Origin of the sequence: Streptomyces hiroshimensis (assembly GCF_014650335.1) — a bacterium.
Classification (GTDB): domain Bacteria; phylum Actinomycetota; class Actinomycetes; order Streptomycetales; family Streptomycetaceae; genus Streptomyces; species Streptomyces hiroshimensis.
On the sequence record NZ_BMUT01000007.1, the window covers coordinates 191864 to 248147 of the forward strand.

Annotated in this window: 51 protein-coding genes (1 of these 51 only partly in view); 27 read left to right on the forward strand and 24 right to left on the reverse strand. The window is 74.6% G+C overall.

The window, feature by feature from the left end:
• The first annotated feature begins 138 nt into the window (after positions 1-138).
• Genes IE241_RS17820 through IE241_RS17840 form a run of 5 tightly spaced genes read left to right on the forward strand, consistent with a single transcriptional unit; the run spans position 139 to position 5006 of the window.
• Positions 139-924 (forward strand): class I SAM-dependent methyltransferase, encoded by a 786-nt coding sequence (locus IE241_RS17820; RefSeq protein WP_190022752.1) that lies wholly within the window; start codon positions 139-141, stop codon positions 922-924.
• A complete protein-coding gene (locus IE241_RS17825) occupies positions 921-1913 on the forward strand; it encodes a formylglycine-generating enzyme family protein (RefSeq protein ID WP_190022753.1) in 993 nt (330 codons plus the stop codon). Before IE241_RS17820 ends, IE241_RS17825 begins: the two co-directional genes overlap by 4 nt.
• A gap of 38 nt (positions 1914-1951) precedes the next feature.
• A complete protein-coding gene (gene ribD / locus IE241_RS17830) occupies positions 1952-3040 on the forward strand; it encodes a bifunctional diaminohydroxyphosphoribosylaminopyrimidine deaminase/5-amino-6-(5-phosphoribosylamino)uracil reductase RibD (RefSeq protein ID WP_190022903.1) in 1089 nt (362 codons plus the stop codon).
• Positions 3037-4269, forward strand: coding sequence for an NAD(P)H-dependent oxidoreductase (locus tag IE241_RS17835; protein ID WP_190022754.1), 1233 nt, complete (start codon positions 3037-3039; stop codon positions 4267-4269). Before ribD ends, IE241_RS17835 begins: the two co-directional genes overlap by 4 nt.
• The gene (locus IE241_RS17840) at positions 4266-5006 is read left to right on the forward strand and encodes a class I SAM-dependent methyltransferase (protein WP_190022755.1); all 741 of its coding nucleotides are present in this window, start codon (positions 4266-4268) and stop codon (positions 5004-5006) included. The genes IE241_RS17835 and IE241_RS17840 overlap by 4 nt, the downstream gene beginning before the upstream one ends.
• Positions 5007-5072: 66 nt before the next feature.
• On the opposite strand, the gene IE241_RS17845 is transcribed toward IE241_RS17840, so the two are convergent.
• Positions 5073-5675 carry an NAD(P)H-dependent oxidoreductase gene (locus IE241_RS17845; protein WP_190022756.1) on the reverse strand — a complete coding sequence of 201 codons (603 nt, stop codon included), beginning with the start codon at positions 5673-5675 and terminating at the stop codon, positions 5073-5075.
• Positions 5676-5827: 152 nt separating this feature from the next.
• On the reverse strand, positions 5828-7309 hold the full coding sequence (locus IE241_RS17850; protein ID WP_229899431.1) for an MFS transporter: 1482 nt from the start codon (positions 7307-7309) through the stop codon (positions 5828-5830).
• Positions 7310-7379: 70 nt separating this feature from the next.
• On the opposite strand from IE241_RS17850, the gene IE241_RS17855 reads away from it, so the two are divergent.
• Together IE241_RS17855 and IE241_RS17860 are read left to right on the forward strand one after the other, a co-directional pair.
• On the forward strand, positions 7380-8054 hold the full coding sequence (locus IE241_RS17855) for a TetR/AcrR family transcriptional regulator (protein ID WP_190022757.1): 675 nt from the start codon (positions 7380-7382) through the stop codon (positions 8052-8054).
• Positions 8055-8121: 67 nt separating this feature from the next.
• A complete protein-coding gene (locus IE241_RS17860) occupies positions 8122-10971 on the forward strand; it encodes a helix-turn-helix transcriptional regulator (protein WP_190022758.1) in 2850 nt (949 codons plus the stop codon).
• 148 nt (positions 10972-11119) lie between these two features.
• Here IE241_RS17860 and IE241_RS17865 read toward each other — a convergent pair whose 3' ends face one another.
• Positions 11120-11527 carry a peptidase inhibitor family I36 protein gene (locus IE241_RS17865; protein WP_190022759.1) on the reverse strand — a complete coding sequence of 136 codons (408 nt, stop codon included), beginning with the start codon at positions 11525-11527 and terminating at the stop codon, positions 11120-11122.
• 195 nt (positions 11528-11722) lie between these two features.
• On the opposite strand from IE241_RS17865, the gene IE241_RS17870 reads away from it, so the two are divergent.
• Positions 11723-13207: an alpha/beta hydrolase gene (locus IE241_RS17870; RefSeq protein WP_190022760.1), complete on the forward strand. Its 1485-nt coding sequence runs from the start codon at positions 11723-11725 to the stop codon at positions 13205-13207.
• 10 nt (positions 13208-13217) lie between these two features.
• On the opposite strand, the gene IE241_RS17875 is transcribed toward IE241_RS17870, so the two are convergent.
• Entirely contained in the window at positions 13218-13499 is a 282-nt protein-coding gene (locus IE241_RS17875) for a hypothetical protein (protein ID WP_229899433.1), read from the reverse strand.
• A gap of 98 nt (positions 13500-13597) precedes the next feature.
• Between IE241_RS17875 and IE241_RS17880 the strand changes: the two genes are divergently transcribed.
• The 5 genes from IE241_RS17880 to IE241_RS17900 are packed head-to-tail and all read left to right on the forward strand — an operon-like array spanning position 13598 to position 18876.
• Complete coding sequence (locus IE241_RS17880) at positions 13598-14392, forward strand: class I SAM-dependent methyltransferase (protein WP_190022761.1); 795 nt, start codon at positions 13598-13600, stop codon at positions 14390-14392.
• Between the two features lie 26 nt (positions 14393-14418).
• The gene (locus IE241_RS17885; protein ID WP_190022905.1) at positions 14419-15312 is read left to right on the forward strand and encodes an FAD binding domain-containing protein; all 894 of its coding nucleotides are present in this window, start codon (positions 14419-14421) and stop codon (positions 15310-15312) included.
• Positions 15303-15785 carry a (2Fe-2S)-binding protein gene (locus IE241_RS17890; RefSeq protein ID WP_190022762.1) on the forward strand — a complete coding sequence of 161 codons (483 nt, stop codon included), beginning with the start codon at positions 15303-15305 and terminating at the stop codon, positions 15783-15785. The genes IE241_RS17885 and IE241_RS17890 overlap by 10 nt, the downstream gene beginning before the upstream one ends.
• A complete protein-coding gene (locus tag IE241_RS17895) occupies positions 15782-18136 on the forward strand; it encodes a xanthine dehydrogenase family protein molybdopterin-binding subunit (RefSeq protein ID WP_190022763.1) in 2355 nt (784 codons plus the stop codon). Before IE241_RS17890 ends, IE241_RS17895 begins: the two co-directional genes overlap by 4 nt.
• Positions 18133-18876: a class I SAM-dependent methyltransferase gene (locus IE241_RS17900; RefSeq protein WP_190022764.1), complete on the forward strand. Its 744-nt coding sequence runs from the start codon at positions 18133-18135 to the stop codon at positions 18874-18876. The genes IE241_RS17895 and IE241_RS17900 overlap by 4 nt, the downstream gene beginning before the upstream one ends.
• A 48-nt stretch (positions 18877-18924) precedes the next feature.
• Here IE241_RS17900 and IE241_RS17905 read toward each other — a convergent pair whose 3' ends face one another.
• Positions 18925-19230, reverse strand: coding sequence for an ArsR/SmtB family transcription factor (locus IE241_RS17905; RefSeq protein WP_229899435.1), 306 nt, complete (start codon positions 19228-19230; stop codon positions 18925-18927).
• Positions 19231-19312: 82 nt separating this feature from the next.
• Here IE241_RS17905 and IE241_RS17910 point away from each other — a divergent pair, with 82 nt between their 5' ends.
• Complete coding sequence (locus IE241_RS17910) at positions 19313-20782, forward strand: MFS transporter (RefSeq protein ID WP_190022765.1); 1470 nt, start codon at positions 19313-19315, stop codon at positions 20780-20782.
• A 155-nt stretch (positions 20783-20937) separates the two neighbouring features.
• The gene (ribA, locus tag IE241_RS17915; protein ID WP_229899438.1) at positions 20938-21570 is read left to right on the forward strand and encodes a GTP cyclohydrolase II RibA; all 633 of its coding nucleotides are present in this window, start codon (positions 20938-20940) and stop codon (positions 21568-21570) included.
• 42 nt (positions 21571-21612) lie between these two features.
• Here ribA and IE241_RS17920 read toward each other — a convergent pair whose 3' ends face one another.
• The 12 genes from IE241_RS17920 to IE241_RS17975 all read right to left on the reverse strand — a co-directional run bounded on the left by IE241_RS17920 (position 21613) and on the right by IE241_RS17975 (position 36528).
• Positions 21613-24525 (reverse strand): helix-turn-helix transcriptional regulator, encoded by a 2913-nt coding sequence (locus tag IE241_RS17920; protein WP_190022766.1) that lies wholly within the window; start codon positions 24523-24525, stop codon positions 21613-21615.
• A gap of 354 nt (positions 24526-24879) precedes the next feature.
• Entirely contained in the window at positions 24880-25341 is a 462-nt protein-coding gene (locus IE241_RS17925; RefSeq protein ID WP_190022767.1) for an XRE family transcriptional regulator, read from the reverse strand.
• 32 nt (positions 25342-25373) lie between these two features.
• Positions 25374-26534 (reverse strand): DUF5954 family protein, encoded by a 1161-nt coding sequence (locus IE241_RS17930; protein ID WP_190022768.1) that lies wholly within the window; start codon positions 26532-26534, stop codon positions 25374-25376.
• Positions 26535-26664: 130 nt separating this feature from the next.
• Positions 26665-27330 (reverse strand): UdgX family uracil-DNA binding protein, encoded by a 666-nt coding sequence (locus IE241_RS17935; RefSeq protein WP_190022769.1) that lies wholly within the window; start codon positions 27328-27330, stop codon positions 26665-26667.
• Positions 27330-27875, reverse strand: a complete 546-nt coding sequence (locus IE241_RS17940) for a type 1 glutamine amidotransferase domain-containing protein (RefSeq protein WP_190022907.1) — start codon at positions 27873-27875, stop codon at positions 27330-27332. The genes IE241_RS17935 and IE241_RS17940 overlap by 1 nt, the downstream gene beginning before the upstream one ends.
• 57 nt (positions 27876-27932) lie before the next feature.
• Positions 27933-28889, reverse strand: coding sequence for a TIGR03557 family F420-dependent LLM class oxidoreductase (locus tag IE241_RS17945; RefSeq protein ID WP_190022770.1), 957 nt, complete (start codon positions 28887-28889; stop codon positions 27933-27935).
• 74 nt (positions 28890-28963) lie between these two features.
• Positions 28964-29971, reverse strand: a complete 1008-nt coding sequence (locus tag IE241_RS17950) for an SDR family oxidoreductase (RefSeq protein WP_190022771.1) — start codon at positions 29969-29971, stop codon at positions 28964-28966.
• A 36-nt stretch (positions 29972-30007) separates the two neighbouring features.
• Positions 30008-31129, reverse strand: a complete 1122-nt coding sequence (locus IE241_RS17955) for an enolase C-terminal domain-like protein (RefSeq protein WP_190022772.1) — start codon at positions 31127-31129, stop codon at positions 30008-30010.
• Complete coding sequence (locus IE241_RS17960) at positions 31126-33561, reverse strand: GMC family oxidoreductase (RefSeq protein ID WP_190022773.1); 2436 nt, start codon at positions 33559-33561, stop codon at positions 31126-31128. Before IE241_RS17960 ends, IE241_RS17955 begins: the two co-directional genes overlap by 4 nt.
• A gap of 2 nt (positions 33562-33563) precedes the next feature.
• Positions 33564-34043 carry a hypothetical protein gene (locus IE241_RS17965; RefSeq protein WP_229899440.1) on the reverse strand — a complete coding sequence of 160 codons (480 nt, stop codon included), beginning with the start codon at positions 34041-34043 and terminating at the stop codon, positions 33564-33566.
• On the reverse strand, positions 34040-35860 hold the full coding sequence (locus tag IE241_RS17970; protein WP_190022774.1) for a thiamine pyrophosphate-requiring protein: 1821 nt from the start codon (positions 35858-35860) through the stop codon (positions 34040-34042). The genes IE241_RS17965 and IE241_RS17970 overlap by 4 nt, the downstream gene beginning before the upstream one ends.
• Before the next feature lie 131 nt (positions 35861-35991).
• Positions 35992-36528 (reverse strand): DUF6328 family protein, encoded by a 537-nt coding sequence (locus IE241_RS17975; protein ID WP_229899443.1) that lies wholly within the window; start codon positions 36526-36528, stop codon positions 35992-35994.
• A 178-nt stretch (positions 36529-36706) separates the two neighbouring features.
• Here IE241_RS17975 and IE241_RS17980 point away from each other — a divergent pair, with 178 nt between their 5' ends.
• The 7 genes from IE241_RS17980 to IE241_RS18010 all read left to right on the forward strand — a co-directional run bounded on the left by IE241_RS17980 (position 36707) and on the right by IE241_RS18010 (position 40864).
• Positions 36707-36883 (forward strand): hypothetical protein, encoded by a 177-nt coding sequence (locus IE241_RS17980; RefSeq protein ID WP_168092243.1) that lies wholly within the window; start codon positions 36707-36709, stop codon positions 36881-36883.
• Positions 36880-37311, forward strand: a complete 432-nt coding sequence (locus IE241_RS17985; RefSeq protein WP_190022775.1) for an MrpF/PhaF family protein — start codon at positions 36880-36882, stop codon at positions 37309-37311. Before IE241_RS17980 ends, IE241_RS17985 begins: the two co-directional genes overlap by 4 nt.
• Positions 37304-37552, forward strand: a complete 249-nt coding sequence (locus tag IE241_RS17990) for a Na(+)/H(+) antiporter subunit B (protein ID WP_190022776.1) — start codon at positions 37304-37306, stop codon at positions 37550-37552. Before IE241_RS17985 ends, IE241_RS17990 begins: the two co-directional genes overlap by 8 nt.
• On the forward strand, positions 37549-38307 hold the full coding sequence (locus tag IE241_RS17995) for an MnhB domain-containing protein (RefSeq protein ID WP_190022777.1): 759 nt from the start codon (positions 37549-37551) through the stop codon (positions 38305-38307). The genes IE241_RS17990 and IE241_RS17995 overlap by 4 nt, the downstream gene beginning before the upstream one ends.
• A complete protein-coding gene (locus IE241_RS18000; protein WP_190022778.1) occupies positions 38304-38648 on the forward strand; it encodes a sodium:proton antiporter in 345 nt (114 codons plus the stop codon). The genes IE241_RS17995 and IE241_RS18000 overlap by 4 nt, the downstream gene beginning before the upstream one ends.
• A gap of 6 nt (positions 38649-38654) precedes the next feature.
• The gene (locus IE241_RS18005) at positions 38655-40448 is read left to right on the forward strand and encodes a complex I subunit 5 family protein (protein WP_190022779.1); all 1794 of its coding nucleotides are present in this window, start codon (positions 38655-38657) and stop codon (positions 40446-40448) included.
• A 92-nt stretch (positions 40449-40540) separates the two neighbouring features.
• Entirely contained in the window at positions 40541-40864 is a 324-nt protein-coding gene (locus tag IE241_RS18010) for a plasmid stabilization protein (RefSeq protein ID WP_190022780.1), read from the forward strand.
• Between the two features lie 34 nt (positions 40865-40898).
• On the opposite strand, the gene IE241_RS18015 is transcribed toward IE241_RS18010, so the two are convergent.
• From IE241_RS18015 to IE241_RS18035, 5 genes are all read right to left on the reverse strand, one after another.
• Entirely contained in the window at positions 40899-42449 is a 1551-nt protein-coding gene (locus IE241_RS18015) for an ABC transporter substrate-binding protein (protein ID WP_190022781.1), read from the reverse strand.
• 45 nt (positions 42450-42494) lie between these two features.
• Positions 42495-44501: a hypothetical protein gene (locus IE241_RS18020; protein ID WP_190022782.1), complete on the reverse strand. Its 2007-nt coding sequence runs from the start codon at positions 44499-44501 to the stop codon at positions 42495-42497.
• 146 nt (positions 44502-44647) lie between these two features.
• Positions 44648-46015 (reverse strand): amino acid permease, encoded by a 1368-nt coding sequence (locus tag IE241_RS18025; RefSeq protein ID WP_190022909.1) that lies wholly within the window; start codon positions 46013-46015, stop codon positions 44648-44650.
• A 204-nt stretch (positions 46016-46219) separates the two neighbouring features.
• A complete protein-coding gene (gene cysD / locus IE241_RS18030; RefSeq protein ID WP_190022783.1) occupies positions 46220-47161 on the reverse strand; it encodes a sulfate adenylyltransferase subunit CysD in 942 nt (313 codons plus the stop codon).
• A 20-nt stretch (positions 47162-47181) separates the two neighbouring features.
• Positions 47182-49056 carry a CASTOR/POLLUX-related putative ion channel gene (locus tag IE241_RS18035; protein ID WP_190022784.1) on the reverse strand — a complete coding sequence of 625 codons (1875 nt, stop codon included), beginning with the start codon at positions 49054-49056 and terminating at the stop codon, positions 47182-47184.
• A gap of 67 nt (positions 49057-49123) precedes the next feature.
• On the opposite strand from IE241_RS18035, the gene IE241_RS18040 reads away from it, so the two are divergent.
• Both IE241_RS18040 and IE241_RS18045 read left to right on the forward strand, forming a co-directional pair.
• Positions 49124-49930 carry a maleylpyruvate isomerase family mycothiol-dependent enzyme gene (locus IE241_RS18040; protein WP_190022785.1) on the forward strand — a complete coding sequence of 269 codons (807 nt, stop codon included), beginning with the start codon at positions 49124-49126 and terminating at the stop codon, positions 49928-49930.
• 95 nt (positions 49931-50025) lie between these two features.
• A complete protein-coding gene (locus tag IE241_RS18045) occupies positions 50026-51006 on the forward strand; it encodes a GNAT family N-acetyltransferase (protein ID WP_190022786.1) in 981 nt (326 codons plus the stop codon).
• On the opposite strand, the gene IE241_RS18050 is transcribed toward IE241_RS18045, so the two are convergent.
• Positions 50996-52222 (reverse strand): nitric oxide synthase oxygenase, encoded by a 1227-nt coding sequence (locus IE241_RS18050; protein ID WP_190022787.1) that lies wholly within the window; start codon positions 52220-52222, stop codon positions 50996-50998. The two genes, IE241_RS18045 and IE241_RS18050, sit on opposite strands and share 11 nt — an antisense overlap.
• A 196-nt stretch (positions 52223-52418) precedes the next feature.
• Between IE241_RS18050 and IE241_RS18055 the strand changes: the two genes are divergently transcribed.
• The 3 genes from IE241_RS18055 to IE241_RS18065 all read left to right on the forward strand — a co-directional run bounded on the left by IE241_RS18055 (position 52419) and on the right by IE241_RS18065 (position 55806).
• Complete coding sequence (locus IE241_RS18055; RefSeq protein ID WP_190022788.1) at positions 52419-53927, forward strand: bifunctional transcriptional activator/DNA repair enzyme AdaA; 1509 nt, start codon at positions 52419-52421, stop codon at positions 53925-53927.
• 140 nt (positions 53928-54067) lie between these two features.
• The gene (locus IE241_RS18060; RefSeq protein ID WP_190022789.1) at positions 54068-54568 is read left to right on the forward strand and encodes a methylated-DNA--[protein]-cysteine S-methyltransferase; all 501 of its coding nucleotides are present in this window, start codon (positions 54068-54070) and stop codon (positions 54566-54568) included.
• Entirely contained in the window at positions 54565-55806 is a 1242-nt protein-coding gene (locus tag IE241_RS18065) for an MFS transporter (RefSeq protein WP_190022790.1), read from the forward strand. The genes IE241_RS18060 and IE241_RS18065 overlap by 4 nt, the downstream gene beginning before the upstream one ends.
• Here IE241_RS18065 and IE241_RS18070 read toward each other — a convergent pair.
• A protein-coding gene (locus IE241_RS18070; RefSeq protein ID WP_190022791.1) for an alanine racemase crosses the window boundary here: on the reverse strand, positions 55722-56284 show its 3' portion. 868 nt of this gene lie beyond the right edge of the window; the window shows 563 of its 1431 coding nt (coding positions 869-1431); its start codon lies off the right edge, out of view — the gene reads right to left on this strand; it ends in the stop codon at positions 55722-55724. The genes IE241_RS18065 and IE241_RS18070 overlap by 85 nt on opposite strands.

A 56284-nucleotide genomic window follows, 5' to 3' on the forward strand; every position in this document is an offset into this window, starting at 1 on the left:
GCGAGGACTGCTCGCCCGCCTCCCCCGCGACCGCCCCATGCCCACGACGGCCCCATGCCCACGACCACGTCGGCACCACCGACCACGCCAGCACCACCACAGCACAGCGCAACCAGAACACGACAGGACCGTGCACCGATGGGCGCAAGCCACTCCATAGCCGACCGGTATACGGTCGAACGCACCGACGCCGCACCGCTCGACGAGACCCGCTACGCCGCCGTCCTGCACAGCGACTTCCGCGACCACTACGCGGGCGGCCGCGACGTCTGGACGGACGAGGAGGCGATGCGGCAGGCGCCGCGCCTGCTCATGGACGCCCTCCGCGCACGGCCCGGCGCCGGCGCGGGCACCGGCCCCGGCAGCCCCGCTCACGTACTCGACATCGGCACCGGCCACGGCCGCGACGCCGGACTCCTGCTCGCCGCCGGGCACCATGTGACCGGCATCGACCTCGTCGCCTCCCCCGAGTGGCAGACCCTCGCCGGCCGCCACCCCGGCCGCGCCCGGTTCCTCGCCACCGCCGCCCTCGACCTGCCGGGCACCGAGCAGTACGACGCGGTGCTGGACAACGGGTGCTTCCACCACCAGCACCCGGGGACGTACGGCCCGTACCTGCGCCACGTCCACGAACTGCTGCGCCCCGGCGGCCTCCTCACGCTCTCCGTCTTCCACGCGGCGGACGGCAGGGGCGGCCTCTACGCCAACGAGGGCAGCCGCCTCTACCGCGAGTTCACCGAGGACGAGCTGACCGGGCTGGCCGCCGGCCACGGGTTCGCCCTCGTGGACACCCGCCGGGTGCCCCGCGCCGTCGGGAACCTCACCTATCTGGTGAGCACGTTCCGCCGCACCGAAGGCGGCGGGCGGCCGACCGGAAGCCCCCTCCGACCGTCCATCCGACCGTCCACGGGAGACCAGTCATGACCAGCAGCACGCCGCCGGTCGTCCTCGCCAATCCCAACACCCTCACCGACCGGGCCGCGATGGGCCTGCCCGACGCCTTCGTCTCGCGCGGCCCGCAGTACCTCCTGGCCGGCCACCGCGACCTGCTCGCCGCGGAGCCGGACGCCCTCGTCGCGGTCGCGGAGGACCCCGCCGAGCCGTTCGCCCGCCGCCACGCCGCCGGCACCGTCCTCGGCCTGGTGGGCGACCCGCGGATCCGGCCCGAGGACCCGCCGATGGCCGACGTGCCGGCCGCCCGGGTCCGCCTCGGCCTGGAGCCCGGGGAGGTCGGCGCGGTCACCGGCCGCTGGCGCCACGCCGGGGTCGAGGAGGAGTGGATCGCCAAGGAGGCCCCCGTCTACGAGGCGGACCTCGCGGCCTTCCGGATCGCCCTGTACCCCGTGACCAACGCCGAGTACCGCCTGTTCCTGGAGGACACCGGCCGCACCGGGCTGCCGACCGCCTGGCGCTTCGGCGTCTACCCGGAGCAGCTCGCCAACCACCCCGTGTGGACCGTGACCCCCGAGGCCGCCGACGCCTACGCGGCCTGGCTCGCGGCCCGCACCGGGCGCGCCTTCCGGCTGCCGACCGAGGCCGAGTGGGAGTACGCCGCCTCCGGCGGGGACGGCCGCGACTTCCCCTGGGGCGACGACTTCCGGCCCGGGGCCGCCAACACCGTCGAGGAGGGCCCCCTGGCGACCACGCCGATCGGCGTCTTCCCGGCCGGCCGCTCGCCGTTCGGCGTGCACGACCTCGCGGGCAACGTCGAGGAGTACGTGGCCGACGACTACGCCGCCTACCCCGGCGGGGAGGAGATCGCCGACGACCTCGCCGTCAGCCAGGGCGTCTACCGGGTCGCGCGCGGCGGCAGCTTCACCCGCTTCGGCGACCTCGCCCGCGTCCGGCGCCGGCACGGCTGGTACAAACGCGAGATCTACGCCATGGGCTTCCGCCTCGCGGAGACGCCGTGACGGCCGCGGACGGCGCCACGCGCGCCGAACTGGAGGCGATGCGCCGGGCCCTCGCGCTCGCGGTCAGCGCGCTGGGCCGCACCAGCCCCAACCCCGTCGTCGGCTGCGTCCTGCTGGACGCGGACGGCGCCACCGTGGCGGAGGGCTACCACCGCGGCGCCGGCCACATGCACGCCGAGGTCGAGGCCCTGGCCGCGGCGGGCCACCGCGCGCGCGGCGCGACGGCCGTGGTCACCCTGGAGCCGTGCGCGCACCAGGGCCGTACGGGGCCCTGCGCGGACGCCCTGCTCGCGGCCGGGGTGAGCCGCGTGGTGTACGCGGTGCCGGATCCCGTCCCCGGCCACGCGGGCGGCGCCGAGCGGCTGCGCGCCGCCGGGATCGAGGTCGTCGGCGGCGTCCTGCGCGAGGAGGCGGAGCGGGCCAACGAGCTGTGGCTGACCGCCACCCGGCTCGGCCGGCCGTGCGTGACCTGGAAGTTCGGCGGGAGCCTCGACGGCCGCTCGGCGGCGCCCGACGGCACCTCGCGCTGGATCACCGGCCACGAGGCCCGCGCCGACGCCCACACGCTGCGGGCCACACACGACGCGGTGCTCGTCGGTTCGGGGACGCTGCGGGCGGACGACCCGCACCTCGGGCTGCGGCACGGCGTGACGGGCAAGCCGCCGCTGCGGGTGGTGCTGGACCGCACCGGCGGCATCCGGCCGGACGCACGCGTCCTGGACGACGCGGCCCCCACCCTCGTGGTCGTCGGCGAGTCGGCCGCCCCGCCCGTACTCCCCCACGGCCACACGGTGCTGGCCCTCCCCGAGCCCGGCGGGCGGCTGGACCTCGCGGCGCTGACGGACGCACTGTACGAGCGGGGGGTGCGCTCCGTGCTGCTGGAGGGCGGCGCCCGGCTGGCCGCGGAGTTCGCGGCGCGGGGCATGCTCGACCGCGTCGTGGCCTACGTCGCCCCGGTGCTGCTCGGCGGTGACGGGCGCGCGGTGCTCGACGGGTTCGGCGCGGGCACCCTGAGCGAGGCGCTGCGCCTGCGGCTGGACGCGGTGGACCGGCTCGGCGACGACGTCCGGATGGTGCTGCGCGCCCGTCCCTTCCCCGGCGGGGCGGAGCCGGAGGAGGCGTCGTGACCCCACGGGTCGCGGTCGTCTACCACAGCAGGCGCGGCACCATGCGGGCGCTGGCCGGGGCCGCGGCCGCCGGGGCGCAGGCGTACGGCGCGCAGGTGCGGCTGGTGCAGGTCGCCGACGACCAGGCCGCTCCCGCGTGGCCGGAGGAGGAGGCGGGCCCGGAGGACGTGCTGTGGGCCGACGGCCTGGTGCTGGCCTCGCCCACGTACTTCGGGAGCGTCTCCGCACCGTTCAAGCGGTTCCTGGACAGCACATCGAAGCTGTGGTGCGACGGGCTGCTCACCGACCGCGTCGTGACGGGGATGACGGCCTCGACCTGTCTGCACGGCGGCCGCGAGGCCACCTTGCTGACGCTCTATCAGACAGCGCACCACTGGGGGTCCTGGACTCTCGGTGCCGGGTCCGCCGGGCCCGGCGATCCGGTCTGCGGCGGCGCGGACGGCAACCCGTACGGGCTGGCGGTCGCCGCGCTGCGCGACGGCAGCGTCGCCGAGGACGACCTGGCGGCGGCCTGGGCGCTGGGCCGCCGTCTGGCCGGTGCGGCGGCCCGCGCGCAGGGCGGCGGCCGTCCCGCCCCGGGCGGCGCGGTCCGCGTCCGGATGACGGTCGTCCACTGCGCCGAGGACGAGACGGTGCGGCTGCTGGCGCAGGAGTGCGCGGCCGGGGCCCGGGAGCTCGGCGCCGAGGTGCGGCTGCGCCGGCTGGCGGGGCCGGGCGTGCGGCGGGAGTCGGGGCTGCCCGGCCCTGCGGGCGGGGCCCCGCCGGCGGCCGCCGTCGGCCCCGGCGACGTGGCGTGGGCGGACTCGGTGGTCTTCGGCGCCCCGGCACGGGCCGGCGCCGTCGCCGCACCGCTGCTGGGGTTCCTGCAGTCGCTGGAGCCCCCGGCCGGGCCGGGGCCGCTCGCGGGCAAGCCCGCCGGCGGTTTCGTCGCCACCGCCCGGGCGCACGCGGGCAGCGAGTCGGCGCTCCTCTCCCTCCACCACGTGCTGCACCACTCCGGTGCGGTCGTGGTGCCGCCGGGCTACACCGATCCCGTGGTGTTCGAGGCCGGCGGCAATCCGTACGGCACGTCGCACGCCCGGTCGGCGGGGGACCTGCCGACCGTCCAGGCGCTGGCGGCCGCCCGGCATCAGGGCCGGCGCATGGCCCTGGCCGGCGACCGGCTGCGCCGCCGGCCCGCCCCCGGCGCCGGCGCCCTCGACACCCCCCTCGAGAAGGAATCCACATGACCGTGCAGCAGTACGACGACATCGGCGAAGCCTACGAGGGCTTCAAGTCGCTGCCCATGGCCCGCTACCCGGAGTCGGGCAGCTTCCTGCGGATGGTCGGGGACCTGAGCGGCAAGTCGGTCCTGGACCTGGCGTGCGGCACGGGTTTCTACAGCCGGCAGGCCAAGCGGCTCGGCGCCGCGGAGGTCCTGGGCGTCGACGTCTCCGACTCGATGGTGGCCGCCGCCTGGTCCATCGAGAAGCGCGACCCCCTGGGGGTGCGCTACCTGGTCGGCGACGGCGCCGACCTGCCCCTGTTCGGCCGGCGCTTCGACGTGGCGACCGCCGTCTACCTCCTCAACTACGCCGACGACGCGGCCACGATGGAGTGGATGTGCCGGGGCGTGCACCGCAGCCTGCGGCCGGGCGGGGAGTTCTTCGTCCTCACCCAGGCGCCGGACTTCCGCTTCGACGGGCCGCCGACGGAGAAGTACGGCTTCCGCTACGAGCCGGTGGGCGAGGGCGAGGTGGGACCGCGGGTGCGGATCACGGCGCTGGTCGATTCGCCCGTCGAGTTCGTGACCAACTACCCGCGGCGCGAGGTGTGCGAGGGCGCGCTGTGGGCGGCCGGTTTCCGGGACGTCACGTGGGTGCCGCTGGAGGTGCCGGAGGACGGCATCAGGACGTACGGGGCGGAGTTCTGGGAGGACTTCCTCGCCAACCCGCCGCTGGTGATGCTGCGCTGCATGGCCGGCTGAGATCCCTGACGGCCCTGACGGCCCCGGCGGCGGTGCTCCGCCGCCGGGGCCGTCCTTCGTGCGCGTTCAGAGCAGCCACGGCCGGAAGTCGTCCGCGGGCGGCAGGCCGGAGTGCTCCCGGGCGGCCGCGGCGGTGCGGTGGACGTGGAACAGCAGCCGGACGGCCGCACCCGGGTCGCTGAAGGCGACCTGCCCGTCGGGCTCTTCGCGCAGGACCCGGTCGACGCGGGGCACGACGGTGCGCGGGCCGATGAGGGTGGCGCCGGCGGTGAAGAGCATCCGCTCGGTCTCGCAGTACGCATCGGGCTCGGTCGCGGGGGCGGTGGAGGTGGTGATGACCGCCACGGGCTTGCCGATGAGCGGGGAGCCCTCGGTGGGCCAGGTCAGCCAGTTGAGCAGCGTCCGCAGGGAGGCGGGCGGCGCGGCGTGCGTCTCGGGGGTGGTGATGATGACGCCGTCGGCGAGCGAGGCCATCTGGCGCAGGGCGTCGGCGACGGGGTGCGAGGGGGCGATGATCTCGCTGCTCGCCCGGGCGAGTACGGACGGCGCCGTGCTGACGACGAGCCGGGTTCCGGAGGCGCCGGGGGCCGAGAGCGCGCGCAGCAGCGGGTCGCCGTAGGGGTCGTCGTCGGCCGGGGCGCTCAGCCCCAGCAGCAGTACGTTCTCCACGGTCGGTCTCCTTCCTTGACGGGTGGCGGCCTTGGGGTACGGAGGCCTTGGGGACGGGGGCCCTGGGGGAAGGGCCTCGTGGGGGGGGTGTGGGCGTGCGGGTGCGAGTGCGGGTGTGCGAGTGCGGGTGTAGAAGGAGCGGGGCCGGCCGGTCAGCCGGCCGGGGCGGGGCGCAGGCGCCGGGAGACCAGGACGCCCGCCAGGGCGAGCACCGCGGTGAGCGCGAAGGTGAACAGGAGCCCGGCCCGGGTGGTGGCCCCGTGCTGGTGGGCCATGGCGACGGCCGCGCCGCCGATGCCGGAGACCAGGCCCGTGGCGAGGGTCTGGGCGAGCTGCAGGGAGCCGCTGACGAGGCCCTGTTGTGCGGCGGGGGCCTGTTCGAGGGTGTCGGTGGTGGCGGCGTTGAAGGCGACGCCCATGCCGATGCCGCCCAGGGCCCAGCCCGCGACGGCGACCAGCGGGGGCACGGCCTCGACGAGGACGGCGGCGGCCATGACGGCGAGACCGGCGAGCAGGACGGCGAAGCCGAGGGTGACGCTGCCGGTGCGCCCGCCGCCCCGGCCGTCGCGGCGGGCCTGCCAGGCGGAGCCGAAGACCCAGGTGATGGCACCGGCGGAGAGGCCGAGGCCGGCCAGGGAGGCGTTCACGCCGCGCAGTTCCTGCAGGCCGAGCGGGAGGAAGGCCTCGCTGCCGAAGTAGACGCCGCACAGCAGGAAGCGGATGCCGATGCCGGCGCCGACTCCGGCCCGCAGGCCGAGCGTTCCGGCGGGGGTCACCCGGCGCAGGGCGGGCACGGCGACGACGAGCCCGGCGAGGGCGAGCGGGATCAGCAGGGCGAGGCTCTTCAGGAGCAGTGCCTGGAGGAAGAGGGCGGTGCCCGCGGTGAGGAGGATGCTGGCGGCGAGGGGGCTCTTCCACCAGGGTCCGGAGGGGGCGGCGGGAGCGGCGGAGGGGCGGTCGAGCCGGCGCAGGCCCGGGAGGGTGAGGGCGGCGGCGATCGCGATCAGCGGGAGCATGAGCAGGAACACGCCGCGCCAGCTGGTGAGGTCGGAGAGGGTGCCGGCGATGACGGGGCCGATGAGCGAGGGCACCGTCCAGGCGGAGGAGAGCAGGGCGAACATCCGCGCCCTGAGGTGTTCGGGGTAGGCGAGCCCGATCACGGTGTAGGCCATGCTCATGACAGCCCCGACTCCGAGGCCCTGGAGGGCGCGGCCGAGCAGGAACAGCGGCCAGGAGGCCGCCGCGCCCGCCACCGCGCAGCCGAGGGCGAAGACGAGCATGCCGACGGCCATGGAGCGCACGGGCCCGCCGCGGTCGGCCGCGCGGCCGGCGACCACCGTGCCGACGATGTTGGCGAGCATCAGGGCCGACAGGCCCCAGCCGTAGGCGCCGAGCCCGTGCAGGTCGTCCGCGATGTCGGGCAGGACCGTGGCCACGCCCAGGGATTCGAACGCGACCATGCTCACGGAGAGGACGACGCCGAGGGTCAGTGCCCGGTAGGCCCCGGAGAACACGCTCTCCGCCGGCCTCTCCCCCGCCTTCGCCGCCTTCGCCGGCGGAGAGGATCCGTCCGCGCCGGGCGGCGCGAGCGGGGCGCCGGACTCCTCCGCCACCTGGTTCACATCCTGCGACACGACGACCTCCAGCACAAAGTTTCGTTACGTTCCGGGACGGAATCAATTGCAGCTTACCTATACTGGCCGCATGGTGAACACCCCGAACGGCGCGGTGGCCGAAGCGCGGGAATCGCGCGGAGGCGGTCCGCAGCGCACAGGAAGGCCACGGGACGGCCGCATCGACGCGGCCGTGCCCGCCGCGGTGATGGAGATCCTCAATGAGTCGGGCTACGGAAACCTGACGCTCGAAGCGGTGGCCGCCCGGGCGGGGACCAGCAAGCCGGCCCTGCGCCGGCGCTGGCAGTCCCGCCAGCACCTCGTCGTGGACGCACTGGTGACCACGGTGGGCGCCACCCCGACCCCCGACACCGGCTGCACCCACTGCGACCTGATCGCCGGCATCGGCACGCTCAGCCAGGCCTTCGGCACCACGATCGGGCGGCGTGTCCTGCCCGCCCTAGTGGCCGACCTGGCCGACCACCCCGAGCTGGAGAGCCTGTTCCTGGAGCGCTTCTTCCACACCCGCCGGGCTTCCACGGCCGAGGCGCTGCGGCGCGGCATCCGGAGGGGGGACCTCCGCCCCGACGCCGACATCGACCTTCTGCTCGACATGCTGGCGTCCACCACGTACTACCGGGTGCTCTTCGGGCACCTGCCGGTGACCGCGACGCTCGCGGAGGACGTGGTCGAGGTCGTGCTCAAGGGCGTGGCCACCGAATCCTGGCGCGGACGCCACCGCCACGGGGTCTTCGACGGTTTCTGACGCGCGGGGGGGCAGCGGAGGCCGGGCACTGTGACGGCCCGGCAGGTACGAGGGGAGGGAGAGACTGTTGCTCAGCCGCGACAGCGAAATGACGGCCCTGGAGGGGGCCTTGTCCGCCGCGGAGGCGGGCATGGGGGCCAGCCTGCTGCTGGAGGGCGGCATAGGCGCCGGCAAGTCGCACCTGGTGCGCGCCGCGCTGCGGACCGCCCGGAGCAGAGGCTTCGGTACGGTCTCCGCGCGCGCCAGACCCGGCGAGCACGACCGCGCCCACGGCGTCCTGCACCAGATCCGCGACCAGCTGCCCGGCGCGGACGGAGGGCCCGAAGGCCCGCGGGAGGCGGACGGCGCGGGCGGGGCCGACGAGGCCGCCGCAGTGCACCGGCTGATCACGGCCGCCGCGGCCGGCGCTCCCCTGCTGGTCGCGATCGACGACCTGCAGTGGACGGACAGCGCGTCGCTGCACTGGCTCGGTTATCTGACGGCCCGTCTGGAGGGCCTGCCCGTCGTGCTGCTGGCCACCCTCGGCACGGACCGCCCCGATCCGGCGGGCGAGGACGGGGGCGGGGGCCGGCAGAGCGCCGAGTCCGCGGCCGGCGTCGCCTCGTTCTTCCACCGCCGCGTGGTGCTGCAGGGCCTCAACGCCGACAGCGTCGGCTATCTGCTGACCTCCTTCCTGGGCGAGCCGGCGGACGAAGCCCTCACCCGCGCCTGCCGCACGGCCACCGGAGGCAACCCGCTGCTGCTCCAGGCGCTGCTGCGCGAGCTGCGCCGCGCGGGCCTCACGCCGGGGGAGCTCTCCGCCGACCGCGTGGCCGGGCTGGGCCCGGTGGAGGTCGCCGAGACCCTGCTGACCCGGCTCGTAGGCTGCTCCCCCGAGGTCGGCGCCGTGCTCGACGCCGTGTCGATCGTCGCGCCCGGGGCGAGCGGCCCGCTCGTCTCCCGGCTCGTCGGCATCGGCGCCGGCGAGGCGGGAGACGTGCTCTACCGGCTGGTGCGCCGCGGCATCCTGACGGAGGGGCAGGACGGCATCGGCTTCGCCCAGCCCGTGGTCATGGCCTCCTTCCGGGCCCGGATGCCGCCCAGCGAGCGGGCACGGCTGCACGCCGAGGCGGCCAAGGCCCTCTACGCGGGCAGCGCCCCCCGCGAGCGCATCACCGCGCACCTGCTGCCCGGCGCCCCCGTGGGCGAGCGCTGGGCCCTGCGGCTGCTCGTGGACGCGGCCGACGCGGCCCTCGCGGGCGGCGCCCTCGCGCAGGCCCGGGTGTGCCTGGAGCGCGGCCTCGCCGAGTGCGGTCCGGAGGAGGAGCCGGGGCTGCTGCGCCGGCTCGGCCACATCGAGCTGGCCGACGGCCCCGAGGCGGCGGTGGCCCGGCTGCGCCGCACGGTGGACCTGATCCGGGGCGACACCGAGCACCGCGCCATGGCCCTGCTCGACCTGGCGCAGGCCGCCGCTCTGACCGGCGACGCCCCCGAGGCGCTGCGCATCGTGGAACAGGAGGCGGCCGAGCTGGACCGTCCCGGGGCGCCGAAGGAGCTGCGGGCGGGCTTCCGCGCCGTGCGCGGCCTGCTGGAGCTCCTCGAAGGGCGCGGGATGCACCAGGCCCCGCCCTCCTCGTCCGCCCCCGCGCAGCTCAGCGAAGTCGCCCGGAGCCCGTGGGTGCGCCGGGCCGAGGCCGCGCTGGCCGCCGTGAGCGCCCAATGGAGCGGCACGCAGCGCGCCGAGGCGCTCCAGCAGGCCCGCCTGGCGCTCAGCGAACCGGCCTCCACCGTCAACGACCACGCGCTGATGCGGCTGGGCCTCGTCCTCGTCCTGGCCCGCTCGGGCGCCGAGGAGGAGGCCCTGGAGAACTGCGCGGCCCTGCTGAGCGCGGCGACCGCGGAGGGCTCGCGCACCGTCGCGGCGCTCGCCCGGGCCGTGCTCGCCGAGTGCACCTACCGCGCGGGCCGGCTGACGGAGTGCCTGGACGCGGCGCACGAGGTGCTGGAGCGGGGCCCGGAGCCGGCCGGGCGCGAGTGGCTGGGCTCCGCCATGGCCCGCGGCTGGCTGGGCAGCGCCCTGTACGAGTCCGGGGACCTGGACCAGGCGCAGCGGGTCCTGCTGGAGCCCGGCCTGGAGGGTGCGGTGCCCGCGGTGACGCTGCCGGGCCTGCTGTTCCACCGCGGACGGCTGCAGGTCCGCCTGGGGCGGGTCGGGCCGGGGCTGGCCGACCTGGAGGAGTGCGGGCGGCTGCTGCTGCACCGGGGCTGGACCAACCCGGCGCTGTGGCCCTGGCGTTCCGAGGCAGCCCTGGCGCACGCCCGGCTGGGCGACGAGGAGGCGGCCCGGGAGCTCGTCCGCGAGGAGCTGTCCCTCGCGCGGGCCTTCGGCGCGCCCCACGCGGTGGGCGTCACCCTGCACGCGGCGGGGCTGCTGGCTCCCGGCGAGGAGCGGGCGGCGGTGCTCACCGAGTCCGTCCAGCTGCTGCGGGAGGCGGGTGCGGCGCTCGACGAGGCGAGGGCGCTGCGCGACCTGGGGCGCGAGCTGATGCGCACCCGCAAGGCGCGCCAGGCCCGGGAGCACCTGCGGGCCGCGGCCGCGCTGGCCGAGAAGTGCGCGGCGCACGTCCTGGTGCAGGAGCTGCGCCAGGACATGGTCGAGGCCGGGGCGCGCCCGCGCCGCGACACCGAGATCGGCCCCGCCTCCCTCACCCCCGCCGAGCGCCGGACCGCGCTGCTCGCGGCGGAGGGGCTGACCAACAAGGAGATAGCCGGGCGGCTGTACGTGACCCGGCGCACGGTGGAGATGCACCTGAGCCGGGTCTACCGGAAGCTGTCGATCTCCGACCGCCGCGCCCTGCGGCTGGTGACGGGCGATCAGCCGCCGCCGTCACCTTCGTGCCTGCATCCGCAGCACGAGGCGACGGAGTCCTGCGCGTGACGGCGGCGGCCGGCGCCCTCCTGCGGGTTTCCCTGCGGGAGCCGCCGACCGGTCAGGGCCGTACGGCGACCGCGTCGGCCTCGAAGAGCATGCCCGGCAGGGCGAGCCCGGCGACGAACCCTGCGGTGGACGGCGGCTCCTGCGCGGCTCAGCGGCCTTCGCCGGGCGGCGTGCCGCAGCTCGGGCCGCCCGGACCGCCGATCCGCACCGAGCTGAAGAAGTCCCGGTAGGTGGGGAAGAAGTTACCCTTGCCGGTCGGGCCGGTAGAGGTGCCGGCCGTGCAGCCGCTGTAGTTCTTGTCGGACCAGAGGTAGACGGTCGAAGCGGTCCGGTTCCAGTCCGACTTGCCGCGGTCGTTCATGCCGAGCGCCGCGAGATCCGGCGCGCTCGCCCTGAGTCTGATCATGTCGCCGGTGCCGTCGAGGCCCGAGAACATGCAGTAATAACCGTCGGGGCACCGGTCGTACCCGCCGGCCGCATGTGTCGTGGAGACGGGCAGCACGACGGCGGCCGCAGCCACCACCGGCACGAGAAGGCCGCGCATCACATTCCTCATCCGCCCGACGCTAGAGGGAATCGACCGCACCGGGGAGACCCCGCGAGCTCGCACATCCGTCCCGGGTACGCCGACCGGATGCACCCCGCCCCCGATCCGTTTGAAGGAGGCGCCGACCGGAACATAACTCTCCGTCAGATCCAGTGGAGAGGGTCCTTCGTGAGATGTCGCCGGGCGTGCCGCCGGGCCGCGGGAGTGGCGGTCGCTCTGACGCTGCTGACCGGCGGGAGCCCGGCCGCGCCCGCCCCGCAGCGCCTGCGGTGGGGGCCGTGCCCGGCGGAGGTCGCCGCGCCCGCCGGCAGCGGTCTGCAGTGCACCACGGTCCGGGTGCCGCTGGACTACGCGGAACCGGCGGGCCGCAGCGTCACGATCGGCGTCTCCCGGCTCGCGGCCACCGGCCCCGGCCCTCGGCGCGGGGTCCTCCTGCTCAATCCGGGCGGCCCCGGCGGCCCGGGGACGCCCATGCCGCTGTGGTTCGCGGCCCACGTCCCCGCATCCGTACGGGCCGGCTACGACCTCATCGGTTTCGACACGCGCGGCCTGTTCACCAGCACCCCGGTCTCCTGCCGGCTGAGCGCCGCGCAGCTGCGCCACGCGCCTGTGTCCCTGCCCCTCCCGCACCGGCCGTTCGCCGCCACCGCCGAGCTGCACCGCAGCATCGCGCAGTCCTGCGCCCGGCACGCCGGGGACCTGCTGCCGACGATGCACACGGCCACCATCGCCCGGGACATGGACCGCATCCGGCGCGCGCTCGGCGAGGAGCGCATCTCGTACTACGGCGTGTCCTACGGAGCCCACCTCGGCGCCGTGTACGCCGGCGCCTTTCCCGGCCGCACCGACCGCGTGGTCCTGGACAGCGCGCCCGACGCCCGGGCCGGCTGGTGGAAGGCCCTGCGCGCCTTCGGGCCGGGCAGCCAGCAGCGCTTCCCCGACCTCACCGCGTACGTGGCCGAGCGGGAGGCCGCCTACCACCTGGGCGCGACGGCCGACCAGGTGTCCGAGACGTACGCCCGGCTGCTCGCGGAAGCCGCCGCCCGCCCGAAGAAGGTCGGCCAGTACACCGTGGACGAGAACGTCCTGCGGCAGATCACCCTGCAGGCCCTGTTCGCGGACGCCTCCTTCCCGCAACTCGCGGACGTGTGGCGCTACCTGGCCCACGCGCCCGGTGCACCCGACGAGGCCAAGGCGGAGAAGGCCCTGGTGCCGCTGCAGGCGGCCGTCCCCCTGGAGCCGCGGATCCAGCAGATCGTCCTGCCGACGACGCTGGCCGTCCTCTGCCAGGACACCCCGTGGCCGCGTTCGGTGGAGACCTACCGGCGGGCGCAGCGGCACGACGCGTGGCGCTACCCCGTCGCCGGGGCCATGACCGGGAACATCTGGCCCTGCGCCTTCTGGCCGTACCGGCCCCAGGAGCCTCCCTGGCGCATCGGCGGCCGGGGCCCGCGCAACATCCTCATGCTGCAGAACCGCCGCGATCCCGCCACCCCGTACGCGGGGGCGCGGGCCGTGCGGAAGGTGCTGGGACACCGGGCGGTCATGGTCGACGCCGCGCAGGGAGGGCACGGCGTCTACGGGTTCACGGCCGACCCGTGCGCCAACGGCGCGGCGACGGCCTGGCTGACCCGGGGCACGCTGCCCCGCACCGACCTGTCCTGCCCCGCGCGGGGTACGGGCCGGTGAGGGCCGTACGTCACCGCAGGCCGCCTTCCCGCTCTACCGAGGCCGTGAACCGCTCGTCGTAGGCCCCGGCCAGGTCGCGCAGCGCCTGCGGGCAGTCGCCGTTGTACGAGGGGCCGTGCATCAGGCCGAGCGTCACCGGCTCCAGCCCGCCGAGCCGGCGCATGGCCGGGGCGGTGGCCGCCGTCAGGCAGGTCGCCCCGAAGACGTCTTCGGCGGCGACGGCCGGTCCGACGATCTCCGCTTCCGTGAGCGCGGGCGCGGCCCGGGCTGTCGTCTCGGTACCGGCACCCAAATGCTCCGGGGCGTGTTACGGGGCGGTCCGTGATCCAGCTGCCGCGCGGCGAGCGGAATCGTGGAGTCCTGGACGTCCGGATGAAGGAGACGCGCCCCATGACCGACGCCGCCGACGGCCGCGCCGCGCACCCCGCCCACGACGATCTGCAGTACGACCGCATCGGCGGCGACTACGAGCTCGCCAAGCTGCTCCCGCTCACCCGGTTCGTGGAACGGCCCAGCGTGCTGGGCCTGCTGGCCGACGTGCGGGGCAGGAGCGTCCTCGACCTCGCCTGCGGCACGGGCGTCTACAGCCGGCATGCCCGGCGGCTGGGCGCGCGGCGCGTGCTGGGCGTGGACATCTCGCCGAAGATGGTCGAGGTCGCCCGGGCCACGGAGGAGCGCGAGGCCCTGGGCGTCGAGTACGCGGTGGGCGACGCCACCGAGCTGCCGCGGCTGGGCGACTTCGACGTGCTGCTCGCGGCGTACCTGTTCAACTACGCCGACTCCGCGGGGACGATGGAGCTCATGGCCCGGGCGTGTGCGCGCAACCTGCGCGAGGGCGGCCAGCTGCGGGCCCTCGTCGCGCACCCGGACTTCGACTTCGGCCGGTCGCTTCCGCAGAGGTACGGCTTCTCCTTCCGGCAGGCGGCGGACCCGGAGCACGACGGCCGGATCCGGGTCACCGCGCACACGCGGCCCCCGGTCAGCTTCACCGCCTACCTGCCGTCCAGGCGGGTGTACGAGGAGGCCTTCACGGGCGCCGGCTTGCGCGACTGCTCGTGGGGCCCGGTCCAGCTGTCCCCCGACGGCGTCCTGGAGTTCGGGCCGGAGTACTGGGACGACTTCGCGGCCAACCCGCCGTGGGTGCTCTTCCGCTGCGTCAAGGGCGCCGGAGACGGCCGCGGGTGAGCGCGGAGACCGAGACCCCCCGGCCCATGGATTTCCTGCTGCCCGAGCGCCTGGACGAGGCGCTGGAGGCCATGGCCGCCCGTGCGGGCACGGTCCCCGTGGCGGGCGGCACCGATGTCATGGTGCGGCTGGGCACGGGCCACGAGCGCCCTGCGGCCGCCGTCGACCTCACCCGGATCGTCTGCCTGAGCCGCTGGGAGCGGACGGCCGGCGGGATACGGCTGGGCGCCACGGTGCCGTACACCCGCATCGCCGGGGAACTGGCCGCCCCGCTGCCCGGACTGGCGGCGGCCGCCCGCACGGTTGGCTCCCGCCAGATCCGCAACCGCGGCACCGTGGGCGGCGCCCTGGGCACCGCCTCCCCCACCGGCGACGTCCACCCCATGCTGCTGGCGTGCGGCGCGGAGGTGGAGCTGGTGTCCGTGCGCGGCGCCCGCCGGGTGCCGGTGCGGGACTTCTACACCGGCCCGGGCCGTACGGTCCGCGCTCCGGACGAGCTGATCCGCGCGGTGCGGGTGCCCGAGGCGGAGGGCCCGCAGGCCTACGCCAAGGCCGGGCGGCGCGGCGCCGTGGTGATGGCGACCTGCTCGTTCGCGGTGGCGCTGTGGCCCTCGCGCGCGTGGGTGGGCACCGGCATCGGCTCGGCGGCTCCGGTGCCCCGGCCGGCCCCGGAGGCCGAGCAGTTCGTCGCCCGCGAGCTCGGCGAACTGCGGCTGTGGCAGACCCGGGGACCGCTCCCGGACGACGTGCTCGCGCGCTTCGGCGAGCTGGCCGCGGCGGCGACCGCACCGGCCGACGACGTGCGCGGCTCGTCCGCCTACCGCCGGCACGCGGTGGCCGTGCTGGCGCGCCGGACCCTCGGCCGGGTGTGGGACGACTACCGCGCGCACCGGCGGACGGAGGGGGAGCCGTGCACCTGACCTTGACGGTGAACGGTGAGCGGCACGACGCCGAGGGCGTGGCCGGGACGGAGAGCCTGCTGTACGTCCTGCGGCAGCGCCTCGGTCTGTACGGCGCGAAGAACGCCTGCGAACAGGGCCAGTGCGGCTCGTGTTCGGTCCACCTGGACGGGGTGCTGGTCTGCGCGTGCCTGGTGCCCGCGCCCCAGGCCCACGGCCGGAGCGTGGAGACGGTCGAGGGCCTGGCCGGCGAGGACGGGCCGCACCCGGTGCAGGAGGCCTTCCTGGCCTGCGGCGCCGTGCAGTGCGGGTTCTGCACGCCCGGCATGCTCAAGGCCGCCGAGGACCTGCTGCGCCGCTGCCCCGACCCCGGCGAGGCGGAGATCAAGGACGCCCTCGCGGGGAACCTGTGCCGCTGCACCGGCTACCGGCACATCCTCGAGGCCGTCCGCCTGGCCGCCGCCCGCACACGAGCCCCGGAGTCCCGCCCGTGACCGCATACGCCCCGCACACCCGCCGCGTTCCCGGCGCGGTCGGCGACAGTGCGCCCCGCCCCGACGGGCCGCTGAAGGTCCGCGGCGCCTTCGCGTACTCCTCCGACCTGGAGGCGGAGGACATGCTGTGGGGCACCACCTTGCGCAGCCCTCACGCGCACGCCCGGATCCTCGCCGTCGACACCTCCGCCGCGCTGGCCCTGCCCGGTGTCCGCGCGGTGCTGACCCACCGCGACGTGCCCGGCCGCAACCTGCACGGCTCGATGGTCGTCGACCAGCCGGTGCTCGCCGTGGACACCGTGCGCTACGAGGGCGAGCCGGTCGCGGTCGTGGCCGCCGAGGACCCGGAGACGGCCCGCCGCGCCGCGGAACTCGTCGGCGTCGCCTACGAGGTGCTGGCGCCGGTCACCGACGCCGGGGCGGCCCTCGCCCCGGACTCCCCCGCCGTGCACCCGGGCGGCAACCTCCTGCGGCACGTCCCCCTGCGCCGCGGCCGCGCCGCGCGCGGCGAGCCGCTCACCGCCGACGTGGTGGTGCGCGGCGTCTACGAGGTCGGCATGCAGGACCAGGCGTTCCTGGGCCCCGAGTCCGGCCTGGCCGTGCCCGGCCCGGACGGCGGGGTGTCCCTGCACGTCGCCACACAGTGGCTGCACGTCGACCACGACCAGGTGGTTGCGGCACTGGGCCTGCCGCGCGAGAAGGTGCGGCTGCACCTGGCGGGCGTGGGCGGGGCGTTCGGCGCGCGCGAGGACCTGTCGATGCACGCGCACGCCTGCCTGCTGGCGCTGCGGACCGGCCGCCCGGTGAAGATGTGCTACACCCGGAGCGAGTCCTTCGTCGGCCACGTGCACCGCCACCCGGCGAAGATGGCCTACGAGCACGGCGCCACGCGCGACGGCAGGCTCGTCTACGTCAGGGCCTCGATCGTCCTCGACGGCGGCGCCTACTCCTCCAGCTCCCCCGCCGTGGCCGGCACCGTCGCCACCTGCTCCCTCGGACCGTACGAGGTACCGGACGCCGAGGTGGACGTGCGCGTCGTCTACACCAACAACCCGCCGTGCGGGGCGATGCGCGGCTTCGGCGCCGTGCAGGCCTGCTTCGGCTACGAGTCGCAGATGGACCGCCTCGCCCGCGAACTCGGCATGGACCCGGTGGAGCTGCGGATCCGCAATGCGGTCGCCGAGGGGTCGGCGGTGGCCAACGGCCAGGTCCTGGACCACCCGGCGCCGGTCGCCGAGCTCCTGCGCCGGGTGCGGGAGCGGCCGATGCCCGGCCCGTCGCTGCCGCAGGGCGGCCACCTGACCGGCACCACGTCGCGGGGCGAGTCGGTCGTGCGCGGCGTGGGCTACGCCGTCGGCTTCAAGAACGTCGGCTTCGTGGAGGGCTTCGACGACTACTCCACCGCCCGGGTCCGGCTGGAGGCCGGTGGCGGGCAGGTGCGGGCGGTGGTCACCAGCGCGGCGGCCGAGGTCGGCCAGGGCGTGGTGACCGTGCAGGCCCAGATCGCCCGCACCGAACTCGGCGTCGAGCAGGTGACGGTGGAGCCCGGGGACAGCGCCTTCGGCTCGGCGGGCCCTTCGTCCTCCTCCCGTCAGACGTACGTCACCGGGGGCGCGGTCAAGGCGGCCGCCGAGGCGGTGCGGGCCCGCGTCCTGGAGCGCGCGGACCGGCTGCTGGGCCGGCCCGGCAGCGCCACGGGCCTGTCCGGCGAAGCCGTGACCGGCGCCGGCGGGAAGGTGCTGTGCAAGCTGGCCGACGTGCTGGGCGACGAGGCCGTCGAGGAGACCGTGGAGTGGCACCACCGGCCGACGTTCCCCCTGGATCCGGAGACGGGGCAGGGCGACTCGGTCTTCCAGTTCGCCTTCGCCGCGCACCGGGCGGTGGTGGACGTGGACACCGAGCTCGGCCTCGTCCGGACGGTCGAGATCGCCACCGCGCAGGACGTCGGCAAGGCCGTCAACCCGCAGGCCCTGCTGGGCCAGATCCACGGCGGCACGGTGCAGGGCCTGGGCCTCGCGCTGATGGAGGAGATCCGGGTCGAGGGCGGCCTGATGCAGAACCCCTCGTTCGCCGACTACCTCATCCCGACCGTCCACGACGTGCCGGCGATGCACGTGGACGTGCTCGAACTGGCCGACCCGCACGCCCCCTACGGCGTGCGCGGCGTGGGCGAACCGCCGAACATCTCCAGCCCCGCCGCCGTGGCGGCGGCCGTGCGCGACGCCACCGGCCTGCCCCTGCCGCGCATCCCGCTGCGCCCGGAGGACGTGGCGGGGCTGACGGGCACGGACGACGCCCTCCCCGAGCCGGCCACGGCCGGGGCCCCGCCCACCGGAGGAGACCCCCCATGACCCGAGAGCGCACCGCTGCGCAGTACGACGTGATCGGAGCGCGCTGGGAGGACGCGCGGTCGCTGCCCACCGTCCACCCGGAGCGCGCGAGCTTCCTGGCCCTGCTCGGCGACGTGACCGGGCTGGACGTCCTCGACCTGGCCTGCGGCGACGGCTTCTACACCCGCCAGGCGAAGATGCTGGGCGCGGACCGGGTGGTGGGGGCGGACGTCTCGGAGGAGATGGTCGCGGCGGCGCGGGCTGCCGAGGAGCGGGCGCCGCTGGGCACGCGCTACGTGGCCGCGGACGCCGCGGACCTGCCGGACCTCGGCCGCTTCGACGTCGTGACCGCGGCCTACCTGCTCAACTACGCGCGGGAGGAGGCGACCCTGACGGCCATGTGCCGCGGCGCGTTCGAACGGCTGCCGCGGGGCGGGCGGTTCATCGGGGTGACGCAGAACCCGCGCTTCTCCTTCGAGGGGCCGCTGCCCGACACGTACGGCTTCGCCTTCGAGCCCCTGGCGGCCTCGGACTTCGGCACCCGGATCCGGGTCACCGCGGCGCTGGAACCGCCGATCACCTTCGAGACGTGCCTGATCCGGCCGGAGGTGTACGAGGCGGCGTTCGCGGCGGCGGGGTTCACGAAGCTGTCGTGGGTGCCGCTGCACGTGCCGCGGGCGACGATCGAGCGCTTCGGGGCCGCGTACTGGGAGGGGTTCCTGGCCAATCCGCCCGTCGTCATGTTCGAGGCCGTCCGCTGAGGGCGCGCCGGCGGCCCCGGTGTCCGCGCGGGCACCGGGGCGGGCGGGTCAGCCGGCGGCGGCCAGCCGGGGCGGCTGAATTGCCGTCAGGAGTTCGTGGAGCCGGTCGAGCCCGTCGGGGCGGACCGAGTAGCAGATCTGGGTGCCACGGCGGCGGGTGACCACGAGGCCGGCTTCGCGCAGCACCTTCAGGTGCTGGCTGATGGTCGGCTGGGTGACCTCGAAGAGCTCGGTGAAGTCACAGGCGCACGTCTCGGGTTCGGCCGCCAGCGCGCGCATGATGCCGAGCCGCACGGGGTGTCCGAGCGCCCGGAGCATGGCGACGTCCGTCTTGTCCTCCGCAGTGTCTCTCACGTTTGACAGGCTATCAAACAGCGCCTATATAGTGGATCTCCTAAATAGCACATTGCCTATGTATCGCTGGTTCGGAGGTCCGATGACCGACAAGACCGAGGCGCCCGCCGCCGGCCCCGCCGGGGGCGATGGCGTCCTCTCGCCGCAGTACCGCGCGCTGTCCTTAGGGCTGATCACCTCCGTCACCCTGGTGGCCTTCCTCTGGCTGGGCGTCGCGACCGTCCTGCCCGAGGCCGCCGAGGACCTGGGCGGGGTCCACCTCTTCGGCTGGGCCTTCACCGCCTTCATGCTCGCCAACCTCTTCGGCACCATCGCCGCCGGACAGGGCGCCGACAAGGCCGGGCCCACCCGCCCGTACGTGCAGGCGTTCATCGTCTTCGTCATCGGCTGCGTGGTCGCCGCGGTCGCCACCAACTGGTGGATCCTGCTGGCGGGCCGCATCCTGCAGGGCCTGGGCGTCGGCGGCGTGCTGGCCCTGGCCTACCTGATCGTCGGCCTCGCCTACCCCGACGCGCTGCGCGCCCGGATGCTCGCACTGGTGGCCTCGGCGTGGACCCTGCCCGCCCTGCTCGGCCCGGCCATCGCCGGTGCGATCGCCGGCGCCACCAACTGGCGGGTGGTCTTCCTGATCCTCGTCCCGCTGGTGCCCGTCGCCGCCCTGCTCACCCTGCCGGCGATGCGCAAGCTCCGGCCCACCGGCGACGGCACGCCGGGCGAGAACCGGCTGCCGCTGACCGTGCTGCTGGTGCTCGGTGTCGGTGCGCTGCTCGCCGGGCTGGAGAATCGCAACATCGCCGTGCTCGTGCCGCTGGTCGTGGTCGGCATCGCGATCACCCTGCCCGTGCTGCACAAGCTGCTCCCGGCGGGCACGCTCACCGTCCGCCGCGGCATGCCCGCCGGCATGGTCGTGCGCGGTCTGGTCAGCGCCGCCTACTACGGGGGCGAGTCCTTCTTCCCGCTCAGCATGACCCGCGTCCTCGGCCTCAACACGCTCGGCTCCGGTCTCGCGCTGTCCGCGGGCGCCCTCACCTGGGTCAGCGGCGCGTGGCTCCAGGCCAAGCTGGACACCCGCAGCGGCGGCAAGGGCCGCCACGCACGCGTGGTCCTCGGCTTCGTCCTGCTCGTGGCCGGCGACGCGCTGATCGCCCTGGCGGTCGGCACCGGCCTCAAGAGCGTCCCGCTCGCGATCGTCGGCTGGGCGATCGCCGGTCTCGGCATGGGCTTCGTCTACCCCGCCGTCACCACGATCGTCCTGTCGCTGGCTCCCAAGGGCAAGGAAGGCTCGGCCAGTTCCAGCCTGCAGCTGTGCGAGACCCTGTCCGTGGCCGTGATGACCGGCCTCGGCACGGCCATCACCGCGTACGGCTCCTCGCACGACTGGAACGACAGCCGCGGGCTCGGCATCATCTACGTCATCGCCGCGGTGTGCGCGTTCCTCGGCATCGCCGCCGGGCTGCGCACCGCCGTCCGCAAGTTCGCGGGCGGCGGCGGGCCCGGGGAGGAGGCTCCCGCGGCCGCGGCACCGCTGCAGGAGCCGGAGCGAACGTCCTGATCCCTCCCGGCAGGGACCCGGTTCGGTACGCGGCGCGGAAAAGCTTCGGTCGCTGTACCGGGCCGGTCCGTGCTGTGCGCGCCCGCCCCGGCCGTGATGCTGGAGTGGCCCGGGGCGAACGACGCGCCGGGTGTGCATCTCCATGGGAGGCAACCGTGCCCGAAGTGCTGAACCTCGACGTACTGAACGGCGGTACGTGGAACCCGGCCCCGGCCCCGGCCCCGGCGGAACCCCACCGGGGCGGGGCCCGCGTCCGCTCCCGGGTGGAGATCCCGCTCCACCTGGCCGACGGCTCCTGGCAGACCGCGCCCGTCATCACCTTCGACGGGCTCTCCGACGGCCTGGAGCACATCGCGGTGTCCTACAGCCGCGACCCCGGCGTCCCACTGGTCCGCGTCCACTCGGAGTGCCTGACCGGCGACGTCCTCGGCTCGGGCCGGTGCGACTGCGGGCCGCAGCTGGACGAGTCGCTGCAGCGGGTGGCGGCGGACGGCGGCATCCTGATCTACCTGCGCCAGGAGAGCCCGGCCGGTGCGGACCCCAGCCTCTACGACAAGCTCGACGCGTACAGCGTCCAGGACCGCGCCCCGGGCGGCGCCGGAACGGGCCACGGCCTGCGCCTGGCCGACGACGCCCGCGACTACCACGCGGCCGCCCAGATGCTCCGGGCCCTGGGGGTCGGCCGGGTCAGGCTGCTGACCAGCAACCCCGACAAGGTGCGGCAGCTGAGCTGGTACGGCATCGCCGTCGAGGAACGGCTGGACTTCGCCGGCCGGCGCGGCGCGTGAGCCGCCGCACCCGGCCGACGGCGCGCGAACGCACCGGACGTCTCAGACGGCCGCCCTGTCCCGCACGCCCGGGCGGGCTTCGGACCAGGCCCGCTCCGCGGGGTGTCCGGAGCCTGCCGAGCCGCTCTCCTGGAGCTCGGCGAAGTACTCCGCCAGGCCGGAACGGCCCGTCACCGCCAGCTTGCGGTAGACGCGGCTCAGGTGCAGCTCCACGGTGCGCTGCGTGACGAAGAGCTTCCCCGCGATCTCGCGGTTGGTGAACTTGGCGACCGCCATGAGCGCGACCCGGCGCTCGGTCGGGGTGAGGGCGTCGATGCCCATCTCGGTCGGCCGCCGGGGCCGGGCCCCGGCGACCAGCAGCTCCTGACGGGCCGTCTGGGCCAGCACGGCCGCCCCGCACTGCTCGGCCAGGGACTGCGCGCGCCGCAGGTGCTCGCGCGCCTCGCCGAGCCGGCTGGACTTGCGCATCAGGATGCCGAGGTCGGTGAGCACCCGCGCCAGGTCCAGCCGGGCGGAGGACTCCTCCAGGACCTCGACGGCCTCCCGCAGCGCCCCCTCGCCGCCCAGGCCCTTGGCCAGCAGCCCGGCCGCCCGCAGGGCCCGGCCCGTGGCCCGGCGACCGCCCCACCGGCGGGCGCGGGCGAGCTCGTCGTCGACGAGGACGAGCGCGGCGTCGCGCTCGCCGAGCGCCGCGTGGACGAGGGCCGCCTCGGAACGCCAGGACAGCACCGCGGGGTTGAGCTGGCCGGCGGCGGCCAGCCGGCGGCCGCACTCCAGGAGGTCGGCCAGCCCCGCCCGCGGATGGCCGCAGGCCACGCGGAGCCGGCCGCGGTGGAAGAGCAGGGCCGCGAATCCGGCGCCCTCGGGCACGTGGCCGTCCAGGGCGAAGTCGCTCAGGGCCCGGTTGGCCTCGCGCAGCTCGCCGGTCTCCAGCAGCGAGGCGACGACCGCCGCCACCGCCTGGCCGGTGCGGCTCCAGTGCCCGGAGGGCGAGGCCCCGGCGGGCTCCAGGGCGCTGCGGGCGTCCTCCAGGCAGCCGGGTATGTCACCGGTGCGGTAGCGCACTTCGGCGCGCATGCTGTGGGCGATGGTGAGCAGGGTGCGCGAGCCCTCGGCCTGCGCGCGGTCCAGCAGCGCCCGGCACTCGGACAGGGCGAGGTCGAGCTCGTCGGCGCGGGCGAGCACCTGCAGGGGCACGGTGCGGGTCGCGATGCGCCAGTCGAGGCTGGTGTGCTCCTCCTGCAGCGCCTGCCGGGCCTGGTGGACGGCCCGGTCCCGCTCCTCGCCGCGGCGGGAGGAGCGCAGGGCGGCAAGGCTCAGCCGGGTGTGGCGCTCACCCGGGGTGGCGCCGGCCTCCAGCGGGAGCGGGTCGGCCACCCCCGCGCAGTCCGCGCCGGCGGCCGCGTCGGCGTCTGTGCCGGCGTCCGTGTTGACGGCGTTCAGCTCACGCAGCAGGCAGCGCTCGGCCCGCAGGACCTCCGCGGAGGGCTCCTCGGCGCTGCGGGCCTCCGCCACCCCTTCCAGGAGGACGCGCTCGGCCTCCTCGGGGCGGCCCAGGAGCTGCAGGGCGTGGGCGATGCACAGCCGGATGTCGGCGCGCCCGGCGGTGTCGGGCTGGAGGTCGAGCGCGCGCCGCAGGTGTCCGACCGCCGCGGCCGGGTCGGCGGCCAGCTCGATCTCGCCGAGGGCGCGCAGCAGCTTGGCCCGGCACAGGCCCTCGCACTCCTCCAAGCCGCGCTGGAGATAGGCCCGGGCCCGGTCCGGGTCGCCGCGCTGGATCACCTCTCCGGCGGCCGTGCGCAGCACGGAGCAGGTCCAGTGCAGGCCGAGGGTGCTGCGGACGCGCAGGAGCTGGTCGGCGACGCGCTCGGCGGGGGCGCCCGATTCGTGCAGGAGCTGGGCGGCGCGGGCGTGCAGGGCGTCGCGGCGGCTGGGCGGGATACGGGCCAGGACCGCGGTGCGCAGGACCGGGCGGGCGAAGCCGACGACGGTGCCCTGCCCCGTGAGGGCGCCGGCGCGGACGAGGGCGTCGACGATGTCGGCCGCGCCCAGGGCGTCCAGCCCGAGCAGCCGGGCGATCATGGGGGTGGTGGGGGAGCCGTCGAGGACCGCGGTGGCCTGGAGCACCGCGGCGGCGCCGGGGTAGGCGCGGTCGTAGCGCGGCAGCAGGGTGTCGGCGACCTCCACCGGGGCGAGGTCCCCGATGCGGCGCGCGGCCTCGGCGTCGGGCCGCAGGCCGTGCAGGCGCATGACGCGGAAGAGGGCTTCGAGGAGGTAGGGGCTGCCGCCGGTGGCCGCGTGGCACGCGGCGACGAAGCGGGGGTCTGGCGCGCCGTCGGCGGCGTCCGGGACGGTGAAGGTGTCGGCGGCGATCCGGGCGGTGTCCTCGGCGGTGAGGTCCCTTAACAGGACCCGGTGGCGGAACGAGGAGAGCACCTCGGCCAGCACCGGGTCGCCGGGGGTCTCGCCGAGGGCGACGGTGGCGACGAGGGCCACAGGGGTGTTCTCCAGGCGGGCCATCAGATAGCCGAGGCAGCGCAGGGATGCGGCGTCGGCCCACTGGAGGTCGTCGATGGCCAGCATCAGCGGGGTGCCGGTGGACAGCAGCCGGGCGAGCGGGTGGACCGGGCGGGGGCCGGGCGCGGCGTGCGGGGCGTAGGGGGCCGGGCAGTTCAGGTGGGTCTCCCACGGGACGGCGGCCCGGCCGCCGGGGCCGTCCCCTCCCGCGCCGGCGTCTTCCAGGATGCTGCGGGCCCCGGCCATGAGCTGCTGGGCGATGCTGTACTCGACGTCCTGCTCGGAGGCGCGGGCGCGTGCGGAGAGCAGGTGGAGGCCGTGTTCGCCGGCCTGGTCCATGGCCTGGCGCAGGAGTCTGGTGCGCCCCATGCCGGCCGTGCCTTCGATGAGGATGCTCTGGCCCCGGCCGTCGCCGGCGGCTTTCAGGATGTCGTGCACGCGCGTGCCCTCCCCGTAAGGCGGCGGGGCCGTCCCGGAGCCGCATGCCACTCCCCCGGGTCCCCCGTGTGACGGCCCGGTCTTTGCTGCCGTGACGCCGTGGGTAGTGATGTGTCTCAGGAGGCCGGACCGTGAAGTCGAAGACGTTAACTCGTATGAACAAGCGGACCAATAGTTGGTTCACCGTAGCTTATGGCGATACAAGAAGGGACCCTAACTTGAGAGTTGGGGCATTTCAACCGCATGACAGAGCCGCGGGTGCCGCGCGGTAACGCGGCACCCGCGGCCCGGCGGAGCATCACACTTACGGAAGGGCGGGGCCACCGCGGAAGCCTCCGCGGGACCCGGCGGGCGCTAGGCGCGCCTCGTGCCCTGCTCCAGCTCCCGGAGCTGGCGGATCATGTCGGCGGCCATCCGCTTCCCCTCCGGGGAGAGCGCCGCGAGGTCACCGCGCAGATAGACCGCGCTCACCCCGGCATCGGCCATGGCCTGGTCCAGCTCACGGCCGGCCAGGACCTCCTCGTCGATCATCCGCCGGGCCACGTCGTCCTCGGTGAAGTAGGAGACGGGCACGTCGAAGTACGCGGCCAGCGCGCGCAGGTGCCGCAGCGTCGGATTCGTGCGCTCCCCGCGGTGCAGCTGCCACAGATACACGCTGGAGAAGGTCTCGCCGGACTGGGCGGCGATCTCCGCCGCCAGCTTCTTGTAGGACGGCTTGCCGTTCTCGCTGGGCCCGGCACGCATCGTGAGCAGGTGATCGAGCTTCTGCGCCACCGTCAGCCGGCGCCGGTCCGGACCGTCCCTCTCTTCACTCATCGTCTGCCAACCCCCCTCTGCACGGCACCAGTTTAGGCACGACGGGCCTGGTCGTGCGCCCCCGGGGCCTGTCCCCGGCCGCCCCCTCCCGCTTCGTCGAGCCGCCGCCTGCGCTCCTGTTCCTTGCGGGCGAGCGCCATCATCTCCTTCACCTCTTCGGAGGGCTCGAAGTCCTCGTCGTCCTCGTCGTCGTGGACCAGCCCCTGCTCGCGCAGCTGCCGGTCGTGCACCTTGACGGGCGGCTGGGGGTCGTGGTCGGAAGGGCGCGGCCCCTCCGGGCCGTCCGGCCCGATGCGCACCAGGCGCTCGATGCGCACCACGCGGAAGCGCCGGCCGGCCACCTCGGCCTCCGGGCCGCACTCGGCGTCGAGCCGGTCGGCCGCCCGGGCGTACTCCTCGCGCTCCTTCTCGTCCAGCCGCCGCAGCACCGGGGCCATGACGCGCAGGTCCATCGTGAGGGCGTCGCGCGCGGCCTGGGGCGTGGGGCAGCCGGTGGTCACGGGCTCCCACCGCCCGCCGGACCGCTCCGCGATCATGTAGGCGGCGGGCAGCAGCACGCCGCCCGGGTGCGTGGCCGTGGCCCGCAGGGAGTCGGCCCGTACGTCAGGAGGTGCGGTGCCGGGTCCCTGGACCAGCGACAGCAGCTCGGCCTTGAGGATGCCCTCGGACATGCCGGTGGCCGTGAGGGTGTCGAGGATCATGCCCTCGACGGGGTCGGGCACCTCGTGGGACCGGCCGGGACCGGCGGGGTCGGGGTCGCAGGGGCGCGGGGGCTCGGGCCCGTCGGGACCCGTCCGGATGAACTGCTCCGCGCGCACCACCCGGTGGCGGCCGCCGCGCACCGTCATCTCGTCGAGGACCTCCCAGTCCAGCCGTTCGGCGGCCGCGCCGTACTCCTGCGCCGCGGTGCCGTCGCCGGACTCCTCGGCGTCGCGGGCGGCCCGGCGGAAGAGGGCGGCCATGGTGTCCCGGGAGTCCTGGGGCGCGCGGTCGCCGATGTGGGTCAGCACCTGCCAGCCGCCCTCCTCGCGCTCGCGCACGACGCCGAAGACCGGCCCGCCGCCCCCGAGGATCTCGGGGTACGCCTCGCGTGCCCGCCACGCCTCCTCGTCCGCCAGGGCGGCGACCGGGGCATCGGGCGCAGCCATCCTGATCTGCCGGTACCCCGGCACTCGCTCGCTGTGATCGGACATGTACTCAGCATGTCGCGCAGGGCCGCCCCCGCGCAGGAAAACGCTCTTCCCCCCGCGTGCTTTCCGGGTACCGCCATCCGGGTACTGGGCACGCGCCATCCCGGTACCAGGGCCGGCAGCAGGGAGCCGCTCACCTGCTCCCGTCGTCCAGCAGCCGGGCCGCCACGCCGAGGTCGGCGATCAGGCCCGCGTACGCGCCGGCGCGGGCCGCCGCGTCCGCGCGCAGGACGGCCGAGGGGTGGATGGTCGCCACGAGCGTGCCCCCGGCCTCCCCGTCCCCGTCCGGCGGCAGCACGAGGGGGACGCCGCGCTGCTGTGTCACCCGGAACGACGAGCCGAGCAGGGACTTGCCCGCCGTCGCGCCGAGGGCGACGACCACCTCCGGGCCGATCAGCCGCAGTTCGGAGGCGAGCCAGGGGCGGCAGGCGCTGATCTCGTGCAGGGTGGGCGCCTTGTGGATGCGGCGTTTGCCCCGCTCCTGCCGCTCGAACTTGAAGTGCTTGACGGCGTTGGTGACGTACGCCTCCGCCGGGTCGATGCCGGCCTCCGCGAGCGCCCGGGTCAGCACGCCTCCGGCCGGTCCGACGAAGGGCTCGCCCTTGCGGTCCTCCTGGTCGCCCGGCTGCTCGCCGACGAGCACCACCCGGGCGGAGGCCTCGCCGGAGCCGAAGACCGTCCGGGTGGCCTCGCGGAACAGCGGGCAGCCCCGGCACCCGGCCGCGGCGTCCCGCAGGCCCTGCAGGTCCGCGCCGACGGGTACGAAGGGCCCCGCGTCGTAGTCCTCCGGACCGGGCATCAGTCGCCCGACACCTTGCCGAACTCGGTCATGAAGGCCGCGCAGAACGCCTTGAGGTCGGCCGGCTTGCGGCTGGTGATCAGGGCGCCGGGGGCGCAGGTGCAGACCTTGACCTCCTCGTCCACCCAGGTGCCGCCCGCGTTGCGGATGTCGGTGCGCAGGCTGGGCCAGGACGTGAGGGTGCGGCCGCGCACGACACCGGCCTCGATCAGGGTCCACGGAGCGTGGCAGATCGCCGCGACCGGCTTGCCCGCGTCGAAGAAGTCCTTGACGAAGGAGACGGCCCGCTCGTCCATCCGCAGGAAGTCGGGGTTGGCGACGCCGCCGGGCAGCACGAGTCCGTCGAAGTCCCCGGCCCGCGCCGTGGTCACGTCCTCGTCGACGGCGAAGGTGTCGGCCTTGTCGAGGTGGTGGTAGGCCTGGATGCGGCCGGGCTTCGTCGACACCAGCCGCGGCGCGCCGGAGGCCTCCAGCACGGCCCGCCAGGGTTCCGTCAGCTCGACCTGCTCGACGCCCTCGGGTGCCGCCAGGAATGCGATCCGCATGGTCATGAAGCGTCCTTCCGTCGGTCTTCCGTCGATCCGGTCCGCCGGCCGGGTCCGTCAGTCCGGCAGCTGCGGCAGCACCTTGCTGCGGTAGAAGTCGAAGAAGCCGCGCTGGTCGGGCCCGATCTGGTTGACGAAGACGGTGTCGAACCCGGCGTCGGCGTACGCGACGAGCGCGGCCAGGTGCGCGTCCACGTCGTCCCCGCAGGTCACCGCGTCGGCGACGCGCTCCACCGGAACCAGCTCACTCACCTGTTCGAAGTGCCGGGGCGTCGGCAGGATCTGGGGCAGCTCTCCGGGGAGCTGTTCGGTGGCCCACAGGCGGTGCGCGGTGCGCTCGGCCTCCTCGCGGTCGGTGGCCCAGCACACCTTCAGCCCGCCGTGCACGGGCTTGGTGCCGCCCCCGCTGCGCCGGAAGCGGTCGACCGCCTCCGCGTCGGGGGCCATCGTGATGAAGCCGTCGCCGATGCGCCCGGCCAGCTCGGTCGCGGTCGGCCCGAACGCCGAGACGTCGATGGGCACGGGTTCGTCCGGCACGGTGTACAGCCGGGCGTTCTCCACGGTGTAGTGCTTGCCGTGGTGGCTGACCTCGCCGCCCTCGAAGAGGAGCCGCATCACCTGGACGGCCTCCTGCAGCATCTCCAGCCGGACCGCCGCCTGCGGCCAGGCGCCGCCGAGGATGTGCTCGTTGAGCGCCTCCCCGCTGCCCACGCCGAGCCGGAAGCCGCCGCCGAGCTGGACGGCGGCCGTGGCCGCCGCCTGGGCCGTGACGGCCGGGTGCAGCCGCATGATCGGGCAGGTGACGGCCGTCCGGACGGGCAGGGAGGTGGCCTGCGAGAGCGCACCGATCACCGACCAGACGAAGGGGCTCTGGCCCTGTTCCCCGTTCCACGGGTGGAAGTGGTCGGAGATCCACAGGGAGGTGAAGCCCGCCTGCTCGGCCATGCGCGCCTGTTCGACCAGGTCGGCGGGGCCGTGTTCCTCGGTGGACAGGAAGTAGCCGTATTCCGTCATCGGGGGTGTCCTCCTGGAGGGCGGGGCTTCGGACCCTGGGTAACCACAACGGGAGACGGGGAAACCCCCGTGGCTCAGTCCCGGCGCCGCCGCAGGACCGTCCGGACGGCGGCGGCCGTGCCGAGCAGCGCCGCGGCCGGGAGCAGGAGGGGGTGCCGGGCGAGGGCCGCCTGCGGGGAGCCCGCGTGGGACTCCGCGTCGAAGGCGCCGTGCGCGCCGTAGTCGCCCCCGCCGGTGTCGTCCACCGGCTCCCACAGGTTGTGCGGCCGGTCCGCCCGCACCTGCTCGTCGGTCTGCTGCGCGTCGATGCCGGTACGGGCCAGGTAGCGGTCCAGGAGGCCGGGGGCCGCCTTGTCGGCGAGGATCGTCGCGACGGTGGAGGCGCCGACGTAGTACTGCTTGCGCCGCGGGTGCGCGGCCGCGTGGACGACGGCGCGGGCGGCGACCTCGGGCTGGTAGACGGGCGCCACGGGCCGGGGGTGGTTGGGCAGCCGGGACAGCACCCAGGAGAACTGGGGCGTGTTGACCGCGGGCATCTGCACGACCGTCACGCGCACGTTGCTGTGCCGGGCGAGCAGCTCGGTCCGTACGGCCGAGGTGAAGCCGTTGACGGCGTGCTTGGCGCCGCAGTAGGCGGACTGCAGGGGCACGGAGCGGTAACCGAGCGCCGAGCCGACCTGGACGACGGTGCCCGCGTCGCGCGGCAGCATCCGGCGCAGCGCGGCCCGCGTGCCGTGGACGCAGCCGAGGTAGGTGACGGCGGTGACGCGCTCGTACTCCTCCGGCTCGATGCGAGTGAACGGGGCGAAGACGGAGACGAAGGCCGCGTTGACCCACACCTCGATCGGGCCGAACGCGTCCTCCACCGCGGCCGCCGCGGCCTCCACCTGGGCGTGGTCGGCCACGTCGGTGGGCAGCACCAGGGCCTTCCCGCCCAGCTCGGCGACCTCGGCCGCGGCGGCCGCCAGCCCGCCCTCGCCCCGGGCCAGCAGGGCCACCCGTGCGCCCCTGCGCGCGAACATACGGGCCGTCGCGCGGCCGATCCCGGCGCTGGCGCCGGTGATGACGACGGTCTGGCTCATGGGGCTCCTTTCCCTCGAACGGGCGGTCACCGGAGGTCACCGGACCCGGTACGGTTCGGCGCGGCCGGCGAGCAGCACCAGGCCGTGCCCGGGTGTGCCCTCCGCCCCGGGGCGGATGCTTCCCCCGCCCGGGTCGAGGGCCCCGGCGAAGAACAGCGACTCGATCCTGGTGTGGTCGTGGAACCACTCCAGGTGGCGCAGGTTGGGCACGGCGGCCGCGGCGTGCGCGTGGACGTGCGGCGCGCAGTGCCCGGAGATCTGCAGGCCGGCCGCCTCGGCGAGGGCGGCGGCCCGCAGCCAGACGGTGATGCCGCCGCAGCGGGTGGCGTCGGCCTGCAGGCAGTCCACGGCCCCGGCGGCGAGCATCGCGCCGAAGTAAGGGAGCGTGTAGCCGTACTCGCCGGCGGCGACGTCGGGCATGACCGCGTCGCGGATCCGCGCGAGACCGGTGAGGTCGTCGGAGGAGACCGGCTCCTCGAACCACAGGACGCCGTGGGCGTCGAGGTGCCGGGCCACCCGGACCGCCTGCTTGCGGGTGTAGGCGCCGTTGGCGTCCACGTAGAGCTCGGTGCCGTCGCCGGTGCTGCGCCGGGCGAGGGCGACGCGGTGGCGGTCGCGGTCCTCGGCCCCGCCCCGGTCCTCACCGATCTTGATCTTGACGCGGGGGATGCCGAGCCCCTCGGTCCAGCCGCGCAGTTGGCGGTCCTGGCGGGCGTCGTCGTAGGTGGTGAAGCCGCCGCTGCCGTAGACGGGCACCTCGGCGCGGCTCGCGCCGAGCAGCCGGACCAGGGGCAGGCCGAGCAGCCGGGCCTTGAGGTCCCACAGCGCGATGTCCACGGCCGAGAGGGCGCCGGCGACGAGGCCGGGCCGGCCGGTGTTGCGCACGGCGCGGCTCATCGCCTCGTTGGCCGCCGGTACGTCGGAGGCGCAGCGGCCGGTGACGACCTCCGCGAGCTGACCGGTGATCACGTCGGCGGTGGCGGGGGCGCCGTAGGTCCAGCCGGTCCCGGTGGTGTCGCCGGACCGCACGGTCGCCAGGATCAGGGTGGTCGCGTCCCAGGCGAGCGTGCCGTCGGCCTCGGGGGCGTCGGTGGGGACGGTGTAGACGGCGGTCGTGACGTCCTCGACGGCGGGGTCGGCCGCGCCCGGGCGGGTCACCGGCGGGCTCCCGCGGGCGAGCGGAGGCCGCCGCGCGCTCCGGCGGCCAGCCGTCCGGCGGCACGGTCGACGAGCGCCATGATGGTCAGGGCGGGGTTGGCGCTGCCCTGGGTGGGGAGCACGCTGCCGTCGGTGACGAGCAGGTTGGGCACGGCGAAGGTGCGCAGGTCGGCGTCGACGACGCCGCTCTCGGGGCCCGCGGCCATCCGGCAGCCGCCGACGAGGTGCGCGTACCGGTTGATCGTGATCACCTCGGTGGCGCCGGCCGCGCGCAGGATGTCCTCCATGACCGTCCGCGACGCCCGGATGAGCATGCGGTCGTTGTCGCACTGGCTGTAGGAGAAGTGGGCGACGGGCAGCCCGTAGCGGTCCTTCTCCTGCGAGAGGGTCACGCGGTTGTCCGGCAGCGGCAGCAGTTCGCACAAGGCGCCCAGGGTCGCCCAGTGGACGTAGTCGCGCATGTAGGTGCGCAGGTCCTCGCCCCAGTGGCCCTGGGCGGCCACGTGCTCGGCCCAGACGATCGGCAGCGGGGAGACCGTCTGCAGGGAGAAGCCGCGCTTGTAGGGCTTGGCGGGGTCGGTCTCGTAGAAGTCCTCGGAGGAGACCTCGGGGGGCGGTGCCTTGTAGGCGCGCACCTCCTCGGTGAAGCGGCCGGAGGTCTGCGGTGCGCCCTGCACCATCACGTATCGGCCCACCAGGTCGAAGTCGTTGCACAGCCCGTCGGGGAAGCGGCGGCACGCGGAGTTCAGCAGCAGCCGGGGCGTCTCGATGGAGTAACCGGCGACGGCGACCATGCGGGCCCGCTGCAGCCGTTCCCGGCCGTCGCGCACGTACCGGACACCGGTGGCCAGGCGGCCCTGAGCGTCCAGCTCGATGCCGGTCACCATCGACTGGGCGCGGATCTCCGCGCCGTGGGCCAGCGCGTCGGGCACGTGCGTGATCAGGGTGGAAGCCTTGGCGTTGACCTTGCAGCCCTGCAGGCAGAAGCCGCGGTAGACGCAGTGCGGGCGGTTGCCGAAACGGCCGTTGGCGATGGCGACCGGGCCCACCCGCGCCTCGATGCCCAAGGCCGCGGCCCCGCGCAGGAAGACCTCGCCGTTGCCGCCGACCGGGTGCGGCGCGTGCGGGTACGCGTGCGGGGCGCCCCACGGCCAGTACTGGCCGGCGACGGGCAGCTCCTGCTCGATCCGCTCGTACGGACCGCGCAGCTCCTCGTAGTCCAGCGGCCAGTCGGCGCCCACGCCGTCGTCCGTGAGCGTCGAGAAGTCCGAGGGGTGGAAGCGGGGGGCGTAGCCGGCGAAGTGGGTGGTCGAACCGCCCACGCCACGGCCGGAGTTGTTGGCGCCGAGCGGCACCGGGTCGCCACCGGAGACGACGCGCGGCTCCGTCCAGTACAGATGCTGCGACCCGGCCTCGTCGCTGACCCAGTCGGTATCGGGGTTCCAGAACGGGCCGGCCTCCAGGCAGACCACGGACCAGCCGTGGCGGGCCATGCGCTGGGTGAGGGTGGCGCCGCCGGCTCCGCAGCCGATGACGACGAGGTCTACCTCGTCGTCGTCATCGTGGCGGCGCATCCCCTCGACGAGGGCGTGGTCGAAACGCCGGTCGCCGCGGGGCAGGAGCCAGGGGGAGGCGTTGCGGTCGCGGAGGCGGCTCGTCGGTGACGCGGTCAGGCGCAGTGTTTCGGCCGCGGCCCGGACCGCGGCGGCGGGGCCGCGACGGCGGTCCGTTGCACGTTCAGGTGCGGCCCAGTGGTCGGGTTGTGCCCACCCGTCCCGCCTTGCGCGACGCCTGCCCACAACCGGGTCGGCGTCCGACTTTGCCACGGGGTCCACCGGGTGCCGGTCCGGCGCTTCCCACGGTTCCCGCAAGCCGAGGCCGAGCCGTACGTACCCCCGCGGGTACGCCGGCCCCCCGAAGCCGATCTCGTTCCACGCCCACGGGTGGGAGTAGAAGGCGGTGGCGGTGTACCGCGTCCACAGGCCCCACACGTGGCCGGCCGGCATCCCGTGCCAGCGGTCCGGGCCGGTGGCGCGCACCGCCCGGATCAGGCCGGCCTGCCGCTCACGCGCCAGGCCGCCGAAGGGGGCGCCGTACCGGGCGCGGGCGTCGTCGTCGAGGGCGGCGAGGGAGCGCCGCCACGCCTCGTCGTCCTCGGGCATGTCGGCGAACCGCCAGCCGTCGGTCTGCAGTTCGGCGAGCCGCGCGTCGATCATCTGCAGGACCGGCACCCTGGGGTCGTCCCACTGCGCCAGCAGGTGGTCGAAGAGCGGCCGGGCCACGGCTTCCTCGGCGAGGGTGAAGAAGCGCAGGTCCGGCTGGACGGCCGTGCGGGAGAGGACGATGCCGGAGGTCGCCGCGTCCCACGTGCCGGCCTGGGCGAGCACGTCGTACCCCGCGAACCTGGGGTTGTGCCGCCCGGGCGTCGTCACCGTCACTGCTCCCTGCGCAGCAGGGCGGCCAGCAGGCCCATGCCGCCGACCATCGTGACCAGCAGCGGCGCGAACAGGGGCGGCCCCAGCTCGACGTTGCAGCGGGCCATCGACCAGCCTCCGGGCTTCTGGGCGATGCCGCGCAGGTGCAGGTACGTGCCCTGCAGGCCGTTGGCGGCGATGGCCGCCGAGGCCAGCGGCAGGGCGGTCTTCGCCATCCGCTCGCTCGCGAACCCGGCGACGCCCGCGGCCGCGCCGACGGGTCCGAGCAGCACCGGCCACCACATCACGCGGTTGCCGAAGCTGGCGCGGTCGTGCTCCAGGTAGATCTCCGCGGCCGTGACGAGGGAGCCCGCCGCCGTCAGCAGGGACAGCGTGCGCTCGAACCTGCCGTGACGGACGTTGCGCACCATGCGGTCCAGGGCGTACGGCGCCGTGCCGCCCGGCGGCCGGCCCCGCCGCTTGCGCGGCGAGCGGCTCATCCGCCGTCACCCGCCCCGTGCCCGCGGCGCTTGTGGCCGCCGGGTAGCATCTCCTGGATCTTCGCCTTGAACCCCTGGCGGACCACGGCGGCGCGGTCGCTGTCGCCCTTGAGGACGGATGCGGCCGCGGCCTCGATCTGGTCGAGGGTCGCGTGCGGCGGGATCGGCGGCACGGCCGGGTCGGTGCGGAAGTCGATGACGAAGGGCCGGTCGGCGGCGAGGGCCTGCTCCCAGGCGGGGACGACCCCGCCGGGCTCCTCCACGCGGACGCCGCCGAGCCCGATCGAGCGGGCGAAGTCCGCGTAGGGCACGTCGGGGATGGCCTGCGAGGGCAGGAACTGCGGGGCGCCCTCCATGGCGCGCATCTCCCAGGTGACCTGGTTGAGGTCCTGGTTGTTGAGGACGGCCACGACGAGGCGCGGGTCCTGCCACTCCCGGTAGTACTTGCCGGCGGTGATGAGCTCGGCCATGCCGTTCATCTGCATCGCCCCGTCGCCCACCAGGGCGATGGCCGGCCGGTCGGGGTGGGCGAACTTGGCGCCGATGGCGTAGGGGACGCCGGGCCCCATGGTGGCCAGCGTGCCCGACAGCGAGCCGCGCATCGTGCCGCGGATGCGCAGGTGGCGCGCGTACCAGTTCGCGGCCGAGCCCGAGTCGGCCGTCAGCACCGCGTTGTCGGGCAGCAGCGGGTCCAGCGCGTGGAAGACGTATTCGGGGTTGACGGGGTCGGCGGAGACGGCGGCGCGCCGCTCCATCACCTCCCACCAGCGGGCGGTGTTCTTCTCGATGCCCTTCCGCCAGTCGCCGTGCTCCTTGGGCTTGAGCTGGGGCAGCAGTCGCGTCAGGGTCTCGCGCGCGTCGCCCACGAGGTTGATCTCGAAGGGGTAGCGCAGCCCCACCATGAAGGGGTCGACGTCGATCTGGACCGCCCGCGCCTGCCCGAACTCCGGCAGGAACTGGGTGTACGGGAAGCTCGACCCGATGACGACCAGCGTGTCGCAGTCGCGCATGAGCTCGTAGGAGGGGCGGGTGCCCAGCAGCCCGACGGAGCCGGTCACGTACGGCAGGTCGTCGGGGAGCACGTCCTTGCCGAGCAGGGCCTTGGCCACCCCGGCGCCGAGCACTTCGGCGAGCTGCTCGGCCTCGGCCCGCGCGCCGCGGGCGCCCTGCCCGACGAGGACGGCCACCTTGCGGCCCGCGTTGATGAGCTCCGCCGCCCGGGTGATCTCCGTGTCCGCGGGGACCGGCGCGTACGGCGCCACGCCGAGGCTGGAGGGCACCATCTTGAACGCGTGCTGCGGCGGCGCGTAGTCGAGCTCCTGCACGTCGGCGGGGATGATCAGCGCCGTGACCGTCCGCCGGGTGTACGCCGTGCGCATCGCCCGGTCGAGGACGTTCGGCAGCTGCTCGGGGACGGTCACCATCTCGCAGAAGTCGGAGGCGACGTCCTTGAACAGGCTCAGCAGGTCCACCTCCTGCTGGTAGGAGCCGCCCATTGCGCTGCGGTCGGTCTGTCCCACGATCGCCACCACGGGCACGTGGTCGAGCTTGGCGTCGTAGAGGCCGTTGAGCAGATGGATCGCGCCCGGGCCGGAGGTCGCGGCGCACACCCCCACCTTGCCGGAGAACTTGGCGTACCCCACGGCCTCGAAGGCGGACATCTCCTCGTGGCGCGACTGGATGAACCGCGGGTCGTCCTCCGCCCGGCCCCATGCCGCCAGCAGGCCGTTGATGCCGTCCCCCGCATAGGCGAACACCCGGTCGACGTCCCATTCCCGCAGGCGCTGCAGCAGGTGGTCGGACACCTTCGTGGACATGGGACTCCCTTCACCCGGAGTGCGCGGTGGCCGCGGAGCGGGTACGGGCGCCCCGCCACAGTGCTACGGGTGACCGGTCCCGGGCCGGGGAAACGCGGGCGGGGGCGAATCCCTCGTACGGATGTGTGGGGTCACTCCTTCGTCCTGTAGCGGTGCAGCGCCCAGCCGGGCAGCCCGAACCAGCACAGGATCAGCCAGGCCACGACCACCGCCACCAGCCAGGGGACGGCCGCGTTGTGCAGCGCGATGCGCAGGATCAGCAGCAGGGCCGAGGTGACGGTGCACAGCAGCAGCACGATGCCCGCCATCGTCAGCCGGGCGGCCCAGGTGACCGTCTGCGGCTTGATGCGCCGGCCGCTGACGATGCGGTGGAAGGAGACCGGGCCGATCAGGGCGCCGGTGGTGGCGGCGCCGAGTACCACCGTCACCACGTAGATGGTCCGGTCGGTGCCGCCGAGGGCGGCGAAGCGCGGGGTGAAGACCACCGTGAGCAGGAAGCCGAAGAGGATCTGCACGCCCGTCTGGGTGACCCGTACTTCCTGCAGCAGCTCGCCCCAGCGCCGGTCCGCGCGCTCCTCGGGCGTCTCGTGGCGCCCCCGTGACCCGGCCGGGGTCTCGGGGGGCTCGGGCCGGTCGGAGCCGTCGTCGTGCGGTCCGCTCGCTGCCATGCCGTCCTTCCGCATCGCCCCGTGTCCCGGGGTACCCCCGCGCGCGCCGGGCATGCACCCGCCATACCTCGGGCCGGCGCGGGTACACGCGGTGCGACACGCCCCGGGCGACGTCCCGCGGATCGCGGGGCCGGCGGGCCGATACTGGGGCATTCCCGCGGAAAGCGGAGGTGAGCGGATGCTGAACGGCATCGTACGGGCCGCGGCGGAGATCCTCGCGTGGTGGGCCGGGCTCACCGCGGTGTGGACCCTCCTCATCAGCCGGGCCGACACGCTGGAGATCGCCGTCGGGGCGGCCGCGGCCCTGGTGTCGGCGTGGGCCGCGCGCGGCGCCCGCCGGGCCGCGGACCGGTGAACTGGTGGCTGGCCGCTGCCCTCGCGCTCGTCACCGGAGGCCTGGGGCCCTGCCTGTGGGGTGCGGCGCGCGGCTCGGCCGGGCGGCGCGTGGTCGCCCAGAACATGGCGACGCTCCTGCTGTGCCTCGTCTTCCTGCTGCTGGCCCAGGGATACGCACGGCCGTCCTACGTGGACCTCGCCCTGGTCGTCGCCGTGCTGGGGCCCGCCGGGACCCTGGTCTTCACCCGCCTCCTCGGCGACGAGATCGGCGAGAATCCTCCAGGACTGCGCCTGCTCACCCCCGCCGTCCTGGTCGGCGCCCCGGCGACCGTCGTCCCCCTGTGCATCGCGACCGGTCCCGGCCGGGCCATGGGGAAGCTGGTCCTCATCGGCCTGCTGCTGATCGCCGGAGGGATCGTCACCTCGGCGGCGGTGCGCCGTGCATGACGCGCTGATCGTCGTCGTGCTGCTGCTCGTCGCCGCCGCGGCCACGGGCGCGGTGCTGCAGCGTGACCCGGCCCGGCAGGCCGTCGTGCTCTCGGCGCTCGGCCTCACCCTCGCCGTGCTGTTCACCGTCCTGCAGGCTCCCGACGTCGGTCTCGCGCAGCTCGCCGTGGGCTCGGCCGTCACCCCGCTGATGATCCTGCTGACGGTCCGCAAGGTCCGGCGCAAGGGGCGGCGGGAGTGACACGCCGCCTGCGGCTGTGGGTGCTGACGGCCGGGCTGCTCGCGACGGCCGCGCTGTACGTGGCCGCCTGCACGGACCTCCCGGCCTTCGGCGGCTCCTGGCACCCCTACGGCGACCGGGCGGTGCGCGCCGCGCTGCAGCAGCACACCGCGAACGCGGTCTCCTCCGTCAACTTCGACCAGCGCGCCTTCGACACGCTCGGCGAGGAGACGGTCCTGTTCTCCAGCGTCCTCGGCACCGTCGTCCTGCTGCGGCGGACCCGCGGCGAGAAGCGCGTCGCCCCCGGGCCCGCGGAGGTGCCCGCCGCGCTGCGCCGCTACGGCCTCCTCGTGCTGCCGGTCACCCTGCTCATCGGTCTCTACGTCATCGCGCACGGCCAGCTCAGCCCCGGGGGCGGCTTCCAGGGCGGCGTGGTCGTCGCCACGTCCCTGCACCTGCTGTACATCGCCGTCGACTACAAGGCGCTGGAGCGCATCCGGCCGCTGGGGCTGTTCGAGCTGGCCGACGGCACCGGGGAAGCCGCCTACATTCTGCTCGGCGCGGCCGGGCTCATCGCCGGCTCGGCCTACCTCGCCAACACCCTGCCGCTCGGCACGTTCAACACCCTCTCCTCGGGCGGCACGGTGCCGCTGCTCAACGCCGCCGTCGGGGTGGAGGTCACCTCGGCGGTCGTCGTGCTGCTCGCGCACTTCCTCGGCCAGGCGCTGGAGATCGAGAGCGAGGACGGCGCGAAGGACGGAGGACGGGAAGCGTGAGCCTGCTGCCCTACCTGATCGCCGGCTGGGTCTTCCTCGTCGGCGTCCACGGCATCGCCACCAGCCGCAATCTCATCCACGCCGTCGGGTGCCTGGCCGTCACCCAGTCCTCCACCTATGTGCTGCTGCTGGCCGTCGGCTACCGCAAGGGCGCGACGGCCCCCGTCTTCTCCGACCTGCCGGTCGACGCGCCCGTCGTCGACCCGGTCGTCCAGGCCCTCGCCCTCACCGACGTCGTCGTGGGGGCGACCGTGACCGCCCTGCTGCTCGCCCTCGTCGTCCAGACCGCCAAGCGGCACGGCACCGTCGACCCCGACGAGCTGTCCGAGCTGAAGGGCTGAGCCGCAGTGGACCGCCTGCTCCCGCTGATCGTCGTGGTGCCGCTGCTGGGAGCGGCCGTGCTGGTGGCGGCGGGGCGCCATGTGCCCCGGCCGGTGGCGGAGGCGGTCGCGGGCCTGGCCGCCGCGGCCTCCGCCGCCCTCGCCGCCGCCGCGCTCGCCGGCCCTCCGGAGGTCTCCTGGGTCGGCGCCTGGCGGCCGCAGGACGGCCACAGCGTCGGGATCGTGCTGGTCGGCGACCGTATCGGGCTGGGCCTCGCCGCGCTCACCTCGCTGCTCGTCGTCGCGGTGCTCGCCTACTCCTGGCGCTACTTCGACGAGCCGCCGCACGGCCACGGCGGCGCCTTCCCCGCCCTGGTGCTGCTCTTCCAGGGCGGCATGTGCGGCTTCGCGCTGACCGGGGACCTCTTCGACGCGTTCGTGTTCTTCGAGCTGATGGGCGTCGTCGGGTACGCCCTGACCGGCTACCGCGTCGAGGAGGCCCGGCCCGTGCAGGGCGCGCTGGTCTTCGGCTTCGTCAACTCCCTCGGCGGGTACGCCACTCTGCTCGGCATCGGCCTGCTGTACGCGCGCACGGGCGAGCTCGGCATGGCGCAGGTCGGCCGGGAACTGGATCAAGCAGCCGACGCGGCCGGGCACGGCGCGGACGCCCTGGTCGTCGCCGCGTTCGTGCTGGTGCTGACGGGGCTGCTGGTCAAGGCCGCGGCCGTGCCGTTCCACTTCTGGCTGCCGGACGCGCACGCCGTGGCGCCGACGCCGGTGTGCATGCTGCTGTCCGGCGTCATGGTGGAGATGGGCGGCTACGGGGCCGCGCGCGTGTGGACGACCGTCTTCGGCGGGCCCGGCGGCGTCCCTGCGGCCGGGGCCCGGCGCACCCTCCTGGTCCTGGGGGTGGGGAGCGCGCTCGTCGGTGCGCTGATGTGCTGGCAGCAGCGGCACGTCAAGCGACTGCTGGCCTTCTCCACGGTGGCGCACACCGGGCTGTTCCTCACCGGCATCGCCCTGCTGACCCCGCACGGCGTCGCCGGCACCGCGCTCTACGTCCTCGGGCACGCCGGGGCGAAGGCGGCGCTGTTCGCGTGCACCGGCATCCTGCTCGACCGCCACGGCAGCGTCGACGAGTGCGAGCTGCACGGCAAGGGCCGCGGCATCCCGTTCACCGGCCTGCTCTTCGCGGCCGGCGGGCTCGCGCTCGCCGGGCTGCCGCCGTTCGGCACCAGCCTGGGCAAGGCGCTCGTGGAGGAGCGGTCCCCCTGGCTGCCCGCCCTGTTCGTGCTCGTCTCGGCGGTGACCGGCGGAGCGGTGCTGCGGGTGGCCGCGCGTGTCTTCCTCGGGGCGGGGCAGGCGGGACGTGAGGACGACGAGGGGCCGGAGACCACCGGCGGGGAGGAGGAGCCGGAGACCGGCCGCCGCGTGCGCCGCCCTCCCGTGCCCATGGTGACGGTGGCGGCGCTGCTGCTGGCCGGGGCGCTCGCCGTCGGCACGGTGCCCGCGCTCACCGGCGCCGTCTCGGCCGCGGCGGAGGCGTTCACGGACCACGCCGGCTACGCGGCGGCGGTGCTCGACGGCCGCCCCGCCGGGCGGCCGGAGGGCCCGTACGACTGGTGGACGTGGACCGGCGCGGGCCTGGGCCTGCTGTCGGCCGCGCTCGCCGTCGCCCTCGCCGCCCGGTCCGTGGGCCTGGAGTCGCGGGCCGTGCCCTGGAGCGCACCGCTGCGGCGGCTGCACTCCGGGCACGTGGGCGACTACGTGGCCTGGACGGTGGCCGGCATCGGGCTGGTCTCGCTGCTGGCCCTCTGGTGAGCCCGGCGCCCGTGCCGGGCCGACCGGTTGCAGGTGACCGGGGCCGCGGGCAGGGTGGGAAACCGATACATACCACACCAAGGACGGACATCATGCCGCGAGGTTCGAGTCCCAAGCGTGAACGGCAGTACGAGCACATCAAGGAGAGCGCCGAGGAGCGCGGGGAGAGCACCAGGCGCGCCAAGGAGATCGCCGCGCGCACCGTCAACAAGGAGCGGGCCCGGTCCGGGGAGTCGAAGACGGCGAGCAGGTCCTCGATCCAGGACATGTCCTCCTCGAAGCGGGGCGGGCAGCGCTCCCACAGCGGCTCCGAGGGCCCCACCTACGACCAGCTGTACGCCGAGGCCCAGCGCCGCAACATCCACGGCCGGTCGCGCATGAACAAGGCCGAGCTCAAGCGGAAGCTGGGGCGGTAAGCCCGGACCCCGCCCGGCCGCCCCGGCAGCCGCCCTACGGGGTCTTGTACAGCGGCCCGGGCCCCGGGGAGCCGCCGGGGGCCTGGATGATGGGCACCGGCTTGTTGTGCGGCCAGCCGCCGGAGGCGTCGTCGAAGCTGAGATCCCCGCTCGCGGCGGGGACCACGGCGGCGTCGTGGAGGTTGGTGAGCTGGTTGAAGACGTCCTGCACGGTCGGGGTCTCCCGGCCGGTCTGGCCGGTGACCATGCGCAGCGCCCACACGGCCGTCAGCACGGAGTCGTGGTGCATGACGGCATAGCCGTCGGTGAGCTCGGAGTCGGGGAACTTCAGGTCGCGGAAGCTCTGGAGGAAGGGCTTGAAGCCGCCGGGCGCCTCGATCCCCTTGATCCACTGCTCCGTGCTGGTCGCCGAGGCCTGCAGGATGGTGATCCTGCTGTCCTTGAGCAGCCCCATCACGTCGTTCGCCTGCTGCACGGCGCCCTGGGAGCCCGTGACGATCGTGATGGGCTTGTCGTGCCCGCACTGGCTGCGCGAGGACAGCGACCGCACGAGGTCGGCGAGGTCGCGGCCGCGGCCCGCGTAGAAGACCAGCTCCGACTTGGTCAGGCAGATGTTGTTGAAGGCGTTGAAGAACAGGCTGGGCACGCCTTCGGTGCGGGGGCCGGTGGTGCCCACGAAGGAGACGCGGCGCTTGTCGATGTAGTCGGCGAAGACGTCGTCGTACGCCTTGCGCATGGTCCGTACGTAGTTGTCGTCCCGGCTGTCGAAGACCAGGTAGCCGCGGCGCTGTTCGGCGGGCAGCCGGTCCAGGCGCTGCCGCAGCGCCTTGGCGTAGTCGGTGTTGGACGGCGAGACCTTGAACAGGCGCTCCGAGTTGACGTTGGTCGCCGTCAGCACGGCGCCGATCGCCGGGATCTTCCGCTGGGCGAGCTCGTCGGCCGCGCTCTGCGTCTCGGGCACGCTGACGCCCATGCCGGCGACGGCCACGAGCGGGTGATCCCCGCCGGTCATGTCCGCCAGCCGTCCGACGACGGGCCGCCAGTGGAGCTGGTTCCTGCCCTCGCTGGCGAGGACCAGCTGGATCTGCGGGGTCCGCCCGTGGACGCCGGTGGCGTTGACCGCGGACAGGGACGGGCAGGCGTTGGCGCGGCACTGCGCGGCGTAGGCGCCTTCGAGGCTGCTTTTGATCTCCTCGATGGGCAGCACGCTGCTGTCGCTGGCGGTCATCGGCGTCAGCAGGCCGATCTTGACGTAGGGGACGGGGGTCGTGACGGCGACGGGCTTCTCCCACTGGTCGCGCACGCGCCGGTTCTCCGCGGCGATCTTCTCGGTGACGTCCTTGAGCCGGGGGTCGAAGGCGTAGGCGGTCTCGTTGACCACGCCGACGCACTCGCGGTCCCTGCCGGAGCCGGCCCATACGAGGCCCGGCACGTCGTCGGCGCAGCGGTCCTCCTCGCCGCCCGTGCCCAGCAGCCAGAAGGCGCCGCCGGCGAGGAGGGCCAGGGCGAGCACGAGCGCGGCGAGCCCCGGCCACCCCTTCCACCAGGGAGGCAGCGGGTCGGCGGGGCCGGGGGTCACGGGCATGATGCGGCTCCTTGCGGACGGCGGTGGTCACGCGCCACGGCGCGCTCAGATGTACTTCGCGGCCTCGTGCCTGAGCCCCACCCTGCGGGGGTCGGAGTGCATGGCCAGGCTCTGGAACATCGAGCCGATGGTGTCGTTGAGTTCGGGGCGTGCGGCGGGCAGCCGGTTGCGCGGGTCGCCCGCCAGCCACAGGGCGGCCACCAGCATGGTCAGGGCGCGGCGTTCGGCGAAGGAGCGGGGGGCCAGCTCCGCCGAGATGCGGTCCACGCGCAGCGTGGCCGTCCGCTCGGGCAGGACCGGCGTGCGCAGGGGCGCGGCCGTGACGGCGTACAGCTCGTAGAGCCAGGCGTCGGTGTCGGGCAGTTCCGTCAGGCTGCGGGCGAGGTGGTCGACGACGTCGTCGAGCTGGCCGAGGGCGAGCGCGTGGTAGCGCACGTCCAGCGGGTGGCCGTAGAGCATGTGCCAGACCTGCAGCTGTTCGTGGGCCTCGTCCCAGCGCGACCGGCTGCGGGCGAGCTCCTGCAGGAGCAGCAGGCGCAGCCACGGGTGCAGGACCGGCCTGCCGGACAGCGGGCGGGGGTGGGAGTTCTCCAGATAGCCGGAGCCGCGGCCGCCGCGGGCGCCGGCGTCCTGGGGGACGGGGTCGACGAGCCACAGCCGGGTGCCCGTCTCGCGGGCGAGGCCGTTGCGCGTGCGGAGGGTGAAGGACTCCAGCAGGTCGGCGTCCCAGGCGGCGTCGAACTCGCGGGCGGCGGAGCACACGACGAGCGCGGCGCGCTGTTCCTCGTTCATGCCGTCCAGGAGGTCGCGCAGGATGACGCGGTCGAGCGGCGGGGCCTCGGAGTCGTCGCCGGCGGAGGGGACGGGGGTGGCGAGGATGCCGCGCAGCAGCACCTCGGCGTCCCCGCGGCCGGGGATGCGCGCTGCCGCCTCCAGCAGCCGGCCGGCGCTCCAGGCGTGACCGCGCGTCAGCCGGTGGGCCAGCGGCGGCGCTTCGGGCAGGCGGTCGGCGATGCCGGCACCGAGCTGGGAGACCTCGGCCGCGGTGAGGTCGCGCAACTGGACGCAGTACCAGTGCCAGGAGGCGTCGGGGGGAGGGTCGGGGACGGACCGTTCCCAGTCGGCGTGGGAGGCCTGCTCCGGCGAGCGGATCCACACCCCGGCCGGCCCGCGGGCGAAGGGGCCGGGGATCCTTCCGGTGTCGGAGGCGGTGGCGACGGCCAGCAGCGGGTCGGGGACGCCGCTCTCGTCGCGCAGCCGCACCAGCAGGTCGAGGAAGTCCCGGCCGCCCTCGGCGTCGACGTTGTCGAGGAGCACCACGCAGTTGCGGTCGCGGCGGCGGCGTGCGTACTCGCCGCGCAGGTCGGCGAGGAAGGCCTCGCACAGGCGCCGGTCCACGGCGGCCCGGTCGACGTCGGTCCGGCTCTTGCTGAGCCGGTTGAGGGCGACGAGTTCGTCCACCGGGGTGTGCGGGCCCGCGTACCAGGAGAAGCCGGTGCGCCGGGCGATGCCCAGCGGCAGCCGCGGTGGGCGGCGGATGAGCCCGGCAAGCAGGCCGATGCCGGGGATCTGCAGGAGGTTGAGGTCCTGGAGGAGGCCGGCGACGTCCGCGGCACGGTCGGCCGCCGCATTGTTCTCGTGGGCGTCCTGCAGGGCGTGGCGCAGCTGGTGGCCGGCCCGCCGGGAGTCGTTGGCGTCCAGCGAGAGCCCGGGGTCGACGACGAGCAGGCCCAGGGTGAGGCGGGGGAAGAGCAGGGAGGGCTGGCGGGCGAAGCGGTGCGAGAGCCCGTAGGCGAGGCGGCCCGCGACCTCGTGCGGCCTGCGCGGCCCGGCGGAGGCGAAGTCGTAGAAGGCGTGCGGGCGGTGGGAGCCGAGATAGCCGAGCCAGGCCAGCGCTGCGGTCCGCCCGCTGCCGCGGGTGCCGACGAGCACCACCACCGGCAGTCCGCGCCCGCCCCGCCCCGCGCGGCCGTCCTGGACCTTGGTGCGGCATTCCTGGTAGAGCGCCTCGATGCCCTCGATCCCCAAGGGCCGTCTCACAGGCTCCGGCACGTCACTCAGCCCCCCTCGGGTCGGCGCGTGTCACCACCGACCGTGCTGAAAATGCTGCCACGCGGGTGCCGTTCGCGGGAGCGTTCAGTCGCAACTGATAAGGGGGACCGGTGGTCCGGCGCCCCCCGGGCGGGGGCGCCGGTCCGTCAGCGGCGTGCGGTGGTCTTCGCGGTGTCCTCGGCGGTCGCCGCGGGGGCCGTGCCGGCCCGGCGGCGCCGTGCGAGCGGATATCCCAGACCCAGCAGGACGAACCAGACGGCGATGACGTAGAGGGCCACGCGGGTGTCGGAGTCCCAGACGACCAGGACGGTCACGAAGGCGAAGGCCGCGAGCGCGATCCAGTTGGTGTACGGGGCGCCGGGCATGCGGTAGGAGGAGGCGGCCGCCCGGCCCTCCGCCACGGCCCGGCGGTAGCGCAGGTGCGTCACGAGGATGATGCTCCACACCGTGATGGCGCCGCCGGTGGAGACCGCCGTGATGTAGGCGAACGCGTGCTCCGGGTCGATGGCGTTGATGAGCACGCCCAGGGCCATGACCACCGCCGAGATGACGACCGCGGTGGCGGGCACGCCGCGCTTGCTGAGCCGGCCGAGGGCCGCGGGGCCGTGCCCGTTCAGCCCGGCGGTGCGCAGCATGCGGGCCGTGGCGTACAGCCCGCCGGCGTTGCAGGAGGACAGCGCCGAGGTGAGGACGACGAAGTTGACGATGCCGGCCGCGGCCGGGATGCCGATCTTGGTGAAGGCGGCGACGAACGGGCTCGTGCCGGGCTGGAACTCCTGCCAGCTGACGACCGAGAGGATGACGAAGAGGGCGCCGAGGTAGAACAGGCCGAAGCGCAGCGGCAGGCTGTTGATGGCGCGCGGGATGTTCTTCTCGGGGTCCTTGGTCTCGCCCGCGGTCACGCCGACGAGTTCGACACCGAGGTAGGCGAAGAGCACGATCTGCAGGGTCATCAGGGAGTTCCACACGCCGTGCGGGGCGACTCCGCCGTCCGCCCAGAGGTGGCTGACGGACGCGGTGTCGCCGGCGTCGCCGAAGCCGATGATGAGCACGCCGAGGCCGATGAGGATCATGCCGACGATGGCGGTGACCTTGATGATCGCGAACCAGAACTCCAGCTCGCCGAAGATCTTCACCGAGATCAGGTTGGCGCAGGCGAGCACCACGAGGGAGATCAGCGCGGTCTTCCACTGGTCGAAGCCCGGGTACCAGTAGTTGACGTACTGCCCGGCCGCGGTGATCTCGGCCATGCCGGTGGTGACCCACATGATCCAGTACGTCCAGGCGGTGGCGTACCCCCAGAACGGGCCGAGGAAGCGGTGGGCGTAGTCGGCGAAGCTGCCGGAGACCGGGTTGTGGGTGAGCAGCTCGCCCAGGGCCCGCATGACGAGGAAGAGCACGGCGCCGGCGGCGGCGTACCAGATGATGAGGCTGGGGCCGGCCTGCGATATGGCGGTGCCGGCGCCGAGGAAGAGGCCGGTGCCGATGGTGCCGCCGATGGCGATCATCTGCATCTGCCGGGAGCCCAGGGTGCGTTTGTACCCCTCGGTGCCGGCGCCCGGGTCCCCCGTGGTTCGCGAGCTCACTGTCGTGAGGTCCTCTCTGTCTGCCAGTAATGATCTGTCTGCCGGTCAATGAACCGTCAGTACAAGATCCCTCAGGAGCGCCGTCGTGACCAGCATGTTCACCGGCTTGTTCCAGAAGCGGCCTGCCCTGTTCTAGAAGTAGCCTTCGCGCTTGCGGTCCTCCATGGCGGCTTCGGAGAGTTTGTCGTCGGCTCTGGTGGCGCCGCGTTCGGTGAGGCGGGAGGCGGTGATCTCGGTGATGACCTCCTCGATGGTGGCGGCGTGGGAGTCGACGGCGCCGGTGCAGGACATGTCGCCGACCGTGCGGTAGCGCACGGTGCGTATCCGGCTCTCCTCGCCGTCGCGGGGCCCGCCCCAGGCGCCGGGGGCCAGCCACATGCCGTCGCGGGCGAAGACCTCGCGCCGGTGGGCGAAGTAGATGGCGGGCAGCTCGATCTTCTCGCGGGCGATGTACTGCCAGACGTCGAGCTCGGTGAAGTTCGACAGGGGGAAGACGCGCACGTGCTCGCCCGGGGCGTGGCGGCCGTTGTACAGGTGCCACAGTTCGGGGCGCTGGCGGCGCGGGTCCCAGCCGCCGAACTCGTCGCGCAGGGAGAACACCCGTTCCTTGGCGCGGGCCTTCTCCTCGTCGCGGCGGCCCCCGCCGAAGACCGCGTCGAAACGGTGACCGGCGATGGCATCCAGGAGAGGGACGGTCTGCAGGGGATTACGGGTGCCGTCGGGGCGCTCGCGGACCCGCCCGGTGTCGATGGCCTCCTGCACGGAGGCGACATGCAGGCGCAGCCCGTGCTCGGCGACCGTACGGTCACGGTAGGCCAGGACCTCGGGGAAGTTGTGCCCGGTGTCCACGTGCAGCAGCGCGAACGGCAACGGCGCGGGAGCGAAGGCCTTCAGCGCCAGGTGCAGCATCACGATCGAGTCCTTGCCCCCGGAGAACAGCAGCACCGGCCGCTCGAACTCCCCCGCCACCTCACGGAAGACGTGCACCGCCTCCGACTCCAGCACCTCCAGGTGCGCGAGCACCCGCGGCACGTCGTTCGCACATGTGTCCCCGGAGGGGCTCTGCGGCTCCATGCCGTCCATCCTGCCCACGGTCACCCCTCGGCGAGCACGATCACGTGGTCGTCTTCGCCGAGGGCGAGGGCGGCGGCCTTGGGCGGGTTGAGGAAGACCCCGTAGAAGGGCGGCCGGTCGCCGAGCGCGCGGAGCCGGTAGCCGATGGCGGTCTCCCCGCACTGCCGGGCCGCCTCGATGACCGTCGCGAAGTTCGCCTGCGCGCCCGGGCGCAGGTAGCGGGGCGCGGGCTTGAGGTAGATCTCGGAGCCGGCGGGGTCGAAGAGGTCGGCCAGCACCTCGTGGAGGCCGGGGTTCTCGGCCAGCTGGGTCAGCAGCAGGCAGACGAGCTTGGTGCTGACGATGAAGTCGTCGGCCTTGGTGACCTGGGCCACCTCGCGGTTGCTGTCGTCGTTCATCTCCGTGACGATCGAGTACGGGTCGCCCAGGCGGACCTCGATGTCGCGCAGGTGGAGCAGGGTGACCAGGGTGCGGTCGTCGGCGAGGTCGGGCGGGACGCTCTCGTCGGAGAGGACGACGACGTGCTGGTAGCCGCCCGGGCCGAGGGACTCCAGCGACCGCCTGCTGGTGGGCTCGCAGGGGCGGTGGCGGACGGTGAGGTTCTCCCGCGGGACGCTCAGGGCTTCCACGGGCCACCGGGGGGCGGCGATGTCGAGGACGGAGCCGGGCCGCACGAGCTGGTCCAGCAGGCTGACGATCTTCGGTGCGCGGGAGTTCCAGCCGATGAGCAGGGTCCGGTCGGGGGCGGGCGCAGGGCCCGGGAGGCAGGAGATGGCCGTGCGGACGACGGGGGCGCAGGTGTCGGCGAGGCGGATGAGCAGGTCGTCCTCGGCGACGACGGCCATGCTGTCCCCGTCCCGGATCACGGTGTCCATCGGGGGGTTGACCAGCACCTCGCCGTCGGGCCTGCGCAGGCCGATGGGGATGCCGAGCTCGTAGGCGTGCAGCGCCTCCCCGTAGGTGGTGCCGGTCAGCGCCGGTTCGGGCCGCAGGTAGATCTCGTTGCCGACGAAGCTGAGCAGCTCGTCGCAGACCGCGGAGAGCCCCGCCTGCCGGTGGGACTGGACGACGAGCCGGACGGCGAAGTCCTCGGCGTCGACGACCAGGCCGGTGTCCCCCGCCGCGAGGCGCGCCACCGAGAGGTTGTCCGAGTCCTGCACGGCCGCGACGACGTGGGGCCGGCGGCCGCGCCAGGTCCGGTTGTTCAGCAACAGCAGCACCTTGATGACGCTGGTGTCGCGGTCGTCCCCGACGGGTGGCAGCACCATGACCGACCGGGCGGTGTCGGGGCTCACGAGTTCGAGGTCGGCCCGTTTGAGGGGGTTGCCGGAGCGGCAGATGACGTGCGTGCGGCCGGTGTCGGGGACGCGGGTGCGGATCTGCTCCTCCATGGCGACCTTGTCGCGGTCGGCGAGGATCACCACGCACGAGCGGCGCTTGCTCTGATTGGCCTCGACCAGCTCGGCGACCACCGTGAAGACCTGCTCCGACCAGCCCAGGATGATCGTGTGCCCGCGCTCGACGAGCCGCGAGCGGCCCTTGCGCAGCTGCTGGAGCCGGATGTCCAGGCCGGTGGTCAGGACGCCGATGAGCGCGCTGACGATGAAGATGCCGCCGATGGTCACCAGCAGCATCAGGGCCAGGAACACCGGTCCCCCGGTGTCGCCGCCCATCGTGCCCGGGTCGAGGGTGCGCAGCATGCTCATCCAGGCCACTCCGGCCCAGCCGCCGTTGGCCTCGGTGTCCTCGTCGGTGCACAGCACCACCAGGACGGTGATCGAGGCGACCAGCAGCAGCGAGGCCAGGGCGAGCCAGCCGATGAGGGCGGGGGTCCCGCGGTCCATGGTGGCGTCGAACCAGTACCGCAGCCGTTCCCGCAGCGTCGCGCGCGTCATGTCCGCTCCCCCTCCGCTCCGGGTGGATCATCCCAGGCGGAGCACGCCCCGGTGGCAGAATGGGCGGGTGGACCTCCTTCCCCATTTCCACCGTGAGGTACGGGCGTTCGAGGCCGTGGCCCGCAGGGTGTCGGAGGCCGGCGGGGCGCCGCCGGTCCCTTCCTGCCCCGGCTGGTCGGTGTCCGACCTGGTCGTGCACCTGGGCAGTGTGCACCGGGGCGTCACGCACATCGTCAGGGACCGTCTCCCGGGCCCGCCGGACGCCTCCGGCCCGGCCTTCGCGGCCGGCCTCCCCGAGGACACCGCCGACTGGCCGCGGCCGGAGCACGCGCCCAACCGCGGGCCGCTGCCGCAGAGCCTGGCCGACTGGTTCGCACAAGGGGCGTCCGCGCTGGAGGAGCTGTTCCGCACCCGCGCTCCGGAGGAACCCGCGTGGACGTGGTCGCGGGAGCAGACCACCGGCTTCTGGCTGCGGGTGCAGACCATCGAGGCGGCCGTGCACCGCTGGGACGCGGAGAACGCCCTGGGGACGGCCCGGCCGGTCGACGCCGCGCTCGCGGCGGACGCCGTGGACCACTCGTTCGAGGTGATGGTGCCGTGGAGCCGTGCCCGTAGCGCCGCCCCGCCCGGCTCCGGGGAGCGGTACCGCTTCCGGCGGACGGACGGCGCCGGGGTGTGGACGGTGGGCTTCGACGGGGACGACGTCCGCGTCGGCGACGGGACAGGTGGCCACGCGGCCTGTGACGTCGAGGTGTCCGGCACGGCTTCGGACCTGATGCTGTTCCTCTGGGGGCGGGTTCCCGCCGGCCGGCTCACGGTACAGGGGGACCGAAAGCTCCTGGAGCGCTACGCCGTTCTGGTCCCCCCGGTCTGAAAACCGCGGGCGGGCCCCGTATTCCTTGACCCCGCCCGGTGGGGCTGGTAGACCCCAGGCACCTGAATGCACGCCGGGGCTGCGGGAGTTGAGTGATGGAGATCATCGACGATTTCGGTCTTCCGGTCGCCGTGATCGGTGCCGGTGAGCTCGCCTCCGCCCCGTGGGCCCGGGCCGCCCCGGAGTCCGTGGCCGTCGTCCGGATGACCGACCCGCCGCCGGAGCTCCACGGTGAGCTGGCCCGCCGCGGCTTCGTGCGCAAACCGTCGACGGTGACGTGGCGGGCCGCTCTCGGCGGCGGTGAGGAGGAATTCCTGCGGCGGATGCCCCGGAAGTCCCGGCAGCGCATCCACCAGGCGCGCCGGACGATCGCGCGGGAGGACCTGCGGGAGGTGGTCGAGGACCGCATCTCGCCCGAGGGCCTGGACCTCTTCCTCGACCTCTACGAGGAACGGGTGGCCGGGATGCCCTACGGCGTGGCCTTCGCGCGCAGGCACCGGGAGACCATCCTGTACGGCCCGGAGAAGTACTTCGCCGTGTTCCTGTACCGGGGGGAGGCGCTGGAGGGCGGCACGCTCGCGCTGGAGTGCCCGGACGAGAGCGCGGTCAGGCTGCGCTGGTCCGCCGTCACCGAGGCCGCGCGGCAGGCGTGTCTGCCGCGCGCGCTGTACTGCGCGACGATGCGGGTGGCCCGCGAGAAGGGCTACGCGTGGGCCACCCTCGGCGACGACCCCAATCTCTACGGCCACATCCCCCGGCCGGGGCTGTTCACCTTCAAGGCGAGCATGGCGTTCGAGGCGGTTCCGTCGCAGGACTTCGCCGATCCGGGGGGCTTCGACGAGGCCGATCTGGTGCTGTCACTGGACGCGCTGACGCAGCCGGTCCTGATGCTCGGCTACGCGGACGGCGTGGACGGCGGGAACGGCCGCGCGCCGGGCCGCGAGGACGGCCGGGCGGGGCGCGGGCTGCGGGCCTTCCTGGTGAGCGGCTCTCCGGTGGACGCCGAGCCGTACAGCGCTCCGTTCCTGTCCGGCCCGGCCGTCGTGCAGCAGCTGCCGGGCGGGCTCAGGAAGTGATCCGGCCGGTGCCGCCGGCCTGTGTGGCGTCGCACCGCGCGGGGCCGGTGCCGGAGCAGCGCCGGTACGGCGGGGCGGGGATCCCCCGGGCGCGCAGCCGGGCGGTGTCGTCGAGGTGGAAGTCGGGCCGGGGCCGGCTCTCGTCGTAGTAGCGGTGGAAGACGGGGGTGAGCGCGCCGGACATGGGCGGGACGATCCACGACCAGTCCGCCGGGCAGCTGCGGCCGGCGAGTTCCTCCCGGGCCAGGTGGCGCAGGAAGCGGGCGGATTCGGTGTGGTGGTCGGCGACGGTCACCCCGGCGGTGTCGAAGGAGTGCAGGACCGCGCGGTTGACCTCGACGAGCGCCTGGTCGCGCCAGAGGGTGCGGGTGCTGGAGGTGTCCAGGCCGAGCCTGCGGCCGACCTCCGGCAGGATGTCGTACCGGTCGGCGTCGCAGAGGTTGCGGACGCCGATCTCGGTGCCCATGTACCAGCCGTTGAAGGGCGCCGCGGAGTAGGAGAGCCCGCCGATGCGCAGCCGCATGTGGGAGATGGCGGGGACGGCGTGCCAGCGCAGGCCGAGCTCCGCGAACCAGGGCAGGCCGGGGTGGCTGAGAGGGACTTCGAGCACGTCGTCCGGGGGGATTTCGAACATCTGCAGGGCGTTTCCCCGGGTCTGGACGATCAGCGGCAGCACGTCGAAGCGGCCGCCCGCGCCCTCCCAGCCCAGCCGGGTCGCGAGCTCCGTCAGCCCGAACCCGTTGGGGTCGCCGGTGTAGCCGCCCTCGAAGCGCAGGTAGCCGGCGTAGCGGACGAGCTGCTCGTTCCATATGAGGACGGGCGGGCCCTCGGCGTCGTCCTGCGGGAAGACGGTGATGACGGGCCTGATCCGCCCGGCGTTGGTGGCCGTGCGTAAGTGGGCGAGGCACTCGGCGGCGACGTCCGCCGCGTTCGTGACGTGTCTGCGGTCGCGGACGCGCAGGCTCTGCCAGTAGAGCCTGCCGATGCAGCGGGCGGAGTTGCGCCAGGCGGCCTTGGCGCCGAAGACGAGCTCCTCGGCGGTGTGGCGGTAGGTGCCGGTCTCGGCTATCTGCCGGCGTATCGCGATCAGCCGGGTGTGGAGGGCGGCGTCGTCCAGCCCGGACTCGTCGTGGAACTGCCGGACGAAACGTTCTGCTTCACCCTGGTCCACCACGGCCGCCCGCGGGTGCCGCCCGTTTCGCTGATCGGTCGTCATCGAGCCCCCACCTTGCGCCGGCCGCGGCCGGCTTCGGCCCGGACGGCCGGGAAAAGACCTTCGGAATGCGCGCCGGGACATCGTATGCGGCGGCATGGCGGCGGCCAAGGAGTTCTGCGGGACGGCCGCCGGGCCGCCCCATCACCATGTCCGATGACCGCCAGACAGGGGGCCGCCTCCTGGGAACAATGACCACGTGCTCGACTTCGACAGCTACTACCGGGCCATGGCCAGCCGCGACGCGCGGTTCGACGGGTCCTTCTACGTCGCGGTGACCACCACCGGCGTCTACTGCCGTCCGGTGTGCGGCTCGCGGACACCGAAGCCGGAGAACGTGCGCTTCTTCCGGATCGCCGCAGCGGCCGAGGCCGCGGGGTTCCGGGCGTGCCGCAGGTGCCGGCCCGAGGCGGCGCCCTCCTCCCCCGAGTGGAACGTGCGCGGCGACCTGGTGGCGCGGGCGCTGCGGCTCATCGCGGGCGGCGCCGTCGACGAGATCGGGGTGGCCGGGGTGGCCCGGCAGCTGGCGGTGAGCGAGCGCCATCTGCACCGGCAGCTGGTCGCGGAGGTCGGGGTCGGCCCCCTCGCCCTGGCGCTGAACCGCCGCACCCAGGTGGCCCGGCTGCTGATCGAGTCCAGTGCGCTGCTGCTGTCGGAGGTGGCCCTCGCCGCGGGCTACTCCAGCGTCCGGCAGTTCAACGACGGGATGCGCGCGGCCTTCGGCTGCTCGCCGACGGAGCTGCGCAGGGCCTGCGGGGCCCGGGCGGACCAGCGGGCCGGGGACCGGTCCCCCGGCCGGTCCGGTCCGCTGGTGCTGCGCCTGCGCTACCGGCCGCCCTTCGACGGCGCGGGCATGGTGGCGTGGCTGCGCGAGCGGGCCGTGCCCGGCGTCGAGGAGACCGACGGCAACCGCTACCGCCGCACGCTGCGCCTGCCGCGGGGCAGCGGGACCGCCGAACTCGACCTCACCGTCGCGGCGTCCGCGCGCGGACGGACCGGGCAGCAGCACGTGACGCTGCGGCTCACCCTCGCCGACCTGCGCGACGTGACGGCCGCCGTCCGGCGCTGCCGCGACCTGCTCGACCTCGACGCCGACCCCGCGGCGATCGGGGACGCCCTGCGCCCCGACCCGTGGCTCGGGCCGCTGGTGCGGGCCGCGCCGGGCTTGCGGATGCCCGGGTGCACGCACGGCTTCGAGCCGGCCCTGCGGGTGGTCCTCGAACAGTTCGCCTCACTGACGGATGTGCGCGCGGTCTGCACGCGGATGGCCGCGCACTGCGGCGAGCCGGTCACGGCGGCCGGGGAAGGCCGTCCCTGCCGGCTCTTCCCCTCCGCCGGGGCACTGGCGGACTCCGATCCGGCGGCCTTCGGCCTCGCCGGGAGACCGGCGGCCGCCGTACGGGCCCTGGCCGGTGCGGTGGCCGCCGAGAAGCTGTCCCTCGAACGGGACGCCGACCGGGAGGAGACAGCGGCGCGGCTGCGCGAGCTGCCCGGTGTGAGCGAATGGGCCGTGCAGCGCATCGCGATGCACGCCCTGGGCGACCCCGACGCGTTCGCCCCGCAGGACCCGCAGGTCCGGGCCGCGGCGAAGGCGCTCGGCCTGGCCGGGGGCCGCGGAGCCGGCCGGCTGGCGGAACACGCCCGGGCCTGGCAGCCCTGGCGCTCGTACGCGGCACTGCACCTGCGGGAGGCGGCGCCCCCTCGGTAACGCGCCCGATAAGGGGCGCGGGGCGGTGTTACATCTGCGGCTCCGCCGCGTGGGCGCGACCGGCCACCAACGGCCCGCAGCCGACCGACTGTCCACCGGGCGGAGCCCGGAGCCTGAGGAGAACGATGACAGCGCAAGGCATGCGCAGCTCAACTCTGCCCACACCCCTCGGCCCCTTCAGCCTGCTGACCGTCGAGGACGGAATCCTCGCAGCGGGGTTCACGCCGGACCCGTCCGCTCTCCTGCCCGAGCTCCCCGCTCCGTGGCGCGGCCGCGAGCCGGTGCCGACGGAGGTCCCCGAGCCGTACGCGTCCGCGCTCGCCGCCTACTTCGCGGGCCGGGTCGAGGCGATCGACGCGCTGTCCGTCGTGCAGAGCGGCAGCGGATTCCGGATGGCGGCGTGGCGGGAGATGCGCCGGGTCCGGCCCGGTACGACGGTCAGCTACCAGGAGCTGGCAGCGTCCGCGGGGAGGCCGGGCGCGGCGCGGGCCGCGGGCGCCGCGTGTGCGGACAACCTGGTGCCGCTGATCGTCCCCTGCCACCGCATCCGCCGTTCGGACGGCACGCTCGGGGGCTACTACTACGGCCTCGCGGTCAAGCGGTGGCTGCTCGATCACGAGAAGGGTGCGGGCAGCCGGTGAACGCGTACTGGCGGGTGCTGAGGTCGGGGGACTTCGGGCGGCTGTGGCTGGGCGCGTCCGTGTCGCTGCTCGGTGACGGGATGACGTTCCTGGCCCTGGCGTGGCTGGTGCTCGACGAGGGCGGCACCGGCCGGCTGGGGCTGCTGGGGGTCTGCTTCACGGCCCCGGTCGTCGTGGGCGGCCTGCTCGTGGGGCCGCTGCTCGACCGGTTCGACAAGCGGACGCTGCTGATCGCGGACAGTGTGTTCCGGGCCGCGTGCGTGGCGTCGGTCCCCCTCGCGGCGGCCGTCGGCGGGGTGCCGGTGTGGCTGCCGTTCCTGGTGGCGGTGGTCTACGGCCTGCTCAAGATGGTGCCGCTCGCCGGGTTCCCCGCCGCGATCCCGCAGCTGGTCGGGGACCGCGACCTCGACACCGCGAACGCCCTCGAATCGCTGAGTTTCAGCGTGGCGACCGTCGTCGGCCCGGCCGTGGCCGGCGTGCTGGTCGGGGCGGTCGGCGCTCCCCAGGTGCTGCTCGTCGACGCGGCGTCCTACCTGGTCTTCGCGGCCCTGGTGGCGACCGTGCGCCGGCCCCTGTCGCCTCCTCCGCGGGCGGGGCGGCAGGCGCCGAAGGCGTCGCTGAAGGCGGTCGCGCGCGACCGGGTGATCGTCTCCACGACGGTCGCCTTCATGCTCTTCAACATCGCCGACGGGATGCTGATCCTGGTCGTCGGGCCGTGGCTGGCGAAGAACGAACTGCACGGCGGGGCGTCGGTCCTGGGTGCGCTGACCGCGGCCGCGGCGGCCGGGGAGTTCCTGGGCGCGGCGGTGGCCGGCGGGGGCCGCCTCGGGCCCGCCTCGGTGCGCCTGATCGGGCTGTTCCAGACGGGGGCCGCGCTCGCCTTCCTCGCCGTGCTGGGCTCGCCCCTGGAAGCGGTGGTCGGGGCGGGCTTCTTCGCGGTGGGCCTGCTGAGCGCGCCCATGACCGTATGGGCGCAGTCGCTGCGGATGCGGCGCATCGCGCCGGAGCTGCACGGGCGGGCCTTCGCCGGGCTGCGCACGCTGATGACGGGAACGGCGCCGCTCGGGGCGGTGATCGCCGCCCCGCTGCTGGCGGGCGGCAGCCTCGCCGCCGCGGCCGTGACGATGGCCTGCTGTGCCGGGCTGCCGGGCCTCTACCTGCTGCTGTCCTCCGGGGGCACCGGCTCCGCGCCCGCCGCCGCCCCCGAGGCGGTTCCGGAGCGGGCCGACACCGGCTGAGGTGTGCTCACCGCTGTACTCACCGCCGTGCTCACCACCGTGTGCACCGGAGGGCGGCGCCCGAGGAAGCCGCGCAGGGCGAACTCCCAGCCGTAGGCACCCGCCAGCGGGAAGACCACGAGGTCCCCGGCGCGCAGCCGGCCGACATGGATGCCGCGGGCGAGGATGTCCTCGGGGGTGCACAGGGGTCCGGCCAGGGAGACGGTGGTGTCCCGCAGGGTGGGGCGGGGGCAGGCGTACGGCCATCGCCCGACGTCCACGACGGCGGCGTCGAGGGCGACTTCCAGCAGTGCGGGCAGCATGAAGTGGTTGATGCCGCCCGCGAGGACGGCGAACCGGCTGCCGGCCACCTCCTTCACGTCCGTCACCTGGGCCGCGTAGTAGCCGCTGTCCGCCACGAGCCAGCGCCCGGGTTCGAGGACCACCCGTACGCCCGGCGGGGGCGGGGCGGCGCGCAGCCGGGCGGCGAACCTGCCGA

What these genes read in the sequence shown, in the direction of transcription:
- IE241_RS18045 (WP_190022786.1), top strand. Translation starts at nt 50,026, where the DNA reads ATGGAGATCATCGACGATTTCGGTCTTCCGGTCGCCGTGATCGGTGCC.
- IE241_RS17880 (WP_190022761.1), top strand. Translation starts at nt 13,598, where the DNA reads ATGACCGACGCCGCCGACGGCCGCGCCGCGCACCCCGCCCACGACGAT.
- ribD (WP_190022903.1), top strand. Translation starts at nt 1,952, where the DNA reads ATGCGCCGGGCCCTCGCGCTCGCGGTCAGCGCGCTGGGCCGCACCAGC.
- IE241_RS17900 (WP_190022764.1), top strand. Translation starts at nt 18,133, where the DNA reads ATGACCCGAGAGCGCACCGCTGCGCAGTACGACGTGATCGGAGCGCGC.
- cysD (WP_190022783.1), bottom strand. Translation starts at nt 47,161, where the DNA reads ATGGAGCCGCAGAGCCCCTCCGGGGACACATGTGCGAACGACGTGCCG.
- IE241_RS17910 (WP_190022765.1), top strand. Translation starts at nt 19,313, where the DNA reads ATGACCGACAAGACCGAGGCGCCCGCCGCCGGCCCCGCCGGGGGCGAT.
- IE241_RS17825 (WP_190022753.1), top strand. Translation starts at nt 921, where the DNA reads ATGACCAGCAGCACGCCGCCGGTCGTCCTCGCCAATCCCAACACCCTC.
- IE241_RS17865 (WP_190022759.1), bottom strand. Translation starts at nt 11,527, where the DNA reads ATGAGGAATGTGATGCGCGGCCTTCTCGTGCCGGTGGTGGCTGCGGCC.
- IE241_RS17945 (WP_190022770.1), bottom strand. Translation starts at nt 28,889, where the DNA reads ATGACGGAATACGGCTACTTCCTGTCCACCGAGGAACACGGCCCCGCC.
- IE241_RS17950 (WP_190022771.1), bottom strand. Translation starts at nt 29,971, where the DNA reads ATGAGCCAGACCGTCGTCATCACCGGCGCCAGCGCCGGGATCGGCCGC.
- IE241_RS17970 (WP_190022774.1), bottom strand. Translation starts at nt 35,860, where the DNA reads ATGTCCACGAAGGTGTCCGACCACCTGCTGCAGCGCCTGCGGGAATGG.
- IE241_RS18015 (WP_190022781.1), bottom strand. Translation starts at nt 42,449, where the DNA reads ATGCCCGTGACCCCCGGCCCCGCCGACCCGCTGCCTCCCTGGTGGAAG.
- IE241_RS17925 (WP_190022767.1), bottom strand. Translation starts at nt 25,341, where the DNA reads ATGAGTGAAGAGAGGGACGGTCCGGACCGGCGCCGGCTGACGGTGGCG.
- IE241_RS17885 (WP_190022905.1), top strand. Translation starts at nt 14,419, where the DNA reads ATGGATTTCCTGCTGCCCGAGCGCCTGGACGAGGCGCTGGAGGCCATG.
- IE241_RS17820 (WP_190022752.1), top strand. Translation starts at nt 139, where the DNA reads ATGGGCGCAAGCCACTCCATAGCCGACCGGTATACGGTCGAACGCACC.
- IE241_RS18010 (WP_190022780.1), top strand. Translation starts at nt 40,541, where the DNA reads ATGCCGCGAGGTTCGAGTCCCAAGCGTGAACGGCAGTACGAGCACATC.
- IE241_RS18060 (WP_190022789.1), top strand. Translation starts at nt 54,068, where the DNA reads ATGCGCAGCTCAACTCTGCCCACACCCCTCGGCCCCTTCAGCCTGCTG.
- IE241_RS17975 (WP_229899443.1), bottom strand. Translation starts at nt 36,528, where the DNA reads ATGGCAGCGAGCGGACCGCACGACGACGGCTCCGACCGGCCCGAGCCC.
- IE241_RS18050 (WP_190022787.1), bottom strand. Translation starts at nt 52,222, where the DNA reads ATGACGACCGATCAGCGAAACGGGCGGCACCCGCGGGCGGCCGTGGTG.
- IE241_RS18035 (WP_190022784.1), bottom strand. Translation starts at nt 49,056, where the DNA reads ATGACGCGCGCGACGCTGCGGGAACGGCTGCGGTACTGGTTCGACGCC.
- IE241_RS17980 (WP_168092243.1), top strand. Translation starts at nt 36,707, where the DNA reads ATGCTGAACGGCATCGTACGGGCCGCGGCGGAGATCCTCGCGTGGTGG.
- IE241_RS17935 (WP_190022769.1), bottom strand. Translation starts at nt 27,330, where the DNA reads ATGCCCGGTCCGGAGGACTACGACGCGGGGCCCTTCGTACCCGTCGGC.
- IE241_RS18025 (WP_190022909.1), bottom strand. Translation starts at nt 46,015, where the DNA reads ATGCAGATGATCGCCATCGGCGGCACCATCGGCACCGGCCTCTTCCTC.
- IE241_RS17940 (WP_190022907.1), bottom strand. Translation starts at nt 27,875, where the DNA reads ATGCGGATCGCATTCCTGGCGGCACCCGAGGGCGTCGAGCAGGTCGAG.
- IE241_RS17930 (WP_190022768.1), bottom strand. Translation starts at nt 26,534, where the DNA reads ATGTCCGATCACAGCGAGCGAGTGCCGGGGTACCGGCAGATCAGGATG.
- IE241_RS17965 (WP_229899440.1), bottom strand. Translation starts at nt 34,043, where the DNA reads ATGAGCCGCTCGCCGCGCAAGCGGCGGGGCCGGCCGCCGGGCGGCACG.
- IE241_RS17840 (WP_190022755.1), top strand. Translation starts at nt 4,266, where the DNA reads ATGACCGTGCAGCAGTACGACGACATCGGCGAAGCCTACGAGGGCTTC.
- IE241_RS17855 (WP_190022757.1), top strand. Translation starts at nt 7,380, where the DNA reads ATGGTGAACACCCCGAACGGCGCGGTGGCCGAAGCGCGGGAATCGCGC.